The sequence below is a fragment of the Acidovorax sp. GW101-11A03 genome, from assembly GCF_059424825.1.
Genome location: NZ_JBWKZU010000006.1, coordinates 26993 through 84260 on the forward strand (window position 1 = coordinate 26993; position 57268 = coordinate 84260).

Consider the following 57268-nt stretch of genomic DNA (forward strand, 5'->3'; position numbering starts at 1 on the left):
CCAGGTCCAGGTCCAGGTCCAGGTCCAGGTCCAGGTCCAGGTCCAGGTCCAGGTCCAGGTCCAGGTCCAGGTCCAGGAAAAACGAGTTCCGACTTGCCAAACAGTTCCTGCGCGCGCTAAACTGCCCAGACCAAACTCTATTGTTGATCAAGAGCCAGCACCTCACCCCCCCCCCTCCGGAATCGCGGCAGCCCACCCATGGTCACGGGCTGCTCGCTGAGCCGGGTTATGCATCAGCGGCTGGTGCGTATCTGTAATCCCTTCGATGACCCTCTCCCGCAACGCACCACGCCGAGTTGCGGTTTAGGACGTTCATCCCGTGTACCCCGAAGTGCCGCAGCACACGGGTAGCGGTTCAATACTAGGTGGCGCCTCTGCCATCTCCCACTGCCACATCCGCCATGCGGACTCCTTCTACAAGGAGCTGGCAACCCCTCGCTACGGCGAGCGTGGGCCCAAATTACAAGACCTGGCGCGCATTTGCGCGTCCCCTTGTCGCATGCGCAGCGTGCGGAGGGCGTGATTTGGGCCATCCTTGCCGCCATAGGTACTCCTGCCCCTTTTCGCGCCCAGATTTTCAACATTCATCTGGCGCCCCCCCCAAAGCGGTGGGCGTTGCGAAAGGTTTCCAATGGAATTTACCAAGCAGGGTCTCCAACCTCCCACCTCCCCCGAGGCGGCCCCCCCTTCCCAGACTCCGGCTGACGCTCACGCGGCCGAGCCCCCCGCACTCGTGGTTCGCGAGCAGCCCGCCCCCTCTGAGGCGGCTTTTCACACCGAGGCTATGGCCAAGGCCCACGCTGCCGGACGCAACCAACTCCTGGTGAAGCGCTCCGGCGCAGCCAAGCTCCTTGGCATCGGCCGCACTCTTCTCATCGAGTTGTCTACGCCCGGACACACTAATTTTGACAAGGGCTTCCCCGTTCCCGTGCGCATCACTCAAAAGGGCCCGGCATTCTTCGTCGTTGCCGAACTGCACGCGTGGGCTGCGCGGCTGAAGCGCATCAATGGCCCGGAAGAAGCGGCCAACGACGCCAACGCCCACCCCGAAAAGCCATCGGCGGCGTAACGCATCGTTCTTGACCCTGGCGCAGGTCGCGCCAGGGTCAAAGTTTTCCCGATTTCCCATGGAGCGAAAAAATGCGCCCAATTCCTCAATTTCCCCTGTCCGCCTTCCCGTCTCTGGTCTTCAATGCCACTCAGGAATTGATCCGTGAAACCGGGGCTCCTGATGACCTCGTCGCGGCGTCCATGCTCGGCGCCATGTCCACCGCCACCCAGTGGATTCGCGACGTACGTCTCCCCCACGGCCCCGTGCGCCCGACAAGCCTGAACCTGATCACACTCGCCGACCGCGGGGACCGCAAGTCCACGGTGGACAAGTACGCGCTGAAGCGGCACTACGAACTTGCGCAAAAAACAGAAGCGCTCGCTATTCAACGTGCACAGGACATTCAGACGGAGTGCGAACTGTGGCATGCCCTGCGCAAGCGCTTCGTAACGGAGATTTCAAAACTTGAGCTTGCCGGAGAGACCACCGATGAACTTCGCGCCCGTTTGAAGCAGCACGAAGCTACAAAACCGACGACCCCCCGCACCGCTGGCCTCATGCTATCGAACGCAACGACGCGTGCGTTTTTGGACGCCATCGAGGGAGATGATCACATCGTGGCTCTCGTGAGCGACGAAGGCGAAACCATGATTAGCGGGCCAATTTTCAGCTCGAGCGGCGTCTTGAACCAAGCGTGGGACGGCAGCCCCATGATCGCGCTGCATCGCGCAAACGGTGACTCGGTGATTGCGCGCAACCCGCGGGTGTCCGTTCTCATGATGGTGCAGCCCGACGTATGGCAACGTCTGATGAACAGCACGCGCGGCAAAGCCATGTATGGCACAGGTTTTTGCGCCCGGATGTTGATCTGCCTAGTTGCATCCAACCAAGGTTACCGCCCGCCACCATCTATGACGTCGTATGACGGGCCGATCGAGTTTTACGACTGGGTAGACAAGGTTGCCCGGACGTACCTTGATCGCCTGCAGTCGAAAGTGCCGGGCAAGTTGGAAGTACTCGAGTTGCATCGGGAAGCCAAGACGTTGCTGCACGGTCACCTCGTGACCATGGAGCCTGAGCTTGCCCCCGGCCGCGTACTGCACGACACCCGCGATTTCGCGTCGAAATTTGGAGAACAGGTCTGCCGGGTAGCTGCTTCATTGCACACATTCAGCCCGGCCAATAGCAGCCTCCTCATCCCGGCGGAGACAGTCTGCAATGCCATCGACATCGTGAGTTGGTTCGGAAACCACTTCGTTATTATTTTCAATCCTTGCGGCCCTCTCTCCCCCCTAGCAAGCGATGCGCAAAAGCTGCTGAATTACGTGCAGCGGCAGTACTGGGGAATTCATCAGGTAGCCCGCCTAAGCGTAATCGGTCGTGAGGGACCTATTCGTGGGAAGTCGCACATCATGGCTTGCGTTGAATATCTAGTGCGCCATCAAATGGCACGCTTGGTAACTGCGCCCAGCCACGGCCAGACGCTCCAGCCTCCTGGTTTTTCCATCGGCGTGGTGTAAGCCCCAACCTAATTCGTTGGCTGTTGAACGCGTCTATTACACAACATCCCGTGTTATCTAAATCGGCCCCAATAGGCAACACAGGCCGATTTTCAGCTCGCGGCCTGGTACTCAAGAAAAAAACCGGGATTCTTTTCGATCAGGAACGAACGACGGGAGCGGCTACTCGCTCGATGGGTCAAGTCATGCACCATGCACAAACCTGTACAAAACTTGCGATTCTCCTCGTACGGTTCGTGTGCATAGTGCATGACTGCCTGCGATGTTTCGCACTTCCGACTCCGATGCTCTGGAGCTGCCCGCTTTAAACCGTACGTCCAGGCCCAGCATTTTTTTGTGCAAACCATCTGTAAATTGACTACATCACACTCAATTTAAAGCAACCAAACATAATCAACAAATTGGTTATTAGTATTATATACATTTGAAAATATTAATACATAAACACCAATGATTAAAGATAGAACAAAGAAATTAGGTTTTCAGAATAAATATTCATAACAATTAACTTCAATTCATCATGAAAGATTTCACTACCCCATCAACATCTCCTCCGGGATACCTCACGCTCCCACTCCACCTGGAAAAGCTGCACGACGAAATTCGACTGGAACAATGCATAGCCCCACATACTCTGCCGTTCTTCCGGACCCTGCAATTGATCGACGAGTTCGTAAGACTGGTCGAGAGCACGGGGCCCGAGGTCGTGCTGCTGGGTGTTCCACCTGCTATGCGTCCTCCGACGGACCTGGGGCGACTGGAGCGGTTTTTCCGGATGCGCGTATTCGAGGTGAGTGTGCTGGCCGCGTGGAATGGCCGGGTGCGTTTTACGGACCGGGTGCAGGTTTTCCTGGACGTGGTCGAAAGCCATCAAGGCGCACTGGATATGGCTCTGGCAGCAGAGGGCGTTCGTGCCAACGGCTGCGGGCAGGCGCAGGTCGATCTCGATATTGAGAACATCAACCTTGTGATACGGGAACTACGGCAAAGAGTCCAAGAGCGAGGGTTCCGAATTAAGTTGTCGCGTAGCAAAGAAAAGGCCAAGAGGAGCCTGGAGGGCATGCAGAGTCTGGTAGTTGGCTTGTTCGAGCGCCATGCCCGCCTGCTGGTTGTTCGGATGGATTTTGGCTACTTGAAGAAGGTCCATGAGGCCAACCATGCGGCCCAACAGCAAGGCCCTGCCGCGGATGTCCAGATGGCATTGGCTGATCGCGCTGCGCTGTTCAACAATCTGCGGCACAAGCCCAGTATCTCCGAGCACCTTCTTGGGTACATCCTCAAGCTGGAGCAAGGATCCCAAGGTGGTTGCCATTTCCACGCTTTCTTTTTCTTCGATGGCTCCAAGCGGCATGCCTACTACTGGCAGGCCAAATTGATCGGCGAGTACTGGCGGGACTGCATCACAAAGGGACGAGGACGCTTTCACATTTGTCATCCTCCAACGGATTCTCGAAAAGCGACTGGCGTTGGCCTCATTGACCACTACGACCAGAAAAAACGGGATGCGCTTATGAACGAAGCGATCACGTATCTGGTGAATGACGAAGAGCAGGGCTTGACAGTAAAGCCCCTGGGGCGCATTGCCACATTGACACACAGCAATCTGCCGAAAGAAACGCCTAAACGCGGCCCCAAACGGATTTCGAACAGGTACGCCACTGGATAGCGTGGACCAGGGAGTGTTGATCGAATGGGGGCCTACATGGCTCCCTTTTTACGTCTCAGAAGCGAGTCGATCTCTTCGCCAGACGTTACTCTTCGATGATCGATGCGCCTGCATAACAGGTAGCATCGATCACCAGGGCCTGCGGCGTGTGAGTGAAACGCAGTCCCCAGTGAATGGACCATGTGCATGCGGGCCCAAGATATCGCCAACCTATTCGTGCAGGCGCGGCTCCACTGATAGAGGGACTAGAAGTGTTCATCAAGCAAGAAGGCGACTGGACAAAACTCCGAACCGCCGGGCAGGCTGAGCTGGACCTTCATCTGGCATCGCCCGGACGCCAGCACGGTCCTCGCGAAATGTCCTACAACCAGGTGATGGACGCCGTGCATGCCAAGTCCTTGGAAGCGCTGGTCGCTGCATACAACGAGGGTAAGGAGTCTCTTCTCGTCATCCACGGCCATTCCACTTCGCACCCAGGAAAACAGACGAGTCGCTCCGTTGTCCGCGCCTTGATGCGTGGCAAAGAGGCCACCCCCTACATCGTGCGGAAAAAATGCGTTCAGCACGGCACCGCGTTTTTGGCGCACCTCAAACAAAAACCGTGATGTTCAACAAGGTGCCCCGATAGACATTTCGTCCCTGATGGTACACAGCTGACAGCAATCAGCATCAGGCGTTTTTGTACCGACGCTGAGAACCGGGCCACGATCGACGGCAAAGTTGATTCAAAAAAATCTCAGCCCTATATCACCTCCTAGAGCCTGTGCAAGCCCCCCGCCTGCACGGGCTTTATGCCGTCTGAGCCCCCTCTTTTCGTCGGGGTCCAGACATCTCCCAAGCATTCAAGGAGTCACCCATGTCAGAAACCCCCTCCCCACTAGAGAATCTCGCCGCCTGTGCCGTCGCCTACCTAGCAGGCATTCTTTTCACACTGGTGCTGATCAGCTACATCGATGCCGCCCTGGCCAGCGAGGGTCGCAGCCGCCGCACCGTGCCACCCACGCCCTCCCCGTCTGAGGTCTGAATGCATGCCAACCGGTGCTTTCCAAGGCAACCATCCCGGGCACTCAACCTACCCGGATGATCCAGACGACGACGCAGATCCTGAAGACCATCCAGGCAGTGCTCCACCTCACCCGGCACTTTTTGGGTCGGGGCCTGGGCCTGTTCACCCCCAGGGGCGCTACCAAACGGCGTACCCGCACGGCCATGCCGGTGTCTGTTGCCCCCACTGCGGCTCAGCCCGCACCACCCCCAGCCACCTGGGCCGTCGCATCGGCAGCGCCATCGGCACCCTCGCCGGTGCTGCCACGGCAACGGCCCGCGCAGCCGGGGGCGCTCAGCTGGGAGCGGAGTTGGGCGCTGCGCTGGGCTCACCTGCAGGCCCTGCCGGTAGCACGCTGGGCGTGATCGCGGGCGCCGTCCTTGGCGCCATGGTCGGTGCCGCCGCAGGCTGCGCTGTCGGCGCCGCCCTGGGCGAAGCCATTGACGCCAAGATCCTACACAACCGCCACTGTCGCCACTGCGGGCGGGGGTTCAGCGTCGAGACGATGTAAGGCCTTGCGGTTCTGACCGCAGGGGCTGGCTTCGGTCTTTCTGGCACGGGGCTTAAACGCCTTCCTGCCTTTTTTCCACAACGCACATGACTGACCACGGCTTCGTGGTGGCGCAGCCGTGCGCGTTGGTTTGCTTTTTCTGTTCGTTCTTTGTTTTTTCACAGGAGTTTTTTCAATGGCACATCTCGTTCAAACCATGGCCTATGTCGGCGAGACCCCCTGGCACAACCTGGGTCAGCAGCTGCCCGCCAAACAACCCATCGATGTCTGGGCCCGTGAAGCGGGCATGGACTGGACCATCCGCGAGACACCCGTGCGCTACATGGCCACGGAGTCCGGTACGGGTTCTGACTCTGGATCTGGTGCCGCTTCTTCTGTCTCGGACCTCTACGGCGAACCCATGGAGTTCCCCGACCAGAAGGTGCTGTACCGCAGCGATACCAAGGCCCCTCTGTCAGTGGTCAGTGCCCGCTACCAGGTGGTGCAGCCCAAGCAGGTGCTGGAGTTCTATCGGGATCTGACAGAAGTCTCTGGTTATGAGCTGGAGACCGCTGGAGTTCTCAAGGCTGGGCGCAAGTTCTGGGCTTTGGCCCGTACGGGCAAGTCCTCGGCGTTGAAGGGCAACGACGTGGTCAATGGTTATCTGCTGTTGGCTACGTCCTGTGATGGGACGCTTGCCACCACGGCCACGCCGACAACGGTGCGCGTGGTCTGCAACAACACCCTCTCCATTGCCCTATCCGGCACATCGAGTGCGATCAAAGTGCCCCACAGCACCAGCTTTGATGCGCAAGCAGTCAAGAAGCAGTTGGGCATTGCCGTCTCGCAATGGGACGGGTTCATGTACAGGATGAAGACCTTGTCCGAGCGCAAGGTCAAGAGCCACGAGTCCATGAACTACTTCCTCAAGGTGCTGTGCCAAACCGACGGTCATGCGGATGCGTCCGCAGGTCTGACCAATGAGCGTGCGCTCAAGAAGGTGCAGGCCATGTACGAGGGCCAGGGCCGGGGTGCGGAGTTGGCAGCCGCCAAGGGCACGGCCTGGGGCCTCTTGTGCGCCGTCACCGAGTTCGTGGACCACGAGCGCCGGGCGCGCAGTCAGGAGTACCGACTGGATAGTGCCTGGTTTGGCCAGGGGGCCACGCTCAAGCAGCGGGCGTTGGAGCAGGCATTGCAGTTGGCGTCGTGACGGGGTCTACCGCTCTGGCGGTTCGGCCTGGTTTTTGTCCTGCGATTTGTCCATTCACTCACCCGCATCGCTCTTCGCGGCATAGACCCCGGCTCCTTCAGTGGACCGGGGTCTTTTGCTTTTTCGGGGGTAGTGCTGGTGTTCGTTTCTTTCACATTAGGAGTCAGCATGGTTCAACCTGTTGTTTCACCGGTGGGGACATCCCTCACCAAACCCCGCCCTGCCCTCCGGCTGGTCAAGACCCAGGACCTGGATCGCGATCAGTGGTTGCAGGTGCGCAAGGGAGGCATTGGCAGTTCGGATGCTGCGGCTGCGGTGGGACTCAATCCCTACCAGTTGCAGTTGGAGCTCTGGATGGAGAAGACCGGTCGTGCTCCCACCGCCCCACCGGGCGACGGGGGTGCGGACGATCAGAGTCCGATGTACTGGGGCTCGCTTCTGGAGCCCATCGTGGCAGCCCACTACACCCGCCGAACCGGGAATCGGGTACGGCGCATCAATGCAGTGCTGCAGCATCCTGAGCATCCCTGGATGCTGGCCAATATCGACCGGGAGGTCACGGGAGCCCCCGATGTTCAGTTGCTGGAGTGCAAGACAGCGGGGATTCAGGGGGCCTGGCTCTGGCGGGATGGGGTGCCGGAGTATGTGCAGTTGCAGGTGCAGCACCAGCTGGCTGTGACGGGCAAGCAGGCGGCGGATGTGGCCTTGCTGCTCGGCGGTCAGGAATTGCAGATTTTTCGGATCGAACGGGATGAAGAGCTGATCGCCCAACTCATCACCTTGGAGCGGGAGTTCTGGGGGTATGTGGAACGGGGCCAGGCACCGCCGGCCGATGGGTCAGATTCTGCAGACCGGGCTTTGCGGGCGCTGTATCCCCGGGACACGGGCTTCACCCTGAATCTCAAGCATGACCTGGTGATGGGAGCGGTGTTCTCGGATCTTTTGGCGGTGCGGGAGGTGTTGGCGACCAACACGGCTCTGGAAGCCCAGCTCAAGCAGACGATTCAGCAGCGCATGGGGGATTCCACCCGGGCGGTGTTTGAGAACGGGGAGGTAAGTTTCAAACGCAGCCGGGATGGGACGCAGCTGGATACAGCGCGGCTGGCCAAGGAGCAGCCGGAGATCGCGCGGGCGTACACGGTGACCAAGCCCGGGAGTCGGAGGTTTCTGGTGCAGACCTGAGGCTGGGCCATCGAGCCCGCAGGTTCATTCATTTCATTCACGCATCCCCAGACGGGCTTCATCGGTGACGGTGGGGCCCGTTGTGCTTTGGGGGGGGTTTTGACATTCAACAAGGAGATTCACATGCTCAAAGGTTTGGCTTTGACACCGCCCGTGATCGGGCGGATTGCGATTGGGCGGGTGGTGGAGAAGGCAGGACGCCGTCTTCCGGAGAAGGACGATGAGTTCACCCTGACCAGCCAGGTACAGAACAAGGAAGGGTGGGTTCCGCATCCGGCGGATGCCCAACTCCGCAAGGAGCCGGGGGCGAAGCTGCGCAGCATTCCGGTGCGGTTGTTGTTTGACGATCCGGATCTGAGTCTGCGGGCGAACTACACCATGTTTGATCGGGCCACGGGAAGGCCGCTGTGTGTCGGAGATGGCGAGAGCTGCAAGCGGGTGACATTGTCCGGAATGCAATCCCTGCCCTGCCCTTCGCCTGCGGTGTGTGCGCTCGCGCAGGATGGGAACTGCAAGCCGTATGGGCGGCTGCACGTGCGGGTGGAGGCGGAGGGGAGTACCGAAGCGGGCTTGGCTGGCGATGAACTGGGCAGCTTTGTGTTCCGGACCACAGGGTTCAACAGCATCCGGACACTGTCGGCACGGCTGCGGTATCTGTTTGCGGTGTCGGGCGGGTTGCTGGCCGGGTTACCCCTGGAGCTTCGGCTGCGGGGCAAGTCCACCACGCTGTCGCACCGCACGCCGATCTACTACGTGGATCTGATGCTGAGAGCGGGAACCAGTCTGGCCCAGGTCGTGGCATTGGCGCGGCAGGAGCGGGAACAGCAGGCTGCGCTGGGGCTGGACCAGGCAGCGCTGGATGAAGCGGCGCGGCAAGGTTTGGCGCTGGGGGAGTTCGAGGAGTCGGAAGAGGAAGGGGTGGAGGTCGTCGAGGAGTTCTATCCGGATTCCGATGCTGATGGAGATAGAGACGGGGGAGCTATGCAAGCACCTGCGCCGATTTCGCTAAGAGGCAAGCTGCATCGCAAGCAGGAGGCACTGGGAGCGCGTGCCACCGCAACGGGTGATCCGGGGGTTTCCCATGCGGGGGCCTGAAGGGCTGGTTCGGCGCTATGCGGTGGGGTTGGTGATGGAGACGGTGCCTTGCTATCGCAGTGGGCCGGATTCATCACCAGGTGCCAAAGTGCTTCCGGGGATTCTGGTGAGGCATCGAGCACCGCCGCATCGCACGGGGGCGGTGGCACTGCAGCAGGCAGTGGCCTTGCTCACTGGCCGGCGGGTGGCAGTGCCAACGGTGACCAGTGCGGCCGGGGTGTTGCGCCATGCGCAGCGGCTCTTGCCGGGATGCCATGCTCAGTTGGTCTGGGAGCAAACGCCTTCGGACTTGCTGGCACTGTGTCACGACGCGGTTCACCGAGGTGGCCTGGTGTTGCTGCTGTGGCAATCAATTGCCAGGGAGGAACGGGGCGCTCCTCGCCGGCCTTCCCCGCCACCTCAGTGGATGCTCGTGGTCGGTGTGGAAGGGCCTTGGAGTCCGGTGGGGGATGGATCAGGCAGTGTGGTGTGCACGAAGGCGTCCGGACTCCTCGTCCTGGATACCCGGGTGCATCCTGGGTGGGGCTTGGGGCACAACCAGTGTTTGGTTCCTGGGGCCTATCCGTTTCACGAGGCGGCCGTTCGGGTGTCGGAGTTTCGTAGCGTGTGGTCGGCGCGTACGGTGGAAGGGGGACTGGACTGTGGGATGGTGATTGCGGCGATGGCTATCGTGCCTTCCACACACGGGTGATCGCCGCATTCACCCACCTTCAATCCGCCCCATTGATCTGCTCCGATGGTGGTGTCCGTGGGCCGCGCCCAGGGCGCTTGCGTTCCTTGGACCCGCTACTCGGTGGGCGCTCGGGGCGCAAGCGCACCCATGCCCGTTTGGGTGCTGTGTCGGATTCACGGCGGTATTCAAGATCGAACTCCGTGGACTCGGTCAGTACCTGCTGCCAGGTGGTGCAGCGGTACTTCTGAGGGGTTTGATCAGGATGCCGAGCAAGCACCTGAGCCTTTACAGCTTCCAGCGGAATCCAGTTGTCCCCGGCAAGCGACTGTACCTCCGTGCGCAGCGCTCGAACGATGCCGGTTTGCCACCACTCGAAGCTGCCGTCCGGGTTGATGCCATTGATCAGGAGGTTGAGATAGACCTCCGACCTCATGAGCGAGGCCATGGCTTCTCTCGCGGTCAACAGGTTCAGCATCCATGCCCTCAGCTCCTGGAAATGGGTGTCGATGCGTTGGTAGGCCTCTTGCAGGTAGGCAATGGCATCTGTACACCCTTGCTCATCCCACAGATCGAAACGGTACAGGAACTGATGCACAAGTTCGTTGCGCAGGGTCACAAGCTCCTGGATGGCGGCCTTGGTTTGCTCCCATTGCTCGGGAGCCTGGGTTATTCGGAAGCTGTGCGCAAATGAGATGCGGTCGGTCGGTGTCTTGTTTTCGGGCAGGAGATCACGCTCGAACCCCTCGGGGACCACAAAGGTTTCGAAGAGGAGACCGGCCAGTTGTCCGAGTGTCTGGTTGGACAGCTTTTGCGCGCGCACATTTTGCTGGGCTTCCAATGTCTCTGCGGGGCCCGCGAGTTCGTGGTGTGCAAGCAGGACCTTCAGGGATTTTTCATACTGCTGGATGCGCACCATGCAGCGTCCAAGAAGGCGCTGGACATCGCGCTGGATCTCAGGGCCGAGCTTCTCTGGTGGCAAGGCGTCGTGGGTCATCGGTTTGGATCTTCCGTCCAGTCTTCTGGCTTCTCCTACCCAAAGTCCTGACTCAATCGGTTCAGCCGATCACAAAGGGCGTGCGGTCCTTGCCCGCAATCCACTGGGGCGGCTTGCCCCGGCCGGACCAGGTGGCACCAGTGGCTGGATCCCGGTACTTGGCGGCAACCTTCTTGGGCTGGGGCTTCCAGGGGAAGACTTGCTGGGCGGTGAATCCGAATTCCTGCACGAGTTGCAGGACGGTTTGGAGGGCCTGTTCGGACTCGGCCTTCTTGGCGTTGGCGATTTGTTCGTCGAGGAGTTTTTTCTGGGCCAGGAGTTCTGCGTAGGTGGTCATGGGACAAGAGGTTCAGGAAACTGGGGGATACCCTTTCGGCTTTGTAGCACCAAAACTGAAGTCGTCCGGAGACAAGTCGTTTTTCTACGCCTCTCCAGACCCGGGAGGGGAGACCAAGCCGGCCAGCGAAGTCGAGGCTGAACAGCTACGGGCATCAGGTTCGTCCAATCGACTCGGCCTCCAGGGGCAGGAACAGGCTGGGTGCTGCCGTTCGTACTTGACGGCTGAACGACAGCAAAAGGCTGCGTGCGGTCGTCCAAGTTTTCTTGGTCAATGTCGACTTCCGCCGCAACCTGACCTTTATCGCAATCATCAGGGATCAACCGCTGAGACCCCAGCTAGCGCTGGGCAGCAAGATGCCTATGCCGACAATAAAAGAGTGGCTCGGGGGTCTTATACGCACCTGGTCCAGACGCGACCATATAGTCGCCCGGAATGCGACAAGTAAGCAGATTCACCCTTGATTGGGACGAATACCATGCGCAAGAAAACCGATAAAAATATCGGCCACTTCGTCGCTTCCAAGGCTGCCATCGATATGCATCCATTGGGTAATCGAGCTAACAGCGCCCATGAACCAGAACACCGCCAATTTCACGTTGCACGGGGCAATGGAACCATCCTGAACACCCCCCTCGAGCACTTTGCGCAGCTCTTGATCAAACTTTCGCCGACGCAAAGTGATTTTTTTCTGATCCGCCACAGTCATACCGGAGAAATCCTGGAGGATCGCCGGTGCGCCCATTTCATCCGTTAGCAACGAGATGTAGTTCTTAATGAAGACCGAGATCCGACCGAAACCAGTATTTTCCGAAGCGATCGCGTCTTGCAAGACGCGATCTCCCAAATGCATGGCAAGCTCGTGGCATTCGTAGACAAGTTCCTGCTTGTTCTTGAAGTAGTAGTAAAGGGCAGGCTTGGTGACGTTGAGCGTTTTTGCAATCTCGTCCAAGGAGACATTCTTGTACCCATGGCGGCCAAATGCGCGCGAAGCTTCCGCAATGACAGCTTGCTTTTTGAGCTGGTACTGCTCATCCGCGCCGCTGACCGCATTGTTCCATTTCGCGCCCTTGCCCGATCTCTTTGCAGGATCGCGTGGGCGTGACTTGGGTTTTGCCTCAATTTGCGTACTCATTGATGTTGTATTCCTTGCGGGCATTCGTATCGCTAACTGAGGCAAATGGTTTCGAACTGCTTTCGCCGGTAGGGCTGCGGAGAAAGGCCGTGCTCATCAGCCAGCCAGGATGCTGCGCGCAATGATCAACTTTTGAATGTGACTAGTGCCTTCGTAGATCTTTGTAACGCGCACATCGCGATAATAGCGCTCGACCGGGAAGTCGTTGACATACCCGTAGCCACCATGCACTTGCAGCGCCGCAGAGCAAACCTTTTCAGCCATTTCACTGGCATAGAGTTTAGCAACGGAGGCCTCCTTACTGGTTGGCAGGCCCGCATCCGTAAGACGAGCTGCATACAGCATGTACTGATGCGCCACCTCAACCTGCATGGCCATTTCCGCCAAATCAAAGCTAATGGCCTGCAGTTCGGTGAGTGGCTTGCCATAGGCCTCGCGCTCTTTGGCGTAGCGGATGGCCGCCTCCAACGCTGCACGGGCAATGCCGATGGCCAGGGCGGCGATTGCGATGCGCCCATCGGACAACAGCGATAGTGCTTTGCCATACCCGCGCCCTTCCTCGCCGATCATGTTCTGAACTGGAACACGCATGTTGTCCAGCTGAATCTGAGCCGTGTGGGCCGTGTGCTGGCCCAGCTTCCTTTCGATACGCAAGCATTGGTAGCCTGGATCTTCAGGGTCCGCGATGAACAGGCTGAAGCGGTGACGGGCACCTGGTTCCGCAGTTGCTGCCACGACGAGCGCAAAGCCCGCTTCACTGCCGTTGGAAATCCATTGTTTGCTGCCATTGATCACATAAACGTCGCCGTCCCGCTTAGCCGTGGTCCGGATGGCTGCGGTATCCGAGCCTGCATGGGGCTCTGACAATAAAAAGGCACCAATGCGCTTGCCACTGGCCAGATCCGGCAGATGGCGGGCCATCTGTTGTTCGGTTCCAAAACTACGTAACACGTGCGCAGCTGAGTTGTGGACGTGCATCATGGTGGCGAAGCCACCATCGGCCGCTGCGAATTCTTCAATAGCCAGGCAATACTCCACAAATGAAAGCCCGGAACCGCCGTGTGCTGGCGGGGCGAGCATGCCCATGAAGCCTACGTCGGCAACTGCCTTGATTTCGTCGTGTGGCCAAGCCCCCGTGCGATCACGTTCGGCGGCCGTGCTACCCACCACTTCAGTCGCGACACGCCGGGCAGACTCCCGAATAATGACTTCTTGTTCGCTCAGCAATGCATTGGAAACGATGCTCATAAACCCATCCTTGAAAACTTGGAAAACGGCTGACCCAATGCGGTCAACCCAGCCAGCGCTTGCGGCGGCGGTAATGTTTCATGTCGCGGAAACTCTTGCGCTCCCCATCGACCGTCAGGCCGAGGTAAAACTCCCGTACGTCCTCGTTGGTCTTTAGGCTGCTGGATGGTCCTTCCAGAACGATCCGCCCACTCTCCATCACATAGCCATAGTCGGCCAAGTCGAGGGCAACGCGCGTGTTTTGCTCAACGATTAGCAGCGTCAGGCCGCTCGTTTTGAGGTCATTTAACAAACCATAGACCTCATCGACCATCAACGGGGCCAGGCCGAGTGAGGGCTCGTCAATCATTACCAGTTTGGGCCTGGCCATCAGGGCTCGGCCAATCACTAGCAATTGCTGCTCCCCGCCGGACAAATAACCCGCCGTGCGACTGCGCAAGGCTGCCAGGCGCTTGATGCGGTCGTACACCTCGTCCAGCATTTCCTTGGCCTCGCTGGCGCTGCCCATGTGGCCGCCCACTACCAGGTTCTGCTCCACCGTCATGTGACGCAAAACCTTGCGCCCTTCCATGACGTGCACCAACCCTTTGCGAACGACATCGACTGGGTTCGCACCTGTGATGTCCGCATCATCAAATTTGATACTCCCCGCCGTCACACGACCATCCTCTGTCCTAACCAGGTTGGAGATGGCCTTGAGCGTGGTGCTCTTGCCAGCGCCATTGGCGCCCAGCAAGGTCACGCACTGTCCAGCGGGGACTTTGGCGGTAATGCCTTTGACAGCAAGAATGACGTCGCTGTAGAGGACTTCAACGTTGTTCAGTTCAAGCACGGGTAGCTCCAGATGATGTGGCCTGGGTCTCGGTGGCCCGAGACCCAGGCCGATTTGCAATTACCACTTGTTCAACACAGGAACCGGAACGTTCTGCTCGAGAAGTTTGTACTTTCCCTTTTCGACGGTGCCGATGTTGACGGCTGTGCCCGAGGTCGGGAACGGCGCATCATTGTTGAACTTGATATTGGGCAACAAGCCAAAGCTGCGCTCGGTAGGCATGGGGGTGGACAGCAGTGCAGCGCGAACCTCTTCGCCCGTCACACCGCCAGCACCTTTGACCTTGACAACATTTTCAACGGCACGAACCGTCAACATCGCTTGGCTCATGCCCATAATGCAGGCGGAGTTGTAGGCGGCTTGCAACTTGTATTGGCTGCGCAGTTTCTCGAAGAAGTCCCGTGCCGGTGTTGCGCCTTCGGCGGCCATGGCCATGCCATAGACCTCAAAGTTTCCATCCATTTGGCTCAGGTCACCCAGCGCTTTCCCCGACGAAAGCAACCCGTTATGAGCGCTAACCACTATCGGAATATTGGTTTTTCCAAGGCTTTGCAGGGCGCGCCGTGTCGCCACTACCGATGCTGTATTGTTGAACACCTGCAGTACCGTGGCCCCCTTGCGGACCAGGCGGCTGACCTGCTGGGTAAGGTCGGTCGGCTGTGCTTCGGTATAAATCGTTTCAACGACTTCAATGATCTTCGGATTGTCCTTAGCGAACTTCTCGACACCTTTGTGGATGTCCACGTAGGCCGGCGATACTTCCGATGAAATCACCCCCACCTTGAGAGGAACAGGCGAACCCGACTTCTTCTGCATCCACACATAAAACGCAGCCGCTTCGTGCGGGTAAGTGGCACGGGCATTGAACACCCAGTTATCACCCTTCCAAGCGAATCCATATCCTGCTGTCGACTGGACAAGAGGCACCTTGTCACTAGGCAAGCGCTGCTGCAGTGCATTGGTATCTGCACCGCCCACACCCAGAACAGCCACCGGGTTGAGCTCGGACTTGATGCCTGGCCAGAGGCTGGCCACTTGGGCGACGTCATAGCGGGTGTCGAAATCCTTGATTCGCAATGCCACGCCCTGCGCCTTACCGACCTCTTCGCTCCACCAGTCGAGTACCGCACGGCGGCATCCCGTCATATCTTTCATGATGTCTGCGAAAGGTCCGGTGAAGTCAGCCAGGCCAGCCACGTTGTAAGTAGTCTGAGCTTGTGCCATGCCGCCAAGGCACAAGGTTGACGCCAGCAAAGCGCCGCGTTGCCCCAGCTTGACCATTGCCGACAACTTTGCTCGATTCGTTTTCATAAAAATGTCTCCTTTTGTAGTAGCGCTTTGCATTGGATCAGCCCTTCCCAGCGCCTAAGGTGGCTGCAGAAAACAGGATTGCGGTCAATATGGGTAGGGCCACATGCGATAAGACCGCTTGACGATGTTCCACCGGTGCATCAGACCGCGTGGCTCAAAGATCAGAAAGGCCGCGATGACTCCACCCAGGAAAATATTCATCACTGCGAAAACAACGTCTCCGCTCAGGAAGGAAAAGTTCTCGACCAGTGAAGGGCCCACGATGGTGATCGTCTCCTGGGCAGTACGGATAACAAAAACGCCGATCAGCGCGCCCGTCACCGACCCCATGCCACCCACAATGATCATCGCGATGAACCATATCGAGTGGATCAGGGTGAACTGGTCAATCGCCACGAACCTGACGTAGTAAGCCCAGAGCCCTCCACCGATGCCCGCGTAAAACGCACCCAGCAAGAAGGCAAGTACCTTGGTGCGCACGACATTGATGCCCATCATTCCTGAGGCCACGTCGTCATCACGCACTGCCGCAAAAATTCGACCATGGCGGCTGCGTGCGACGCCGTAGGCGCCCGCAATCATGATGAAGGCCACTACCAGACACAGGTAGTAAATGCGGGTATCGGTGTTGAAAACGAACCCAAGGAACTGTGCTGGTTCCAGAGTGATGCCGTTAGATCCCCCCAGCCATTTGGCAGGCAGGTTGAGCACAAAAAAGTGGAACAAGATCTGCGCAGCAATCGTGGTCAAGGCAAGGTAAAAACCCTTTATGCGCATTGCGGTTAATCCGAACACCAGCCCAAAAAGCGCCGCGCACAGCCCGCCGATGGGCAAAGCCAGCCAGAAAGGCAGGTGGCCTTTCGTCGCTAGGAGCGCTGTTGCATACGCACCAACCCCCATGAACGCAGCTTGGCCCAAATTGATCTGACCCGCTAGACCAGTATTGATCTGCAGCCCCATGACCACCACTGCAGTAATCAGCATAGAGGTCATGATCGCCACCCAGCGGACCTCGCTGATCAGGGGCAGCGCAAACAGCGCGATAACAAACAGGCCCAATGCCACCGCCTGGCTGCGCGTGCGAATTAGTGCTTGGTCTTTGGCGAAAGAAGTCGCGAATACACCTGCGGGATCCATGCTCATACCCTCTCAATGGTTTTCCACCCGAACATGCCGGTGGGACGAATTAACAACACCACCAGCATGATGATGAAAGGAAAGACGGAGCCCAGCGCTCCCCCCACCAGGGGATCGAGATAGGCCGAAGCCAAACCCTGAATCACACCCACCAAAACACCGGCGATCAGCAACCCTGCGAGGGACTCCAACCCAGCCAGCAAGGCCACCGGCAAAGCAGCCAGGCCGATGTCGGAGCTCATCATGTTGATGGAGCGGCCACTCAAATGCACTATCGCCCCCAGTGTGGAAAGCACGGATCCCAGCACCCACGCAAAGGCAATGGAACGCTGCACCGAGATGCCCATGGACATGGCCACCTGGTGGTCTTCCGCCACGGCCGTCATGGTCAAACCAGCCCTTGTCCGGTTGAAAAACCAGGAGAGACCAACGCCGATGAAGATGGTCATAATTCCACCGTAGAGCATCGAACGGGAGACGATGAGATCGCCAACGATGATCGGATCCAGAGGAAAGATGATCGGAAAAGCACGCACCTGTGGGCCAAAAAGCACCAACACAACGCCTCGGATCAGAATCAAGAGACCGATCGTCACCATGACCATCGAGAAGACAGACTCTCCAACCAGACGGGCAAAAAATATCCGCTCAATCATGAAACCAAAAATTGCAGCACTAACGAATGCCACGGGCAATCCGACCCACAGCGGTAGACCCATCTGAATAATCGTCCACCACACCATGTAGCCGCCAAAGACCACCAACTCACCTTGTGCAAAGTTGAACACCTTTGACGCGCGATAGATCACGACGAACCCCATGGCGATCAACGCATACAGAAGCCCTGACAGCGCACCGTTTATCAGGTAATTAATAAAATCGATCATTTCCGTCCTCTGCTTCGGGCTGCGCCCAGGTGGTCTGACCCTGCGGCGTCCGTGTCATGGATGGACACCAGAGCCTCGAAATTGCCGCGCCGACCGTCCTGGTAGGTCACAGGAATATCGATACGCACGGCGTGCGAGCCGTCATATAAACCGTTGATCAGCGTGGCGTATCGCACCTCCAGGAATTCGCGCCGCAGCTTTCTCGAACGTGTTAGCTCGCCCTCGTCCGGATCAAGCTCTTTCGGAAAATTGGCGAATCGCTTGACTCGCGCATGCGCCGGCAAAAACTGGTTCACGCGGGCAATTTCCTGGCCGATCAACTCGGCGATCTCTGGCCGCTGTGACAGATCGGTGAAGGTTGAGAATCCGATCCGCTTGTCTTCTGCCCACCGCGACAGAACAGACATGTCGATATTGATGAGAGCGGCCACGAAGTCCCTTGTCTCGTCTCCCACCGTCATGATGTCCTTGATGAAGGGACTGAACCGAAGGCGTGTCTCGACGAACTGCGGCGGGAAGGTTTCGCCGCTGCGCAAGCGCTTCAAGTCCGACAACCGCTCCAGGAACACGAGCTCGCCTAGCTCCGTTTTCGTTACGGCATCGCCCGTGTAGAACCAGCCATCTTTCACCTTAGACTCTACGGAGCTCTCTCTGCGGTAGTAGCCCAGAAACGGGCTTCCGCCACGGATCTGCAGTTCGCCGTCCGCACTCAAGCGCCATTCCAATGGTGGGCCCGCCTCTGGATGCGCCTTCATCCAGTGTCCTACGGTCTCCAGATCAAATCGGTCACCCTGGTGGCATGTCAGCAACCCGGTTTCGGTGGAGCCATAGATGTTGCGCAGCGGTATACCCATGGCATGGAACATGCGAAACACATCTGGTGCCATGGTGGCACCACCGCAGCTGGCACAGCGCAGCCGGGTCAGGCCGAGCAGATCTCGCAACGGGCGCAGAACCAGTGCATTGGCGATAGGAAACAGCAACCGGTCCAGCAGGCCAACGGGTTTTCCATCCAAGCGCCCCACATTGACGGTGTGACCGATCTTCATGCCCCACTCGTAGACACCTCGTCGAATGGGTCCTGCGTCGAGCATGTGCGCCTGCACAGAGGACGCCATGCTTTCCCACTGGCGCGGAGCAAATGTCATACCTTCCACTGCCAATTCCCGAATGTTGGACAACACCTGCTCCGGGCCCTCAGGGAAGTTCACTACCATGGGCAATCCCAATCCCATGGTGATGCCATATATTTGTTCAGTGGCCCAGGATGGCGCGATGTAACTCAGGTATTCCATACCCGGCCTCACATCCATGGAATCGATCAAGCGCTGCGCGTTGTCGATTAAGAAGCGATGCGTGAGGATGACGCCCTTAGGCTGCCCCGTCGTGCCGGAAGTGTAAGAAAGAACCGCTATGTCATCGGGGGCTCCCGCATCCACTAGCGCGTCGTACATCTTTCCGTTACGTTGATGGATTTCACGCCCTTGCCGCTGCATGCCATCGAAGGTATGCAGGATGGGGTCGTTATACGACCACATCCCCGTTTCGTCCCAATACACAATGTGGCGCATCTTCAAAGTCTTGTTCCGGACATCCAGGCCCTTGTCAACCTGTTCTTGGTCCTGCGCGAACAAGATGACTGCTTCGCTGTCGTCCAGAAGATAAGCCACCTCCTCCGAAGTGAGGTCCGGGTACATGGATACAACTTTGCATCCCAGTGCATGCGCGGCATACTCGGCCCAGTAATGCTGTGGCTCATTCTCACCAATGATGGCAATGGTCTCGCCCGCTTTGACGCCCGCTTGGTGCATGCCCAGCGCAATCTCTCGAACGTTGCGCTGCACATCCGCAAAGCTGTACTCCCGCCAAATTCCGCGCTGCTTATGGCGCTGGGAAAGACGGCTGGGATTGGCATGCGCATGCTTGCGCAGCAACTGGGGAAGAGTCGCGATTTCGAGTTTCATTGGACGCCCTCTCCAAGGTAGGCTTTAAGCACAGCGGGATTAGCCTGGATTTCCTTGGGCGTTCCATCGGCGATCTTGCGTCCAAAGTCCAGCACAGCGATGCGGTCAGCTAGGTCCATCACCACACCCATGTCGTGCTCCACCAAAACAATAGGAATGCGCTTTGCCTCGCGCACATCCAGAATGAAACGTGCCAGGTCTTCCTTCTCTTCCGTATTCATACCGGCCATAGGCTCATCCATCAGCAGAATCTTCGGGTCTTGGGCCAGTGCGCGCCCCAAGTCCACGCGCTTGCGAAGCCCATAACCGAGGCTGCCCACCGGCACATGCCGGATGGATTCAATTTCAAGAAACTCAATGATTTCTTCCACTACCTCCCGATGCAAAACTTCTTCGCGCTTTGCCGGGCCGAAATGGAAAAACGACTGCACGAGATTGGCCCGCATGTGCATGTGGCGCCCCACCATCAGGTTCTCGATAACGGTCATGCCCGAAAAAATGTGCGTACCTTGAAAAGTGCGCGCCAGGCCCTGTGCCGCCACGTCGTGAACCGCCATGTCGCGCACGTTGCGCCCGGCCAGGGATATCTCGCCTTTCTTGGGGCGGTAGAACCCGCTCAGGCAGTTCATCAGAGAAGACTTTCCCGCTCCGTTCGGCCCGATGATTGCCAGCAGCTCGTCCTTGCGCACATCAATCGAAACATCATTCAGCGCCACAACTCCACCGAACTGCAGCAGCAGATTCTGGGCTGTCAGCACCACGCCTTCCCGCTGGCTTTGAATGGCTGCATTCATTGGCACCTCCACTCTGAATTCTTGGCTTTGTCCATCGAATTTCCTTCATAAGACCTTTGCAGGGTCTACGCATCCATTTGCGGGAATGCTCGCAGCGATCAATGGACCACGACTAACAACGGACACCCGCATCCAGGCTGATCGTGGTGGCATTCAAATAGGCGTTTTCCACAACGTGCCGAACCAGTCCACCGAACTCTTGTGCCTGCCCCATGCGATGAGGAAAGAGGATGACGTTGTCAATAATGTTTTGCGACACCTTCGTTGGCATGCCTGCAGACATGGCGGTCTCAAACAGACCAGGCGCCACGGCCACCACTCGGATTCCGTGTTGCGCAAGATCCCGCGCCACCGGAAGCGTCATTCCAATGACCGCCGCTTTGCTGGCGCTATATGCGGCCTGGCCCACTTGACCCTGCCACGCAGCACCAGATGACGTGTTCACGATGACCCCCCGTTCACCGTCGACATTGGGCTCGTTCTGCGACATGGCCAACGACGCATAGCGCACCACGTTGAAGGTCCCGGTCAGGTTGATGGCGATCACCCGGTTCCAAAGATCCATCGGGAATAACTCGCCCTTTGAAAGCGTCTTGCAGGGACCCAGAATTCCCGCGCAATTTACCGCCACATGCAGCGCACCAAATTCCGCCACTGCCGCGTCTACGCCAGCCTTCACACTGGCCTCGTCCGAAACATCAACCTTCTGGATTCGCACGCGCTCGCCCATCGGCAGCACCTCGCTCGCAAGGCGCTCTTCGTCCAGATCAACCGCCATGACGCTCGCTCCGGCCGCAAGCAATGCCTTGCAAGTGGCGAGCCCCAGGCCTGAAGCAGCTCCTGTGACGAAGGCAATGGTATTTTTGACATCCATACTATTTCTCTTGTCTCTTATTGAGTGCAGCGCTCAGCGCGCCAAGATGGTGATACAGGCAACAGCTTCTTCAATGCCCTCAAGACCGCCACCGTTTTCTGCCAGCGCAATCCTTGCGTCAGTCACCTGCCGCAGTCCGGCTTCCCCGCGAAGCTGAGTTACCAACTCATGGACTTGGGCAATACCGGTGGCCCCAACAGGGTGCCCCTTAGACTCCAGGCCGCCGGACGGATTAACGGGAATGCGGCCACCAATCCGGGTATCACCCCGCTCGGCAATCACACCGCCCATGCCGAACTCACAGAAACCGAGGTTTTCTGTCTGAATGATTTCACCCATGGCCGTGGCATCGTGCACCTCGGCCACCGAGATATCTGCTGGGCCAACACCCGCCAGCTCATACGCCTTGCGCGAAGCCAAAGCCGTGCAGTGGTTGGTGTAGTCGTCCTCGCTCCGGTCAGAACCGCTTTGCACCACGGCCGCCAACACCTTGATGGCACGTTTTTCATCGATGTTGAGGCGTTTGAGCGCCGAGCGTGTGCACAGGACGGCCGCTGCTGCGCCGTCAGACACAGGAGAGCACATGGGCAGGGTCAAGGGATAGGTGATCGGCGGCGCAGCAAGCACTTCCTCGATGCTGTAGGCCATCTGGTACTGCGACAGCGGGTTGTGCATGGAATGCGCATGGTTCTTGGACGACACGGCAGCCAACTGGCGCTGCGTCGTCCCGAAGGTGCGCATGTGCGATCGTGCAAACGCGGCATACACGTCCATGAAAACGCTGTACGGCCTGGGTGAGGTACTCCCCTCAGGCACAGCCACGTCGCGTCCCATCTTCATCAGCTCCGCACGGATCTCTTCTGCACGCGAGAGATCCCAGGCACTGTCAAACACCGAGAACATCTTGAGCTTGTCGGTTGAGAACATCTTCTCTGCACCAACGGCCAAAGCGACATCGCCAGCACCCGACTTGAGGTGATTGCAGGCTAGAACGAACGCCGACGAGCCGCTTGCACAAGCGTTTTCGACGTTCACCACCGGAATGCGCCCGATGCCCATTGCCCGTAGCGCAATTTGCCCACGAATCATGTGCTGGCCATCCATATGCCCTTGGGAAGTGTTGCCAAAAAAGGCGGCTTCCAGGTCTTCCTCTTGCAAACCCGCATCCGCCAAAGCAGCTGCAGTGGCCTCACGCGTGAGCGCCTTAATGTCCTTGTCCAGATGCCGACCAAAGGGCGTCATACCGACACCGACCACATAGATATCTTCCATCTTTCTTCTCCTTGGCAGGTTTCATGCAATCCATGCAACCAAAAAATTACTCTATATAAAGTTGTTTTACTTTAAAGTAAAATTAAAAAAAATTTGCTAGGGAAATCCCTTGGCAATCACATTCGCTGCTCAGCGCAGCGGCAGGAATCGCATGCCCCGCATGGTCTCAATATCGCCCTGCGCAGTCACGCCGTACAGGCCACGGGCCACGTTGTGGGGATGAGAGGCGGCTTCGGCCATGTTGAGCACCGGCGCGAAGCAACTGTCAGTGCCCTCCATCAGTGCATTCCAGTGCACACTGGGTTGCGAAGCAAAGCGCTGCGCGATCCGCGCCTTGAGAGACGGCCACGAAGACTTGTCCATCTGCTGCGCGGGATCCACATCCGTCAGCTCCAACTGCTTCAACAGCAAGGCATAGAACGGGGGCTCGATCGCACCGACCGTGATGTATCGGCCGTCGCTGCACAAGTAACGGTCGTAGAAGGGCGAGTCATGGAAGACACTGGGTTCACTGCCGTCCACGCCACCGCCTTGGCGAATCAGCTGCACAAGCGGCGACAGCATGGCCAACACATCCACGATGGCGCCGTCGACTACGCAACCCTGCCCAGTATTCCGGGCGCCAAGCAACGCCGACACCATTCCAAACCCGAGCCCAAGCGCACCGGCAGCATCCCCGACCACCGTAGGCGGAAGCATGGGGGGGTGTCCCGGCTGCTCGGTGAGCGACATCAGCCCCGTAAGAGCGACATAGTTCATGTCGTGCCCGGCTGCCTGGGCCAGCGGCCCATCCTGCCCCCAGCCTGTCATGCGTCCATACACAAGCCGCGGGTTGCGTTCACCGCATACATCGGGGCCCAGACCCAAGCGCTCCATCACACCCGGGCGGTTGCCTTCAATCACTCCGTCGCTTTGCGCGACCAACTCCAGCGCCTGCGCCTTGTCCTCCGCCCGCTTGAGATTTAACGTGACGCGCCGTTTACCACGAGACAAGAGCGCCCCGTCTTTCGGCGTTAGCTCGTCAGGCAGTGAGCCCGCACCGGGCCGCCCAACCACGGTCACGTCCGCACCCATTTGCATCAGCATGAACCCCGCCAAGGGCCCTGGGCCAATTCCCTCGAACTCAACGATCTTGATTCCAAGAAGCGGAGGCATTGGCGATCGCGTCTGAGTTTTCATCAAAAAATTCCACAAATTTAATTTTTTACTCTAAATTAAAATAATTGACTTGATAGTAATGGAAAACCCCATACCCACGAAAACCGAGGCAAAAGCAGAATCGACCCATGAACACACAAGTCACCAATGAAAGACAGATGTCGACGCCGGTTGTTATTTCAGAGGTCCGAAAAGGCAGCATGTGGATCCGCCTGAACCGGCCTGAGGCAATGAACTCACTGACCCCAGAGGTACTTCGAGGGATAGACCAGGCACTCAACGAAGCACAGAACCGGGCGGACGTGAGGTCCGTCGTCTTGACGGGCACTGGCCGGGCCTTCTGCGCAGGCGCCGACCTAAAGTACGTCAAGACACAAACGGGCGAAACTGGCACCATCGGCTTTCTGGACAGCGTTCTGGTCACCATGAACCGCATCGATCGCTTTCCAAAACCCGTGATCGCAGCCCTGAACGGCATCACCCTGGCGGGCGGACTAGAACTGGTGCTCTGCTGTGACCTCGTGCTGGCGGCACGCAGTGCCAAGATTGGCGACGCGCACGCCAACTACGGTCTACTCCCAGGCGGTGGAGGCTCGGTGCGCCTGCCACGAGTTATTGGCCCCACGCGCGCCAAGTACCTTCTATTCACGGGTGACTTCGTGGACGCAGCAGAACTGGTGGAGGCGGGCCTCGTCAACCAGGTGGTGGACGACGACCAACTCGAAAGCGCGACGCAGGCTGTGGCTGACAAGATCGCCAGCAAGAGCCCTCTGGGCCTGCGCCGCATGAAAGCGCTGATCGACGATGGCTTGCAACAGCCCCTGGACACTGCCTTACGGCTGGAGTTGCTGGCATCCGAAGTGCATGCACATAGCGCCGATCTCCACGAAGGCCTGGCCGCCTTCAACGAGAAGCGCGCCCCGCGCTTCACGGGCCACTGAGCCGGCAACGCCATGCGTACGTCCCCGACCACCAACCGATTCGAAGCGCTGCGCGCTTCGCAGCAATTCGCCTACGACCGCGCCCCCTCCATCCGCGCGGTCTATGAGCTTGCGACAATGACACCGCAAGATCTCCAAGGCCCGGCCGACCTCGCGCGACTCGCCGTCACAAGCAAGGATGCACTGCTTGAGAAGCAGCGCCAGTCACCGCCATTCGGTGGGTTTCTGGCGGCCGACGACGCATCCATCCGTCGGGTCTTTGTCTCACCGGGCCCCGTCTACGAACCCCAGTTGTTCGACGACGACACTGGCCACGGTTTTTCGCATGCATTCCGTCAGGCAGGCATCGGCCCGGGTGACCGCGTTCTCAACACATGGTCCTACCATCTTGTGCCAGCCGGCCTTTTGCTGGATGCGGGCATTGCCGCTACCGGAGCAACGCTCATCCCCTGCGGACCCGGCGGCGCCGAACAACAGGCGCAGCTCATCATGGAACTGGGCATCACCTGCATTTGCGCCTCCACATCCTTCTTCGTGACCTTGGTCGAAACGCTTGAGCGCATGGGCTACGACCTGCCTTCTCAATGGAAGGTCCGCTCCGCAATGCTGGGGGGCGAACTGGGTGACTGGATGGGCAAGCGCCGCAGGCTGGAGGAGAAGTACGCCATCCGCACGTTCTCAGCCTACGCCACCGGCGACTTCGGGCTGATTGCCTACGAGGAACCAGGACAAGTGGGCTACACGGTTCAGCCTGACCGGCTTGTCCAGATCTGCGACCCCCGCACCGGCGCTCCCCTTCCCCTGGGCGAACCAGGTCAAATAGTGGTCACCACGCTGGACAGCGGCTGGCCCCTGGTCCGCTTTGGCACAGGCGATGTGGCGCAAGCGCTGACCCATTCACCGGATGGTCTCGTCGAACGCATCAGCATGTTGCAAGGCCGAGTGGGCCAAGGTGTCAAAGTGCGCGAAATTTTCATCTATCCACGCAACGTGGAAGAACTGCTCATCCGGCTCCCTGCTATCGAACGTGCCCAGGTCATCGTTGGAAAACAACAGCATCGGGAAACCGCGACCTTGCGCGCAGTACTGACGCCAGGGGCCTCTCAGGACGCCACACAAAGTGACTTGATGGAAGTATTCAGGCAACTGACCCGCCTGAAGCTCGACTCAGTCGAGTGGCTAGTCCAGGAAGATATGCCCACTGACGCCCCCTTGTTGGTTGACAACAAGCATTGAAATCCTAAAAAGCGTTTGGTCTGATGCACCAGGTGGCTACACCGTCGCTCACCCCATGAAACGATAGTAATGATTGATCCCGCAGCCAATGCACTGACCTACCCATTCGAGCCACCAACACCACGCCACTGGGTCGAGGTCGCCCCTGGTGTGCGCTGGATCCGGCTGTCCATGCCATTCCGGCTCGACCACATCAATGTATGGGCCATAGACACCCATGATGGCTGGGTACTGGTAGATACCGGCCTGAACACCCCCGACACCGTTGCCGACTGGCTGGCCCTCATGGCGCAGGGGCCGCTGGCACGGCCGCTCCAAGGCGTGTACGCCACACACATGCACCCCGACCACATCGGCCTAGCTGGTTGGTTCACGCGTCGCGTTGGTGTGCCGCTGCACATGAGCCGCCTGGAATACCTGACCTGCCGCGTGATGCATGCCGACACTAACCGCGAGGCCCCGCCCGACGGCGTGCTCTTCAATAGGCGCGCCGGCTGGTCGGAGGCAGCCATTGAAAGCTACCGCAGCCGATTCGGCAGCTTTGGCAAACATATCCACGCTCTGCCCGAGAGCTACCGACGCTTGCAGGACGGCGATCACGTCCAGTTGGGTAAGCATGACTGGCGGATCATCACCACCGGCGGCCACTCACCAGAACATGCTTCTCTGTACTGCCCCGATTTGAAGCTACTGATCGCCGGCGATCAGGTACTGCCGAAGATTTCGTCGAATGTGTCGGTGTTCGCCAGCGAGCCACAGGCCAATCCGCTGAAGGAGTGGTATGGGGCGCTCGACAAGCTGATGAGGGATGTTCCCAACGATGTGTTGGTCCTCCCCTCTCACAACGAGCCCTTTTATGGACTGCATGAACGCCTTGAATCGCTCAGGTTGGGTCAAAATAGTGCTCTGGAGCGGCTGCGTCAGTCACTGTCTACCGGACCTCAACGGATCGTCGATGCGTTCGCTGCCCTCTTTAAGCGCGCCATCGGAGAGCAGGATCCGCAGCAACTGAGCCTGGCAACAGGTGAGGCCGTTGCTTGCATGAACTTTCTCATTGCACAGGGCACCGTAGAGTTCATGATGGACGAAAACGGGGTCGCGTGGCACTCAAAAAAGCTTGAAGGCGCTGTCGCCGAGGTCAAACGTTCTCCACGTGCCAACTTTGACTGACCCCGTCTCGATGGGGCGATAGCTATGGCGTCTGCTCTGAAGTCACCCTGCAATCCGCATGAATGCTGAGGCTTCTTGTGTATGCTCATCTCACGCTCACTGGGCGTACATCATGCTTAGCATGCATCGGCGTTCATCGCAGTCGCCAGGAGGCTGCTCGTAAACGGCCGCTATGAACCGCCCCGGGATTTAGGAACTCGTTTGGAGTCCGTTCAATGACTGCTTCGTGGCGAGTAGCGTGAGTCCGGCCACCGGTTGCCACCGTCCGCAACCGCTGCAAAGCCGACCTCTCACCAACTTGCCAAGTCACTCACGAAGCGGCCGCGACAGCCAAGGTCACATCTCCCCCACCCTGCCGCCAATCCCGCACATCCGCACACTCCCGCCCACATCCCGAGCACTGCAGCCTCTCGGTGTACGTCATCGCCCCCGACTCGTCCCGCGCCACCACCCGGTGGTAGCTGGTTGCACCACACGCACCGCAGCGATTGGGAGAGATGGGCGGGTTCGTTTGCATGGCACGGTGTGAAGTCTGGGCGCGGATCGCTGTCAGCCCGATGGTAGCAACCCACGCGGCATACGGGCCAGGTCGCACTTCGGCAACCTGGCTTGCTTTCATGCGACTTCAAGCAGCAAACGCCGCACCCAAGCGGCCCCAACCCGGGCAGGGATAGCACCTCTCGCGCGGAAACAGCGGCACGTCTGAGGGGTCCACCACGGAAACAACGACATGGCGACATTCAAGTCCCTGCCCGGGGGCAACGGATAAGGGGGTATTGGGATGGGGTACTGGGCGACCAGAGCACGGAGGTTCGGTCATGCTTCTCCGCCAGCGTCAACGTGTGGCCTTCTGGCGCGTTCATATGATGAGTTTGCATCACATATCATTCACATAATTCCAGTACAGAGGGGGAGACCGGACCATGCTGTCGCTTCAAACGCACCGTGTGCGCCCGGTCTTTCGCAGGCTGGCCTTGTTCTTGGCCAGTGCACTCGTCGCTGCTCCCGTGGTGGCAAGCCCGGCATCCATCTCTGAGTTCAACGCCGTCCTGGAGACCCAGGGGCCCTACTCCGCCCTTTTTCGGGTGAGTCCAGAGTCGGGCGACCTGGTCGGTCATGTGTTTCGGACGGACTCAGTGGTGGGTCGTCGGATCCTGGAGGGCTGTCTCGTGGGCATGCCTTGTGTCCTGGACAGCGTGCGCACCAGGGCGTTCGACAGTGCTGCGGGGTTTGGGCTGGGGTTTGCGGACCAGCCTGCGGGGTGGAGGGAGATCACTGCGGCCGAAGGGGCTCGGGTGGGTTCAGCCATTGAGGACTATCGCAGCGAGGTAGTGACCCGCTACGGGGTGATCGCTGCAGACCGGGAGAACCTGACCTTGCTGTGGCGCGGCAAGCCGCTGTGGCCTGCGGGGTCGGGGAGTTTTTCTGTGGTGCGCCATGTCTCTTCCTGGGGACGCGGGGAGTTGCTGCTGGTGCAAAACACCGGCGGCGCTGCCTGCCCTGCCTTGTACCGATGGATCGAGGTGTCTCAGCGGGGTGTCCATGTGTCGCCCGAGTTCGGGACTTGCTCCGATCTGGCCTACCCCTCTCTAGACGAGAGCCCCCGGGGCCAACCCCGGGCGGTGGTGCGCATGGTGGAGCACGTGGGACCGTTGGAGGCAGAGGCGCTGCGGCGCAAGGCGGGCCGCACCCGGGTGGAGTTCGTATTCAGCGGGGGGCAGCTCACACAGAACGGCCCGGGGGAGGCGCGGGGGAATGCGCCGTTGGATGCCCACCCGATCCAGCGGCACTCGCAAGCCACAGGCTCAGCCGGTGGACTTCGATGACCGGGAGGTTCTCGGGCGGGGTGTGGGTTTGGATTCAGGCGGTGGGCGCAGCAGGGTCCAGGGCTCAACGCCCAGGGCCTGGGCAAAGCGTCCGATGTTCTCCAGTGCGACGTTCCAGGTGGAGCGCTCAACGCCGGAGACATAGGTACGGTCCAAGCCGGTCTCATGGGCCAGGCGCTCCTGGGACCAGCCTTTTTCTACACGCAACAGACGGATCTGGTACGCGAGCACATCACGCAGGTTGTCGCTTGCTGGCAGGCGGGTAGGTCCGGAGGGTTTGGCAGGCACCCCGATAGGATGCTTTTTTGGTCTGTTTGCATCTACGGAGTTTGCTTTTCACTTAAATGAAGGAGAGGTCGGTATCGGATGGTTTGAGGTGGAGGTGGGTGGGTGTGTTTTCGGTTTTGGGGTTGATGGGTTTGTTGTCTTTTTCTATTTCCATACAGGAGGGTTGATCTATGCGTCAGTTGTCAGTGGTTGTTGTGGCCTGTGCGGCCTTGTTGTCGGGGTGCTTGGGCGGCGATGTTTCGCGCGTCAAGGAGTCGCGGATGAAGGGGTGGCCGGATTTCACGGTGGGGCAGTTGCTGGGTACGCGCAAGGCCTGTTCCAGTACGGAGTGGAAGAGCTTCACGGACACGCGGGATCGCAAGGTGGTGGAGTACAGCTGCACCTATGCGCCTGGCGAAAAGTTCATTCAAGAGAGAAGTGCAAGCGCTATCGAGGATGAAAAAGGCCAGCCAGCACGCGCTGCAGAGAGGGATGCGTACTACCTGGGCATTGAGCAAAAGCAAATCGATCATGCCCGTGCCCAGCTTCAAGATGCCATCGAGCGAGGCGTGCCGGTCAGCTCTTACGAACAAGCGATTGCGCGCACGGAAGCTGACTACGAGAGAAAGAAGCAGAGTCACGCCGAACGCGCGCCGAGGGAAGCAGAGCAGCACGCCAAGCGTCTGGCCAAGTTTGAGCGCCGCGCCGCCAATTTTCGGCAGGTTCTGGAAACGACTCAGTGGACTGTCCAGGATGGAGAGGTGGTCTATCTGGGCTCGAAGATACAAGCAGTCTTCAGTGATCGCGTCATCGATTGGCCCGTGAATCAGGTCTTCATCTTTGAGCATGCGGCCCAGAATTCTGCCGAGTTGACGGAGTCCTATCGCATCTACCTCGATCAGATGTGGGAACAGTATCAGTGACCACGCGTTCTCCAAGCAACCGTGTGTGAGTGCCCCTCCTGCGAACAGTCGCAGGGGGCTCCTAGCCCCCTCCTCCTCGCAGGCGCCATCAGTTGAAGGCATCTGCGAGGGGCCGTTGGGGGATCTTTTTTTTTGGAGAGGTGGAGATGAATCAGGAGAAGCCAGAACAGGCGGCAAAAGCGACAAAGAAAGACAGGGTTTGCGCCGCAGCGGGAATCCTGTTGGTGGCCTGCTTGCTCAGCGCATGCGGACAGTCGCTGGACAGCGCATTGCTGGAGGTGGGGCGCTGCTACAAGGCGGGCAATCATCTGCAGGATGAAACGCTGCGCCTGGTGGCCAGCGCTGAGATGGAGCGGCTTCTGGCGCAAAAGAGCGATGCGTTCAAGGGGAGCACGGTCTCGGCGGCGCTGCACCATTTTGCGCCCATCAATGAGCAGCTCAACAACGAGATTTTTCCTCAGGGCAGGTCCACGCCCATGGACCACACCCTGAAGGTGCTGCGCAAGTGGCAACAGTCTTCGTACTGCCAGGGGTTGATCGAGAAATCCCTGCGGGTGAAGTAGCTGTCCGGCGGGTAGTGCTGGCGGGTGCATGGCACCGGGGGGATCAGCAGGCCATAGCGGCAGAAGAGCAAAGACACGCGTCTTTCCATCAATGGTATGGGCGGTTCACATTCGGTGGGCCGCTCCTGTCCATGTCGATGGATTTTTTGTCTTTTTCTTCGAGGAGTTTCTTATGCCGTCCCCTATTTCCGTGCAGATTGGACAACGGGAGTTTCGCAGCATGAACCAGGCCCGGTTGCACTATCGCGAGGTACTGCACCGCAGTGAACCGAACCGCCCTGTGGTTGAAGCGGACCGGGTGGAGGTGTTGGAGTTGGTGAGGGCCGCCGCTCTGGGAGCACCCTGCCCTGCGGATTCCCAGGTTCACGTGGTCAAGGTGAGCTACGGGCGCGTGGGTTTTGAAGTGCGGGGGGAGGAAGGCACCACGTGCCGCGTGTCGATCATGCGGGCCGTGCGCGAGTGTGCGGTGGTGTCGCCGCTGTCTCCAACCACAAGGGACAATCCTGGAGCCTAAAAAGCTACCGCGCTCGAACCGTTCTGTCGCGGCCCACTATCGACTGCATAACGCCATCCCAGATGCTGCCCTCCCCCGCCGGCATGGCCTGATCACCCAACAGGCGATGGGCCAGTCTCTCGAAGGCCTGAGGGTTACTGATCTCCCCCCGAAGAATGGCCTGTGCAAACCGTCCGGTGAGATTTCCGGGGTCCAGACGAAGTGCGCGCTCCACATGTTCGCCGGCCGCTTGCGCATTGTTCTCCAACGCCAGGACAACCGCCAGACCGCCATGGCTTTCCGCGAAGTTGCGGTCCAACGCGAGGGCCGCTTCAAACGAGTTTCGCGCTGACGCCAGTTGGCGCTGGACCACTTGAGACCAACCGAGTCCATGCCAGGTACCGATGTGATCTGGCATCGCTTTGAGCGCCGTCTCAAAGCGCTGACTGGCCAGTGCGGCATCACCCGCCAGCAAATCTGCAAAGGCACATGTCGACCAAGAACGACCATCGTGAGGGTTGATCTGAAGGGCTGCGAAAGCCAGTTCTCGGGCCTTCACGGCATCACGTTTCGCCAACGCCAGAGAGGCCTGTGTGACGAGCGCCTCCATGGACTGCTCACCTGCTTGCGCGCGAACAAGTACAGTTTCCGACCATTCACTTGCGAGGTCAAACCGCTGAGCATCCAACGCGATCAGGCTTGCAACGCCGCCCACATCGGGGTGAATGCGCTGCGCAGGGCTCAGATGCAGTGCCCATTGGACCGCACGGTCGAGGTCTCCCGCACAATGCAGCGCGCGCAGCCAGAGCTTTGCCAGAGGCAGCGAAAACCCCTGTGCCGTATCACCTTCGGCCATGGGTGCAGCGTTTTGGCCGTGAGGCGGCATGCGCGATTCCAAACGAGACACGCACTGTGCGTAGTTTTTTGACTGGAAATCGATGAGGGCGAGGTTGTGCAATACAGCATCTGCCAAACCTGCTGGAGGCGCGGTGAGGGCCCCAAGCCTGTTCAGAACGTCCAGAGCCTCATCATGCTTTCTCTGCGCAAGCCAGAAATCGGCCTCACGCAACGACCAGGCCAAGGAACCTGGATCCAATGCCAGAGCATGCTTCATATGAAACTGCGCTCGGTCCCATTGCCGCGCCTTCAACGCCGTTTCAAATGCCTCCACCAGCAGTGAGGCATTGCTGGGGTCGTCGCGCAAGTAGGTCTCCAGACGATCCAGGCGGAGCACTAGTCTCGCCGAAACGGATTGCTGGTCGGCAATGAGAGATTCGTAATTCATGGTTCAAGAGATCCGTGTTTGTCAGTTCGCCTACTCATCCGAATTGAGCTGCCAGCAGATTCATCCGCCGTGAGTAGCAAGCTGAAAGAAAGTTCGATAGCTAGAGGAAGACATCACAGGGTGGTCCCTGCGCCAGCAAATGCCTAAGACCCATCAACGCCTTGCGGTGAATCTGAGAGATGCGGCTGCGGGAAACGCCCAGCAACTGGCTGATCTCGTCGAAGGCAAGGCCCTGGTGATAGTGATAGCGGACGACCCGGCGCTCAGACGGCCCCAGCTTTTCAATAGCTCCGCGCAAGACCTCCTGCAATTGAAGGGCTTCGCTTTTCTTGAAGTAGCCGACCTCGGGGGATGCCACGGTCACAGCATCTTCCTGCGCGACAAACATGCTGGTGCCTTCCAGCATTACCCCCAGGGCAAGACAAACCCCCACTTCGGCCATGTAACTCAGCAACGCATTAATCGGGTCGATAGAAGGACCCTCCGCTTTGTCGCCCACGGATTTCACGGCATCTTTGAGCAGATCGAGACGATCCTTTCGAAGCCGCTGTTGGGCTGCAATTTGCTGATTCTTCTCGGTTTGCTTTTCCAGTCCGTTGAGAATGGCACCACGAATCCGGTGGGCCGCATAGGCCTTGAAATGCACCCCTGTGCCTGGATCGAAGCGCTCTACGGCTTCTAACAATCCGACGCATGCCAACTGATAGTAGTCCGCGAACTCCACCTCGTCGTGAAACCGCCCTTTGTAAATCACCGCAGCCAATATGCGTGTGTAGGGTGTGAATCGTTTGACCAGTTCTTCCCGGGCGCCCAGATCCCCGGCGCCGCGCCATCGCTGCCACAAACGGGACTCAGAAGCATCTGCGCCACAGACATCTGAGAGGTCGTTTTCGAAGGGGTCTGCCAGACCTTCCATACCAGGGCGTCGCTCACTGCCTAGCGGAAGCTGCCCACCAAGGCTTTGAGCAAAAGACTCCAGCCATCAATCAGAATGAACATCAGTATCTTGATGGGCAATGCAATGGTCGTTGGCGGCATCATCATCATGCCCAGGGTCATCAGGACACTGGAGACGATGAGATCGATCAGAAGAAAGGGCAAAAACACCACGAAGCCAATTTGAAACGCAGCACGCAACTCCGAGAGCATGAATGCCGGGATCAACTGAACGTTGCTGATGTCTTCCATGGACTGGGGCGGCTTTGCCTTGGATAACTCCACCATCAACGCCAAATCCTGTTCCCGCGTTTGGCGGACCATGAACTCTCTGAGTGGCGCGACCCCTTTGGTATAGCCCGCTTCAAATCCAATGGCCCCGGCCATGAACGGCTGAAACGCTTCCTTGTTGACCCGTTCGATCACCGGAGACATGGTGAACATCGTCAAGAACAGCGCCAGACCAATGAGCACAGTGTTCGGCGGCGTCTCGTTCATGCCAATCGCATGGCGCAGCATGGACAACACGATGATGATGCGCAGGAACGCCGTCACGCACACCAACAAGGCTGGCAGAACGGCCAGCACGGTCAGCCCCAGAACAATGCGCAAAGCCTGAGAAGTTTCTGCGCTTGCTACGGCCGGAAAAGATCCTTTGCTCTGTGCATGCACGGCCCCCGCGATGAACAATGTGCAGACGGCCCCCAGCCATGTCAGGCATCGCCACGCACTTGGTCGCGCCAACTTGAACGGCAGAGATTCAAACGGACTCATGGAGCGCCCTTCTCAAGGCCGTCGCGATGCAAGACGCCTTCGGGAGGTTGACCCGCCGAAGGCATCTCGCTCAAGACCTGAATGGACTGGCTGCTACACCCCACAAGCAAACGACGGCCTTGCCACTCCACGTCGTGCAGGGTGTGCGTCGGTGTGAGACGGGTGCTTCCCAGGACCGAGGGCGCACTAGCGGACCTCCCTTGCAGACGGGTCAGCCAATGCATTACGGGTTGAGCACGGTCGGTGCCAGTCTTCCCCCCCCTTGTCCGACGCAGTTTCCCCCAGACGGTAACCACCAGGACAACAACGAGAACCAGTGCCCCCATCCAAGCGAGTTCGCTCCCAGCAGCCGACTCCCCGGCATCTGGCTCACGACGCACCGGGATGGATTCATTCAATGTCATGGCGTGCCCGCGAGTCCAGTGTTCAACGAAACAGGAAGCTCCGTGAGACGTACTGCGAATTGACTCCCCACGGCTACCAACTGGCCACGCGCAACAACATGCCCTTCCAGTACCAAGTCAACAGGCTGCAAGGCACTTCGATCCAGGACAAGCACCTGGTGCTCTTTGGCATTCAGCAGTTCTCCCACGGTGATCGCGGCTGAACCTACGCAGACTTGAAGCGTCGTCTTGACCTGGTGCAGTGGATTGACCATTCCCACAACGGACTGAGCACCACTCGTCGCCGAGCCAGCGCCACCAGAGGCTGCATTCAACTCAGAGAGGGCCAGGGGATGCGCCCCCGCCGGACTTTCACTTCTTTGCGGGCTGTTGGCCGGACGGGTACTGTGGCTCAGGTTGGTTTCTGGTAGCAGGGACATGTCAGTGGACAAAAATATTGGGGAACACAGCCATGAGGCTATGGATTCGGATGCAGCTCAACAGCCATGTTGCCGTCTGACTGTCCAAGCCATGCTTGGCAAAGTGGCGCGGGTTGCGTTTCACCGGGGGAAACAATGATCTCGCCAGCGTCAACATTCAGTCGCGCCGGCAAGTCCAGAGGATGCGACAACACTACGATGTCACCTACCGCGAGCGACTGAAGCTGCCCAAGGCTCAAGACCAGAGGCTGGAGTTCAACACGAACAGTCAAACTGCGCTGCGACAACGCAGTTTTCAATGGAAACAACGCACCGCAGGGCAAGGACGGCGCAGCACTGATATCTGGCCTCGCAGAGCCCAGGAGGAAATCGACTTCGGCCGAGGAAATCTGTAGCCTCCACTCAGCAGGCCCAAAGGAAAACACTGCGTCCAATCCTCCAGCCCAAGGCCATGGGGGAGCGTCACAAGTGCCGGCTGCCGCCAGGCTCTTGCCTTGTACAGCGGGTAGACGGCCAATGGCTCCGTGGACCGATGAAAGCCACGCCTCCCACGCCCTTTGCGCAACGCCTGCGGCGAGAGGCCCTTTTCCACCCGGTCTCGCCCCCCCCATCTCCGCTCCCGCACCGAGGGTCCCAAACAGCAAGTTGTATATCGATGGCATTGCTTCATCGCTGCCACCACCAGGCCGTGCTGGAGCCACATCCTCAATGCAAACGGCGGAGTCGATCCCGCCGCTCACCTCTGAGTCGCACCAAGCTGCAAGCCAATCACCATGGATTTTTTGCAGTATGTCCCGTACACGCGCTCGCTCTGGCAGCGCATGTACTCGCAAAGGCAGAGCCAGCCTGGATGAGTCCTCCAGGGATAAAAACTGCGAACCACCAGGCTCCGGGAGAGCTTCTGGCAGCCGCTGACCAGTCAATGAACTCACGGCTTATCGGCTCTTCATGGAAAAGAGTTCTTGGAGCATTTCGTTGGCCGTCGAAACAACTTGCGAACTCGCCTGGTATCCACGCTGCATGATTACCAGATCACTGAACTCCTGCGAAAGGTCCACGTTCGAGATTTCGATGTAGCCCGAACGTACGGAGCCAAAATTGCCACCAGCTACGCCAGTGTGCCAAGCACTCCCGTCGAGCGCTTCGAACTGGTTGTTTCCCAACGCACCCACAGCATCTGGGGTATCGAATCGGCCCAGCGACAAGCGAGGACCTTTGACTGTCTGCCCGTTCCCATAGGTCAGGACCAACGTGCCGCTTGCGTCAAACGCAGCGGAACTCAGCTCAGCGGGGGCGGCACCATCCTGCGATGAGAACGCCAGGGTCGATAGCGTGCCGGAGGCAAAGGACGTCACGTCTGTACTGAAGTCAAACGTCAGGGGAACAGCAGCCTGCCCCGCTGGGGTGTACGTGAACGACAACTTCTCCGTCGCCACTGTCGGGCGGCCACTTTGAAAGATCAGCTGCTTGGTCCCCACCACTGTTGTGCCGTCCATCAGATCCACCTGCCAACTACCAGGGGTTGTCGCATTGGTATTCGTGAACTTGAGTGACAGCAAGTGCTCGCCGCCAGCGCCATCAATGACCCGCACGTTGTTAACGGTTTGTTCTGTCCCGGTGCTGGACAGGTTGCCGGTGAACTTCACCGTGGTGGTCACCTTCCCGGCGTTCGTTTTGAGATCGTTGATGGTGATTTCCGTCAGTCCCCCTGTGGCGCCTACACCCATCACTTTCTCGCCCGTCCCTTGGTTCACCAGAATGCCGTCACTGTTGAACTGAAACTGCCCCGCCCGCGTGTAGGTGATCTTTCCGTCCTCCCCGCGAAGGGTGAACAAACCCTGCCCATTGATGGCCAGATCCAGGCTATTGCCTGTCTGACGCAATTCGCCCGGCTTGAACGAGAGCATGGTTCCCGTCGTGCTGACGCCATAGCCCAGTTGGCCGAATTGCCGCCCCGAGTAGCTCCCGCCGGAATAGAAGGAATCCGCAAATCGCAAAGAGGATCCCTTGAAACCGGGGGTGTTCAAGTTGGTCGTGTTGTTGGCGATCACGCGCAGGCCCCGAGAGAAACTCGAAAGCCCCGTCATGCCGACGTAGATAGATTCAATCATGATGGTGGTCTGGTGAATAGGGGCCGAAGCGACTCAGCGTACAGCCGTGATTTGGCTCAGACTGATGTTGGGCAAGGTCACGCCAGCGGATGTTCGCACCGTGATCAATGGAGAATCGCCTGACAATGACAGTGAAACAACGGTACCAGTCATCGCTCCGCTCGTGGAGGTTATGTCCACGGTGCGCCCAATCAAGCCCACGGACTGCAGCGCTGCCTGGTTGCTGATCAGCGTAGAGATCTTGTCATTGAGCTGCTGGGTTTGCTCCAGGCTGGTGAACTGCGCCATTTGGGCCATGAACTCTTGGTTGTCCATCGGCTTCATGGGATCTTGGTACGTAAGCTGCGTCAGCAGAATCTTCAGAAAATCTTCTTGATTCATGCCGCTTGCCCGCAAGCTGGTGCTGGCTGCACCGATGCCATCAATGCTCATTACGTCTCCTTCGAGGACTTGAAAATTGAGAGAGAGATGTCCGCAGACATCCGAACATGCGCTTCGTGCTTCCAGAAGCTTGAGAAATCTGTCAGATGACGGCTGCCAAACTCAGACACCTTGTCATCGAAAACTACCGTGCCATTGCACACGACCCTGCTCAGCCGCTGCCCTTGGGACTTCAATGTGCGCTGGAGGGTCGCCGCAATGGCCTGCGCCTGAAGCTCTACCTGCCTGGCCGTCCCGTCCATACCGATCCAGAGATTCAGACCTTCCGAGGTCCACTGGGTATGGAGACGGGTGGCAGTGCTTCTTTGCGTACCGGCATTCGACAAAAGAGCACCGTCCAGCGCCTCGGCCTCGCGCACGGAAATGTGCATGTTGGGCATGCCTTCCACCTGTCGGCTGCCAGCCAACTCCATTCGGAGCATCGCCGGAAGACTCATCAACCTTGGCAGTTCGGGCGGGATGACATTCGGGCGCACCGGCAAGGCTGGTGCCTCCTGCGCAGTAGCCGAGGGAGAAGGAAGCAAGGCATGCTCACTGGCACGAGCAAAACCCGGTCCAGGAAGTGGAGCGGCAGCGGCTCGATGCCCCTCGGGCACCTCTGGTGCATCCGAGAGCGCACTCTGCTCCGTTCGACCCTTCACGTCGTCGGGGTCGTGCATCGAGACGGCATCGGATGCCTCGCTTGCCACATCCCTGTGCTGCACGGGAGCCGGAGGGGCTTGAGGATCAGCTGACGCTGACGCCGAGGCAGCAGAGCCCAGCGCTTCACCTGCCACCTCCAAGGGCTCGACGCCTTCGCTTGCCGCCGCATAGGGAAATCCCCGCTCCGGCACGAAGGCCGCAGGCGAACGCTGCGGCTCTAACCGCACAGGATTCTTCACCACAAACTCATGGCGAGAAGCTTCTCGGCCGGTCGGAACAAACCAACCCGCGAGCTGCGCGCGCTCCATTTCTCTCAGCCACGCCTGCCGCTTCGCCCCTTCGTCACCCAATTTTTCTGCCGGACTGTCCTGTGATGCCGTTGATCGCTTTGCAAGAGCCAATAGCCCCGCAGTGCCATGCACCACCGAAGGATCGGGCATTGCCGAGCCCTGAGTGGTCATACAGAGCCTCCCTGACCCGAAATTCGCCCCAAAGCTCTCCCAATCCAATCACGGTCCGCCTCTGCGGCCAAGAGTCTTGCCTTGTTGCCCGCGTATTCTTGCAGCTCGTTTGCGCGATGCTCGGCCAACCCATCCAGCCGCAGCTGCTGCGCGATGCACTGCGTGCGCACCTGCTCTTTCTGAGAGAGAAGCACCTCAATCTCCTGGTCTTGCTTTTTCATTTCTGAACGCAAATAAGCGAGGTAGAGCAATCCACGCTGATAGGCCTGAGGATTGGGGCTGGGGTGCATCGAGGTGCGCAGACTGGCCATCTGGGACTCAAAGTCCTCATCGAGCCCGTCCCGCCTTCCCTGTGCCTCGACCAATTGGCGGCTTGCACGCGCCAATTGATTCTCAAGCCGCTCCAGCTGCCACTCCTGCTTTTGCAAATAGGGTGCCAGCGCGTACACGAAGCCGCGCGCGTCAACCCCTGATGCATCACGTTGATTGGACTTCATCGCATGCTCCTGCTGGGCGTCGGCAGTTTGCCGTCGATGGCATAGCTCACCACCTTCTGCGCTGCGGCTGGGCGCTGAGCCTCTGAACCTACCGGCGTCCGGTCGGGCCACAGTGCAAAACTCAACTCTTTCATCGCCACCGCGCGATCCACCCCTCCCTGGTCCTGGCTCAACCACCGCTTCAACGCCGGGGCCAGTTCAAGCGCACGATCAAGTGCTAGGTTCGCGCCTTTTTCGTAGGCCCCGATGTCCACCAACTGGCGATTGCGGTCCAGCAGTGCCAAACATTTGACAGCATCAGCAATCAACGCCTGCTCGTCTTTGCTGGTCAAATCCGGCAGCAGCCGACTTGCGCTGCGCAGTACATCCAGGGCCGGGTACTGCCCCTCGTGAGCAAGATGTCTGGAAAGCACCAGGTGTCCATCAAGAATGGAGCGCAAACTGTCCGCCACGGGCTCATTCATGTCGTCACCTTCCACCAGCACCGTCAACAGCGCTGTGATGGACCCTCCAGAGGGCGCTGTACCGCAACGCTCACAGAGTTGGGGCAACTCGGCAAACACCGAAGGCGTATAGCCCCTCGCCGTGGGGGGCTCACCCGCGGCCAAACCGACCTCCCGCCGGGCCATGGCGAGGCGGGTGATGGAATCCATGGTCAGCAAGACCTGTTTGCCCGCATCCCGGAAGTACTCCGCAATAGTGACTGCCGCGTAGGCAGCCCGAATGCGGGCCAGGGCGGGTTGATCCGATGTCGCAACGACTACGACGGACCGCTTGAGTCCTTCTTCGCCCAGTTGCTTGTCGATGAACTCCTTGACTTCACGCCCCCGCTCCCCGATCAGTGCAATCACGTTCACGTCTGCGCGGACATGCCGCGCAATCATTCCGAGCAAGGTGCTTTTGCCCACGCCGCTGCCCGCAAAGATGCCTACGCGCTGCCCTAAGCCCAAAGTCAAGAGGCCATCCAAACTGCGAACACCGGTCTGCAGAACTTGGTGAATCCTGGGGCGCTCCATCGGGTTCAAAGGACTGGCCTGCAGAGGGCGATGCACCGACGTCAATGGGGACGGTTTTTGGTCCAGGCCATGTCCAAACCCATCGATCACACGGCCGAGCAACGCGGACCCGACCCCCAAGGTAGATTGGCGACCCAGGGCAACAACTTCAGCGCCCGCGCGGACGCCTTGCATGCTGCCAAATGGCATCAACGTGAGCGTGCCATCCCGCAAGCCCACCACTTCGGCCAACACCCCATGATCACGGCGAGAAGTACCTCTGCGGTCTCGCCCCCGTCCTCGGGGCACGATCCGGCACAACTCACCAACCGATGCATCCGGACCGCGCGACTCAATCGCCATGCCCTGGACCCTTTGAACCCATCCCACGCGCCGGAACAGCTCCACACCGGCGATGGCATCTTGGTACGCACGGACCATATCGACCTGGGAAGCGGTCACACGCGCTCCTCTGCACTTGCAGGGGTCGCGACGTTGCGTCGCGCATTTCTCGCTTGTACCAGCGCGGTTTTCATCGCCTCAATTTGCATCTCCAAGCGTGCGTCCAGTTCCCCATCAGCTGAGCGCAAAACACACCCACCCACGCTCACGCTGGCGTCAGCCACCAGCCGAGGGACAGGGTCGTCTGCGCCGAGCGCAGCGCCGCCCAATGCGCTATCCCACCCCACATCCGTTTGCATCCAGGCGACATCATCTGGATGGAGGTGAATCCGGGGGGCACTGGACAGGTGCCAGTTCTGCAAAGCCTGCTCGATCTGCTGTCGCAGTCCCGCCTGCGTCGCCGCATTCGCTCCCAATACCCGACTCACCATCGCAAAGGCAAGCTCCAGGATGTCGTCTTCCGACTCCTGGAGACGCTGCACAATCTCCGAGGAAACCGAACGCATGAGCCGCGCACAGGCATCTCGCTGAGCCACCAACTCAGCTTGCAGTCGCTCGGTCATCTCATGCGCCTTGCGCTCGGCATTGACCGTTGCTTCGCGAACCCGCTCTTCGGACAATTCCTGGGCCATCTGCGCAGCCCGGCTTTCCATGTCCCGCTGAAGCTTCGCAGCCCCCTCCCGCGCTCCTTGCTGATAGCCGTCGGTCCGGGCCTCCTCAATCCGGCGTTTGACCTCTTCATCGGCCAGCCCTGCGGACAGCGGAACGGGCATGCTGTTCTCAAGAGCGGGACCAAGACCCGCTTCTCTCGCGGATACCTGCCGAAGCGGCCCTTCTTGTTCGGCGGCTGCATCCCTGGTCATGGTCGCCGGGGCCACCCGATTGCCCGGTTTGGTGGGGCGATGCAACCTGCGAACCTCGGAGTGCAGGGAAACATCCCTCAGGATGGGATCAAAGCCTTTCATGGTCGGCCCTTCAAGCGCGAGGGAAGAAAACGGCGCCACGGTGCCCGAATGCCTTCAGCGATTGCGGCTGTCCAGTGAGGAGCCACTCGCCCCTTGTCGGGATCGATCAGGCCGCGGCCAAAATTACGCTGGTGCCGAGCCCCTTGAAGACCAGAGCCATGCGGATCCCCGTCCAGCAGGGAGTCCACGGCCCCGGCATCCTGCCGCACCAGCATCAGACACGCACGCGTACTTTGCAGCACCGCCTGAATCCGCAGAGGCGCCCCCTTGCGTACCGGCTTCAACAGCAGGTCCTCAATCTTCCGCTTGTGCACAGCCGGCATTCGCTCAAGCAAGAGCTCCCGCCAAGGCCAGTCGTGCGCGTTCAACGCCAAAGCCACAAACTGAGGCGGCTCGCCACTCCAAATCCTGGCGAGTTCATGCACCTCGTCGCGGCTCAAGGCGCAAAGAAATTCAACGTCGCTGAGTGACGATGCAGTTTCGATCGCCTCATCACCCTGCAACGCTTTCTGCGCGCCACCATACGGCTTGGAAGGGGCCTCTGGCTCCGTAAGCTCCAGCGACAGGGCCTGCCGGTCTTTGGGCACGCCCAGTGCATCCAACTCCGCAATCAAGCTCTTGAGTTCTACCTGATGCGCTGATGGCAATCGAGACCACAACCATTTTTGGTCGGCAGGCGCCATGGCGTGCACGAGCAATGCCGCTTGCTTGGCTCCCTCTGCGTTTGTCTGCGTCATTTCGGAGAAACTCATGGCGCACGATTCACTTGACGATCCTCCAGACCGTCTTGACGACCACCGGACTCCTGCATCCACGCAGCAATCTTGCGAAGTGCCACCTGTCTTTCCGCTTCGCTGAGCGTGCCGGCATCAGCCCGATCCCGCCTGGCGCGATACGCCCAGTAGAAACCGAATCCGATCACCCCCATGGCGAGCAATATCTTGAGGTAGGTCACCACACCCACTTCACCACGGGGCATGTCCGTATGCCGACTGGTGCCTTCCGCATCCCCTCGGAGAGAAACATCGGCCTCCTGCATGGAAGCACCTTGGGGAGTCCCTCCGGGCGCAGGTGAGCTGGGAAGCAGCGCGCCCAACGACTGCACAACCACAGTGTCACCGCGTTCGGCAACCAATCCGACGGCAGCACCCAACAAACGCTTGAGTTTTTCTTCCTGGGAGGGATCCAGGTGTTGCCGCACTACAGCCACCACTTGGATTCGACGAACGGATCCCGCCTGGCTGGTGACCTGCTCAACCCTTCGCCCCACTTGGTAGTCCACCTCGCGCTGGCTACTGCCCATTGCTGTGGCAGAAGCACGGGTTGCATCCAAGGGTGGGGTTCCTGAGTCCCTGCTCGACTCACGTTCCTTGACGATAACGCCTCGCGACTCGGGGGACCGAGACGCACCAGGAATCACATCTTCTGTGGTAATGCGCACCTGATCCATGTTGAGGGTCACGTCTACGCTCGCGAGCGCCTCCCCCGGACCAAACGCTTTGTCTAAAACAGCTCCAGCCTTCCGCGCCAGCAGCGTCTCCGTTTCTTTCTTCAATTCAAGACGACCTGTCCCCGCCACCCCACTAGAGCCATCTGAGGCTTCATCCGGTGACCGGCTCAACGCCATGCCTTGCCGATCGACCACCGTCACATCTTGAGCCGTCATCCCCGGCGTGGCTGCCGCAACCAACCGCTGGATGCCACTCACCTGCTCGGGCCTGAGGGCCTGTCCCTCCCGCAGGCTGAGCGTGATGGCGGCTTTTGGGCGCACGCCCGCCTGCTTGAACAAGCCTTGTTCAGGCAATGCCAAATGCACACGGACATCCCGGACCTCTGCCAAGGACAAAATGGTTCTCGTCAACTCTCCCTGCAAGGCACGTTGGTAGTTGATCTTTTGCGCGAACTCGGTCATCCCGAAGTCGGTGTTGTTGAACAACTCAAATCCAACTGCACCCTGCAGCGGAAACTCTTTTCCCATCAGCTTGATGCGGGCGGAGTGAACCTGGGATTTATCCACCAAGATGGATGCACTTGCATCGTCCACCCTGTAGGGGATCTTCAGTTTTTCCAGCTCCGCGATCATGGCGGAGGCGTCTTGTGGCTTCAGCTCAGAAAACAGGACTTGATAGTCGCTTCTGAGAAGCCACCAGGCCAGTGCAGCAGTCAACGCCAGGATGGCAACCAGGCCCAAGGCCAAACCTGCGCGCGCAGACCGGCCCAGCCCCTCCCAAAATTCGATCATTCTTCTTGTCTTTCGGTACAACAATCACCAGACACCTGTGCAGGCATCGACTACAACTGCATCTTCATGACATCCTGGTAGGCCTCCAGCAGTCGGCTGCGCACCTGCATCATCAATTGGAAAGACAGCTTGCTCTCTTCCAGACGAATCATGATCTGGTGAAGGTTCTGTACATTGCCAACAGCCAAATTCTGAAGGTCGGTCTGGCTGGTCAACAGCTGTTGGTTGACTTGCTCAAGCCCCTGCGACACCAACTCGGAAAACCCGATGGCATTCGATGCCCCTTTGGCGATTCCAGGATCGCCCCATTGAGCCAACGAAGCGGCCTTCTCCATAGGCAGCGAAGACTGGATCGCGGCAATTGCGCCGCTAGCCTCTGCACTCATTGCGAGCCTCCGATTTCAAGGGTTTTCAAGGCCAGGTTCCGCGAGGTGTTCATCGCAGCCAGGTTAGCCTCGTAGGAGCGCATGGCACTCATCATGGTCACCATCTCGGTGGCAGAGTCCACGGCCGCATAGGCCACAAATCCTCGCGCGTTTGCCAATGGGTGCGCAGGCTCATAGGCCATCCTCGGAGGCTGCTGCGATGACTCCAGCGTCATCGAGGGCGCCGCCAGTCCTTGCTCAACAGCTGTGCCAAAAGCCGTTCTAGCCACCACCTTCATGGCACGGTACACATGTCCGTCAGGACCTGCGACGGTATTTGCATTGGCGAGATTCAGGGCAGCCATCTCGACACGGGCGCGCTCTACGGCCATCCCACCAGCGCTGATCGCAAAAGTCTGTGCGTAGTCCATAGTTCATCGCGCGCAAACTAGCGCTTTCCTTCCGAAACGGCAGAGGCAAGAACTGCCATGTGTTTGTTCAGGCCTTTCAACAAAGCCTGGTAATGGACGGCATTCTGAGCCATCTGAGCGACCTCGGAATCGAGCTGCACCTTGCCAGGCAAACCCGCCTGCATCACAGGCTCCAAGGCGGCCCCCTCCCCCGCCCACGCAACAATGTGCTGGGCATTGAGTCGGCGTCCTTCGTTCAGCAAGCGCCGTGCGTCTTCCATGCTTTCCGAGAACTTCACCCGCATGGGCGCAAACCCTTCAGCCTCCGCATTCGCAATGTTGTTCGCGACAACCTGGTGGCGCAATGCGGCAGCGTCGAGTGCCAATGAGAGGCTGCTCAGAGTTACCGCTTCAAGTCCTTCTGTCATTTCAGGTCTCTTTCTGGGTCGCTGTTATTGAATGATGAGTTCTGCATGGAGAGCACCTGCGGCTTTGACGGCTCGCAGGATGGAAATGATGTCGCGTGTCGGCGTCTTCATTCGCGAGAGCGACTGGACCAGGTCGGAGACCGTATTTCCTCCCGCCACGAATCCAACTCCGCCCTGCTCCTCAACGTTCACTTGGGTGTTTGTCACCAGCGCGGTTCGCACCCCGTCGCCCGCGTGCCCGAAGAATGAAGGCTGAGACGCCGTAGTCTCGTTGCGAATCGACACCTTGATGTCGCCATGCGAAATCGCCACCTTGGAAATGCGCACATCACCGCCCGACACCACCGTCCCGGTGCGCTCGTTCAGCACCACCTTCGCGCGTCGATCTGGCTCAACCAAGACTGACTCCAACTGCGCCACAAACGCAACCAGCCGGTCCTGATAGCTGTTGGGGATTGTCAACTCAATGCCTGAAGCGTCCCTGGCCTGCGCAAGCCCTGGACCCATCTTGCGGTTGATGGCTTCAGCCACCCTGCTCGCCGTCGTGTAATCAGGCTCGCTAAGGACAAATGTGAGCTGCGAGCGGGGCGGTGCCATGGAGGCCAAAATGCCGACCTCCACCGTTGCACCATTCGGCACTGAGCCTACCGTAGGGTGGTTTTTCTGAACAACGTTTCCATTGGCGTCATATCGGTATCCCCCCACGGAGAGCGCCCCTTGAGCAAGCGCGTACACCTTGCCATTGGCGGCCTTCAAGGGCGTAAGCATCAGGCTACCTCCGACCAAGCTGCGGGCATCACCGACAGAGGTCACCGTGATGTCTACCGTGTCGCCTTCCCGTGCGAAGGGAGACAGCATGGCGCTGACCATAACCACGGCCACATTGCGGCTTTGCATCTGCTCAGGACTCACCCCGAGGTTGAACTGGGACATCGCATTCGACAGAGCCTGGCGCGCGGCGCGGTTCGTCGAGGAATCTCCCGTCCCGGCCAGACCCGTAACGATCCCGGTGCCCACCAAGGCGTTCTCGCGCCAGCCCTGCAATCTACCGAGATCCTTCACGCGTACGGTCTCAGCCACAGCGACAGACGGCAACAGCGCAGCAGACGACACCATGGCAAGGAACGTCGCCACAAAGCAGTTCTTCAACCAAACGCTCATCTTCACAGGCCCACCGCATCCAGAAAATTGCGCCACCATGGCCGCTTGTTCCTCTCGGCCAGATCGCCCTCACCCACATAGCTGATCTTTGCATCGGCAAGACGTGTCGAGAGGACGACGTTGCCGTCGGAGACATCAATGGGGCGCACCCTGCCTTCCAGGTTCACTTTCTGCGGCTCCTCATTCACCGTCAAGATTTGCTCGCCGCCAATGCGAAGGTCCCCATTGGGCAGGACCTCCCTGACGGAAACGGTCAGCGTGGCCAAAAGACGGTTCGCCCTCTGGGTCTTGCCTCCCCCGTCAAACTCCCCGCTGACGCCAAGATCCGCCTTACCGACCGAGCCATTGCGATTCGAGACCCCTGCGGACAGAGAGTTGCCTCGACGCGTCCCTGTCTCTGCACTGGTCGATGCACTGGAGTTCTCGAAAACCTGCACAGTCAGAAGATCACCCACCCTAAATGCCTTGTTGTCAGCGATCAATGGTCTGAAGCTCTGCTCTTGGTAGAGGCTTTCAGCACACACCGTGATCGACCAAAGAGGCAAGATGACGAGGACACTGCGCAGTTGCCCAAAAACGATCTCACGAAAAGATGCAAACATGCTCACTGCTGAAACTCCAAATGTCCTGGCGCGACAACGCGGGCCATCACGGCGCCCGTCGCATGGATGGGTCGAGCCCTGACCAGGTCACCCACTCGGCCGTCCTGAAGAACTTCCACTTTGCTTTCGAGCGACACCAGTCCGCTCTGCGAAACCAGACGGACCATGTCTCCACGACTCACTGCCGGCAAAGCTGCGACATGCTTGTCTGTGATCAATTCCCCCGCCGCTACGGCTTGGCGCAGTCGGAGTTTTTCATCCGTGGCAATCAGAACGGACGGGGCAGTCAGACCAGCCACATCCACTTCACGCCATTGAAGGTCTTCACTATCGAGCACAGCCCCCGCTGCCATGGCCCCTGCAGCAACCGGAGCTCTCGCAAAGACTCCCACATCAAACCGGACAGGGATGGCCTTTACCGGCACGCCATTCGACAACACATCCACCCATACCAGCATGCGGCTTGACGGGCGGAGGTGTTTCAGGGGCCGGACGACCACATCGCTGCTACCCACAGGAACAAGAATCTCACCCGGCTCACCCATCGGCTGCAACTCTATGCGCACAGGCTGAAGCCCCCGCTCTGCGCTGGCAAGACTCAGGTGCCTTGCCAGCGCAGCCTGGGCTGCGACGACCACCCGGGTTCCGGGCAAAGTTTGGGCCGTAGCACTGAGCACAGACGAATCTGCGCCATCCCACACAACCTGATCAGGCCGCAGGCCCAGCCGCGAACGAATCCAGTATCCCAGGCGCACGGAATCCAGCACCGTGGTCGCTCCCGGCTTCGGCGCCCGCCCCAATGGGACTGACAGCGCACGGCGGAGCAATGCCAGATCCCCACTGCTAACAAAGGCAATATCGCCCAGCGTGAGGTTAGCAGACTGCACTTCCACGTTTGCCCGCAGTTCAACACGGAGGGTACTGGACGCGGTCTGAGCCACCGCAGACGTGGAAGTCCAAGCGCTGGTCAGCAGCAGACAAACAACGAGCCCTTCAAAACAGGCATGCCGCAGCATCCCCATCATCTGCGCAAACCGTTCACCAGACCCAGGATCTCGTCCGCTGCCTGCACGATCTTTACATTCGCCTCGTACGTGCGCTGGGCAACCATCAAGTTGACCATCTCTTCGACCATCTTGACGTTCGATCCTTCTAGATACCCCTGAGCCAGAGTCCCCACGCCATCTTCGCCCGCCCTGGCAGAAATCGGATCTCCAGACGCCGCGCCGCTTCGATACAAGTTGTCGCCCTGCGCGATCAAGCCTTGAGGGCTTGCAAAACGGACCAGTTCCATCCGCCCCACGTCCAACGGAGTTCCTCCAACAGAGGTACGAACCTGGATACGTCCATCCGCATGTACCAGCAACTCCTGGGCATCCTCCGGTATGGAAATCCCGGGCTTGAGCGCTAGGCCGCTCAGCGTCGCCAGCATGCCGTCCTTGTTGACCTTCAGGGTACCGCCGCGGGTGAACGCGCTGGAGCCATCAGGAAGCACGACTTCCATGAAACCGTCGCCGCGCACCGTCACGTCAAAGGGCGCATCGGTTTTCTTCAAATCGCCCATGTCAAAAAGCTTGGACAAATTGGCGATACCCACGCCAGCCCCCAGAGCCAGCCCAGGGCCAAACACCCCGGATTCCTCGCCGGCGCTCCCAGCGGACGCCCGTGTCGAGTCCCGGGCGACAAGGTCCGTGAAGCTCACCCGCGCCCGCTTGAAGCCCGTGGTATTCACGTTGGCCAAGTTGTTCGCAATGGTGTCGACATTGAGTTGCTGCGCTTGCATCCCTGTTGCGCCGATATAGAGAGCATCAAACATTCAAGATTCCTGTAGCCATGAACCGGGACAACAACGCCCCAAACCTTTACGAAAGATCACCCAGTTTCCGAATCGCCTGTCCCGTCATGTCGTCGTAGCCGAGCGCGACTTTCTGCATAGACTCGAAGTGCCGCATGGTCTCAACCAACTGGACCATCTCCTGCATGGAGTTCACATTGGAGTTCTCCGTGTACCCTTGCTTGATCTGGACATCCGCATCCTTCACGTCACCCAGTGGCCCGCCCGCACTCCACAGCCCATCCCCGACGCGGCGCATTGCTGCACGGTCTTCAGGCACCAACACCTTGAGCTGCGCCATAGCAGGCAACGCTTCAGGGCCACGCGCGGAGCTTTGCGAAGCAAAGATATTGCCCGCTGCATCGATGACTGGCGCTCCCTCATTCAGGAAAATCTCCCCTCCTTTTCCCATGACGGGAAACCCGGAAGCAGTCACCAGACGGCCACGCGCATCCAGCTGGAAATTCCCCTGGCGCGTGTACGCCGGCCCGGATGGCGTGGTCACTTCAAAATAGCCAGGCCCAGCAAGCGCCACATCAAGGCTCTGGCCGGTGAACTTCAGGCTGCCGGGACGCGTATCCGTCTGCACCAACAGCGCGGGCGCCAGCGCACCGCGCGACTCGACCGCAAGCCCGGCGCTTCGCCCGCCGACTCGCTGCGCGTCAACGACGGCCGCAAACGTTGCCGTCGCCGCCGCCACGGGCTGGCGGGCCATGACATCCCGCTGATAGCCTGGAGTCAGCGCGTTGGCCAGATTGCTGCCAATGCGGTCCAGTCTTTGCATATCCTGCTGCATGGACTGCAAAGCGAGAGCCAGAACTTCTTGCATAGTGACGTGAAAAAAAATGAGTTGGTCCGTGAAAGCGCTATAGGCTCACGACGGCATAGGACTTGAGTTCGATCGTGTGAGGAATCTCGCTCATGGACAGCACCCTCAGATGGGGCATGACCCGCTCCGAAAGAGCACGCACATGCCGCCTCAACTCAGGAGCACAGAGCAACACCGGCAAGAGATTGCTCTTCATCATCCGCTCGGCTTGCTGCATCAGCTTGATCATCAGCTGCTCAGCCAGTTTGGGCTCCAGCACAAAGGCATTCGAAGCCCCTGCGCCCTCCAAAGACTGTTGCGCAGTTTGTACGCTCTGCAGGAATTGGCTTTCGACAACGGGATCCAAAGTCAAAACATGCAACGCTGTTGCGTCCCCCAGAAGGCCCTGGCAGATGGCATGTCCCAGACGCAAACGAACAAGCTCCGTCAGGTAGTTGGCATCCTTTGACTGCCGCCCCGCATCCGCAAGCGTCTCAAGAATCGCGTCGATATGGCGAATGGAAACCTTCTCGCGCAGCAAATTCTGGAGAACCTTCTGAACGTCACTGACCGAAAGAACGGTAGGGATCAATTCCTCCACCAAGCTCGCATTCTGCTGGCGAACCCTGGCGAGGATGCGATCAGTCTCTGCCCGAGTCAGCAGCGTGGCGGATTCACGCCTCAGCACTTCGGTCAGATGGGTCATGAAGACCGTAGGTGCATCCACCAGCGTGAACTTGCTGGCAAGCGCTGCTTCCCGCTGGGTGGGCTCAATCCACAGAGCAGGCAAGCCGTAGGTGGGATCGCGGGTTGGCTCCCCGTCAATGCCTTCGGTTTTTCCCGCAGGATGGATGGCAAGCAATCGGTCCGCCCTTGCTTCCCCGCGACCACAAATCACCCCGTCGATATGGATCTCATAGCGACTGCTGCCCAGGCGTGCTGCGTCCTTGAATCGGACCCGAGGCAACACCAAACCCAACTCGTTGGCATGTTGCTTTCTGAATGTCGCGATGCGCTCCATCAAAACACTGCCCGGCTGATTGACCAACGCAGTCCAACTGCCTCCAATGTGTACCTCGACAGGTTCAACTTGCAGCGAGGCATAAGGATCATCAGCCTTCTCCTCACCCGATACATCTGCCCCGCCCAGGCTGGCTCCAGCTTCAGAGGCAAGATCAGCCGCTGGGTCTTTGGCTTGGGCTCGGTAAACATACCAGGCAACGAGCGCAACGAATGTCAACAATATTGTTGTGGGAAGGACTGGAATGCCCGGCAACAGAAGCAAACCGGCCAACGCCCCACCCACCAACAACAGGGTCTTGGGAAAAGAGGTGATCTGCCGCAAAACCTCCTGACTCAGATTGCCGTCAGACGCCGAGCGGGTCACGATGATGCCGGTACCTACCGCAATGATCAGTGCGGGCACCTGGGTCACGATGCCGTCACCAATCGTGAGGAGCGAGTAGGTGCGCAGCGCCTGGTCCCAGGGCATCTTGTGCTGCATGATCCCGATCACCAGACCACCCACAATGTTGATCAGCAAGATGATGATGCCGGCAATCGCGTCGCCCTTCACGAACTTGCTTGCTCCGTCCATCGATCCGTAAAAACCGGCTTCCTTCTCGATGTTCTTACGGCGCCGCTGAGCCTCTGCCTGATCGATGAAACCCATATTCAGATCGGCATCGATGCTCATCTGCTGACCTGGCATGCTGTCGAGCGTGAAACGCGCTGCGACTTCAGAAATCCGCTGCGCGCCATTGGTCACCACGACGTACTGCACCACGATCAAGATCAGGAAAACGATCAGGCCAATGACGTAGTTTCCGCCCACGACATAAGCCCCGACGGCGCCGATCACTCTTCCTGCATCCCCATCGGACAAGATCAACCGCGTCGCAGCCACGTTCAAGGACAGTCGAAACAAGGTGGCAATCAACAACAGCGACGGGAATGTCGAAAATTCGACCGGCCGCGCCATGTAGAAGGTCAGCAGCAGGATGAGAAAAGCGAAGCTGAAGTTCGTGAGGATCAGGAAATCCAGAAGCGGGCTGGGAATCGGCGCAAACAGCACCACCAAGACACCCAGCACCAGCAGCACCATGGCAATGTCGCTGTGCTTGCCAAAAAAACGCTCCAGTGCCTTCATGCCGTGCCTCCCGCCCTCGCCCCTTGCCGGTCTCTCATGGCAAACACCCAGACGATGATGCGCGCCACCTCGGCAAACATTTGTGGCGGCACATGGTGATCGACATCCAGCTCCTGGAACAATTTGCGCGCAAGGCCGGGACTGCGAACCACGGGGATGTTGTGGCGTGCAGCGATTTTCCGAATACCCGCCGCAAGGTGTCCGGCCCCTTTGGCTACCACCTGGGGAGACTCCATTTCCCCATGCACGTACCGCAGGGCAACCGCAACATGGGTAGGATTCGTCAAGACGACGTCGGCAGTTTGGGCGTTTCTCAACCCTTGGCTGCGCTTGCGCGCCTCACGCTGCAACTCTCGTATACGCGCCTTGATTCGTGGATCTCCATCGCGCTGCTTGTGCTCATCCTTGAGCTCGCGCTTGCTCATGCGCATCTTTTTGGCAAACTCGCGCTTGGTGAACAGCAAGTCCAAAAGAGCAATCACCACCAAGAGCGCGGCCATTTTGAAGCTGAGACTGGCCATGTCTGCGACCAACAGATGCAGATAGCCCATGGCTGGCAACCCGGACAGGTTGTAGAACTGCGGAGCAAGGTCGAGCAATGCGTAGTACGCCACCCCCGTCAAAAGCACCAGCTTGAAGCAGGCCCTCGCCGTATCGAAGAGCGTGCGCATGGACAGCACTTTTTTCAGCCCATTGACAGGATTGAGCCGATCCATGTCCGCCGACAAAGGTTCCATGGACAAAATCGGACCGGTTTGCAGCACATTGCCGACGATGGCCGCCAGCATGACTACGGCTAAAAATGGGGCCATCCACCCCAGCGTGGCGACAATCATTTCTGAAATCAGAGGCCACAGTGCAGCCCCGGATGCATCCAGTTGAGGCAACTGCCTCAGCAAGGCCTGATCAAACTTGAATTGGGCCAGGGCGGTCCCCACCCCGCGCCAAGAGAGGTAGACCACCGCCACACAGAACACCAGCGCGGAGACCACATCCGAGCTCTTGGCGACCTGCCCCTTTTCTTTGGCTTTCTGCAGCTTGTAGGGAGTGGCAGCTTCGTTGCGATCAAAGTCCTCGCCGGCCATCAAGGAACCACTTTCAGGCCTTGGAGCAAGCTGCTGCGGCCAGATGAAGGCGCGACGCTACCACTGAGGAAAATTGCCGTCCAAGCCTCATAAATGCTGCTGTAAACGCGGTTCATCACCGGGCCCATTCCAGCAAACCAGAGCGACAGGACTGCCAGCCCCACGACGATCTTCGTGGGTATTCCAATGACCAACATGTTGACCTGAGGAAGGTTGCGGGAAATCACTCCCAAAGCCAACTCCACAAGCAGTATGCAAAACACCACTGGCGCAGCAAGAGCAAAACCCAGACTGAACAGTCCCCCTACCTGCTTGAGAACACCACCCGCCACCAAGTCCGCGCGCCAGGGCGCCCCCAGAGGAAACGCCTCCGTGCTGTACGCCAACGCGCGAAGCAAAGCGTGGTGACCATCGATCAGAAAGAACACAAGCACGGCCGCGTAATTGAAGGCCGAAACCAGCAGCAACGAAGGTCGATTGCTCACGGGATCGAACACCTGAGCGAGCCCAAAACCAATCTGAATATCCAAAAGGTTGCCCGCCATGGAGAACGCCGCGAAAGCCAGCAGCACACCCAAAGCCAGCGTGGCCCCAAGCGCCACCTCCACCAAAGCGGCCTCGATCAACCGCCCCGCGCTCAGGACCAGCGTCGGAGTTTCATGTTGAAGGCCTGCCGCCAGCACCACCGAGAGAGCAACGACCATCACGGCCCGCACACGCCCCGGGATCGGCATGGCGTACAACACAGGCGTCAAGCCGAGTACCACCGCCACCCGCAGCGACAAGAGCAGGACGGGGGCAATGGCAGCCAGCGCACCAGGACTGCCTGACACAGCACCCGACAGCAGGCTTTGAAGAGAGAATTCCGCCATTCCAACGACCGTCAGAACATGCTGGGAATCGATACCCACAGCTGGGTTGCAAATTGCCCAAGCTTCTTCAGCATCCAGGGGCCAAACACCACGATGGCAACCCCTGCGGTCAGCAGCTTCGGAACAAAGGTCAGGGACATTTCCTGGACCTGGGTGACAACCTGCACCACGCTAATCAACAAACCCACCAGCATTGTCAACCCCAACACGGGCAGACACACCAGCAGCCCTGTCCAAAACAGGTCCGAAAGCATTCGCAACGCGAGATCGGCGGTCATTGAGTGATCAGATTTGCTAGGGGCAATGTCAACAAAGGGCACCACGCGCCCTAAACAAAAAGTGCCCAGTGCAAACTGAACTCATTTGCATTGTAAAGCAGAGGTAAACCCAGCCTTCTTGCCCCCCTCATGGAACACATCGGCGCCCCGGGGACCTCTGCAGTCATGTCGCGTTCATTGGCCAATTTAGCCCTCTTGATCCTTATCCGTACTTGCAGACCCTCAGGGCCGCCTGGGACGATCCCCACCGATCATGGCCGGACAAAGACCATATGACACATACGCCTTTACTAAACAATTTTCCAACCATGAGGATTGATTGGACGGAGTGCGGGAGGCCGCGCCCATCACCACACAGGGAATGAACATGGTCGGTATCGTCAGCGGCAACAGCCTGGGCCTGAGCGCGAGTTCTTTGACAACACTCGCCCAGAAAGGCCCGGGCAGCGATGCAACGCAAGGGCGTAGCGCAGAGCAGGTGTACGTTAACGTGTCCAACGGCAACCTCGTTTTGCAGCGCCAGGACGAATACTTGGCCAGTGTGGGGATCGATGCAGCCGTAGTGCGCACGTACAACAGCCAAGGGGTTTTTGACGAAGGCCAGTGGTCGTATGGCCTACAACGCAAGCGGCTTGATATACAAGGGACAGGGGTTGCGGCGGATATCACCATCGCGCGCACCGACCAAGATGGCGCCCGGTTGAACTACACCTACGACGCCGTCACCGGCAAGTACGTCAACCACGGGGGCGACGGTGCCTACGACACGCTGGAGCAGACAGCAGGGCAATGGGTCTGGACGGACGGCGCTACCGGTATCCGCGAGACCTACGACTCGACTGGGATCCTGCGCAGCCAAAGCGACACCAACGGAAGCACGACTACGCTCTCCTATAACCCAGACGGTCTCCTGGAAAGTGTCACGACTGCATCGGGCGAAACCACCCGCTACGACTACAGCAACGGGCGGATCACACAAATCCGCGTGTTGGATCAATCGGGCGCTACCAGCACTCGGGTCCGCTACGGGTACGACGGCGCGGGCCGCCTATCCACCGTTACCGTGGACCTAAGTCCGTCAGACAACGCCATCGCGGACCAGAAAACCTACGTTACCACCTATGGCTACGACGGCAACAGCAAACGGGTTGCGTCGATCACCCAGTCCGACGGCACCGCACTGACCATATCCTACACAGAGGTGGGTGGTACACACCGCGTCGCAAGCATCACCGATGGCGCAGGCAAAACGACGCAATACGCGTATGACCTCGCAGGGCTGCGCACCGTCATTACGGATCCTCTCGGAGCTGCCAGCAGCTATACATACGACGCTAGCGGGCAACTGACCGGTGTAAGAACAGGCATCACGGTTGCCCAGCCGGATGGATTGACGCGCCTTGCCTATGCCTACGATGACAAGGGCAATCTCGTTTCCATGACAGATGCCTTTGGACAAAGCATCAGCTACCAGTACGATACCAATGGTAATCAGACCGTCAAGTCCGACCCACTGGGCAACACTGTCAAGAGCACATACAACACTCTCAATCAACTGCTGACCCAGACCATTGCAGGGACCGATGGCACATCACTCACCACCCGCTACGTCTATGACTCTGATAACGGTCGCCTTCAGCGCTTCCGCATCAGCCCCGAGGGCCGCGTCCGAGAGTTTCGTTATGACGCTCAAGGGCAGCTGATCACCACCCTTGAGTACACGACAAGCACCTACGCTACGACCGTACTCACAGAAACCGCTGTTCCGGACGAGGCCCAAATGCAGTCCTGGGCCGCCGGGCATGGTGCGGCGGGGGCTTTGCGAACGGACATTGGATATGACTTCAGGGGCCAAATCCAGACCAGCACCTCTTACGAATCCGTAGATGCGGCCGGCAATGGCAGCCAGGCCAGCGCGACACACTACGTCTATGGACAGGCTGGAGAGCTTCTGCAGATCGTGCGCCCCAACCAGGACAGCATCACACAGCATGTCTACGATGGCTTGGGCCGCCTCATTGTCAGCACCGAACCATCGCCCAGCGGCGGAGCACCAACCACAGTTGTCGTTGACTACGCCGACGCTGCGCGCACGGTCACTACAACCCGCGCGAACGGGCTGACCACGCTATCGTCCTATGACGTGGCTGGTCGCTTGATCAGCGTGTCGCAAAGCCACGCCGGAACCAGTCTGGGTGTCACGCGGTACAGCTACGATGCGGTGGGTCGCTTGACCATGACAGAGGATCCCACGGGCGTACGTCAGTGGATGATCTACGACGATGGCGGTCGCAAGGTCGCGGACATCGATGGAACGGGCGCAGCCATCGAGTACGCATACAACAACAATGGCCAACTCACAGAAACGATCGCGTACGCCGTTCGCCTCGCTACGCCCGTTTCCGCCCCCACGATCAACGCCGTTCGATCGCTGGCCAGCAGTGCCGACCGCAAGAGTTGGCGCATCTACGACGACGCACAAAGGCTGGCTCTCCAAGTTGATTCACTGGGGTATGTCACCAGGACCGAATACGACGGCGCCTCTCGCATTGCTGCAGTCAAGCAGTTCGCCAATCCTATCGATGTATCCAATCTGGGCAACGCGGCCCAGTTCACTGTAAAAAGTGCACCGGCGCCCGACGGACGCGGGCTCGTCGCACTCGCGTTGCGTTTGTCTCCCGCTGCCCTTGTCCAGGGTACGCCGATGCAGCTTACGGCTGCCGTGATCGGCAACAATCCGACAGGAACCGTTGTTTTTTACAATGGAAGCACCGTTCTGGGGCGCGCCCAACTGCTGAACGGTATGGCGACGCTAGCCCTCGCAGAGCCTCCTCAAGGAGCACTGCAGTTCACCGCGCGATTTGAAGGAGATGCCAACAATGCAGAAGCCGTCTCCCCGCCCACAAGCGCCATCGCCCAGTCCTCCTCGCCAGTGCAACTGGGTGTTAGCCCTGCATTTGCGGAAGCTGGCGAAAACATCACGCTAGCAGCGACCCTGGCCCCTACCGCCACCGGCGGCACCGTTGCATTCTTCAGCGGCTCGACCTTGCTGGGCACAGCAGTGGCCGCAAACGGCTTAGCCCAACTGGTGATCAAAGCAACGCCACCCGGTCTTGCGGTGGGAACGGCTGGTCTGTCTGCCACCTACCTGGGAGACGACGGCCACCGCACCAGCGCATCTGCGGTTGTCCCCTACACCATCGTAAGTGCGTCAACGGTCAGTGCGGGGCCCGGCAGCACCACCAGCGTTAGAGCTCTCACGGCAGTGCCTTCGGCAACAGCCCCGGGAGAGCCGCTCGCGCTGACGGCCAGAATCGAAGGCAACGCTCCACAAGGCAAGGTCACCTTCCTAGAAGGCTCTCATGTCGTCGGCGTGGCCGATGTCATCAACGGCGTGGCCACTTTGCT

General features: G+C 59.1%; 57 protein-coding genes (1 of these 57 only partly in view). 17 read left to right on the top strand and 40 right to left on the bottom strand.

The window, feature by feature from the left end; translation table 11 throughout:
* Positions 1 to 784: 784 nt before the first annotated feature.
* From AC07Z7_RS04530 to AC07Z7_RS04570, 9 genes are all read left to right on the top strand, one after another.
* Positions 785 to 1069: a hypothetical protein gene (locus tag AC07Z7_RS04530; protein WP_494765461.1), complete on the top strand. Its 285-nt coding sequence runs from the start codon at positions 785 to 787 to the stop codon at positions 1067 to 1069.
* A gap of 71 nt (positions 1070 to 1140) precedes the next feature.
* Positions 1141 to 2571, top strand: coding sequence for a YfjI family protein (locus tag AC07Z7_RS04535; RefSeq protein WP_494765462.1), 1431 nt, complete (start codon positions 1141 to 1143; stop codon positions 2569 to 2571).
* Between the two features lie 520 nt (positions 2572 to 3091).
* Positions 3092 to 4237 carry a YagK/YfjJ domain-containing protein gene (locus AC07Z7_RS04540; protein WP_494765463.1) on the top strand — a complete coding sequence of 382 codons (1146 nt, stop codon included), beginning with the start codon at positions 3092 to 3094 and terminating at the stop codon, positions 4235 to 4237.
* Positions 4238 to 4488: 251 nt separating this feature from the next.
* Positions 4489 to 4842 (top strand): hypothetical protein, encoded by a 354-nt coding sequence (locus tag AC07Z7_RS04545; RefSeq protein WP_494765464.1) that lies wholly within the window; start codon positions 4489 to 4491, stop codon positions 4840 to 4842.
* Between the two features lie 251 nt (positions 4843 to 5093).
* Complete coding sequence (locus tag AC07Z7_RS04550) at positions 5094 to 5261, top strand: hypothetical protein (protein WP_494765465.1); 168 nt, start codon at positions 5094 to 5096, stop codon at positions 5259 to 5261.
* Between the two features lie 56 nt (positions 5262 to 5317).
* Complete coding sequence (locus AC07Z7_RS04555) at positions 5318 to 5647, top strand: hypothetical protein (protein ID WP_494765466.1); 330 nt, start codon at positions 5318 to 5320, stop codon at positions 5645 to 5647.
* A 321-nt stretch (positions 5648 to 5968) separates the two neighbouring features.
* Positions 5969 to 6982, top strand: coding sequence for a DUF932 domain-containing protein (locus tag AC07Z7_RS04560; RefSeq protein ID WP_494765467.1), 1014 nt, complete (start codon positions 5969 to 5971; stop codon positions 6980 to 6982).
* Positions 6983 to 7150: 168 nt separating this feature from the next.
* Positions 7151 to 8164: a YqaJ viral recombinase family nuclease gene (locus AC07Z7_RS04565; RefSeq protein WP_494765468.1), complete on the top strand. Its 1014-nt coding sequence runs from the start codon at positions 7151 to 7153 to the stop codon at positions 8162 to 8164.
* A 123-nt stretch (positions 8165 to 8287) separates the two neighbouring features.
* Positions 8288 to 9259 (top strand): recombination directionality factor, encoded by a 972-nt coding sequence (locus tag AC07Z7_RS04570; protein WP_494765469.1) that lies wholly within the window; start codon positions 8288 to 8290, stop codon positions 9257 to 9259.
* A gap of 710 nt (positions 9260 to 9969) precedes the next feature.
* Here the strand turns inward: AC07Z7_RS04570 and AC07Z7_RS04575 are convergent.
* The 13 genes from AC07Z7_RS04575 to AC07Z7_RS04635 form a co-directional block, all read right to left on the bottom strand.
* Complete coding sequence (locus tag AC07Z7_RS04575) at positions 9970 to 10926, bottom strand: OST-HTH/LOTUS domain-containing protein (RefSeq protein ID WP_494765470.1); 957 nt, start codon at positions 10924 to 10926, stop codon at positions 9970 to 9972.
* Between the two features lie 61 nt (positions 10927 to 10987).
* Positions 10988 to 11263, bottom strand: a complete 276-nt coding sequence (locus AC07Z7_RS04580) for an H-NS histone family protein (RefSeq protein ID WP_494765471.1) — start codon at positions 11261 to 11263, stop codon at positions 10988 to 10990.
* A 454-nt stretch (positions 11264 to 11717) separates the two neighbouring features.
* Complete coding sequence (locus AC07Z7_RS04585; RefSeq protein WP_066788831.1) at positions 11718 to 12398, bottom strand: TetR/AcrR family transcriptional regulator; 681 nt, start codon at positions 12396 to 12398, stop codon at positions 11718 to 11720.
* Between the two features lie 96 nt (positions 12399 to 12494).
* Positions 12495 to 13646, bottom strand: a complete 1152-nt coding sequence (locus tag AC07Z7_RS04590) for an acyl-CoA dehydrogenase family protein (RefSeq protein WP_066788828.1) — start codon at positions 13644 to 13646, stop codon at positions 12495 to 12497.
* Between the two features lie 43 nt (positions 13647 to 13689).
* Positions 13690 to 14478: an ABC transporter ATP-binding protein gene (locus AC07Z7_RS04595; protein ID WP_409886579.1), complete on the bottom strand. Its 789-nt coding sequence runs from the start codon at positions 14476 to 14478 to the stop codon at positions 13690 to 13692.
* A 60-nt stretch (positions 14479 to 14538) separates the two neighbouring features.
* A complete protein-coding gene (locus AC07Z7_RS04600) occupies positions 14539 to 15789 on the bottom strand; it encodes an ABC transporter substrate-binding protein (protein ID WP_082759273.1) in 1251 nt (416 codons plus the stop codon).
* A gap of 84 nt (positions 15790 to 15873) precedes the next feature.
* On the bottom strand, positions 15874 to 16932 hold the full coding sequence (locus AC07Z7_RS04605) for a branched-chain amino acid ABC transporter permease (protein WP_260668949.1): 1059 nt from the start codon (positions 16930 to 16932) through the stop codon (positions 15874 to 15876).
* Entirely contained in the window at positions 16929 to 17813 is an 885-nt protein-coding gene (locus AC07Z7_RS04610; protein WP_056743883.1) for a branched-chain amino acid ABC transporter permease, read from the bottom strand. The genes AC07Z7_RS04605 and AC07Z7_RS04610 overlap by 4 nt, the downstream gene beginning before the upstream one ends.
* Complete coding sequence (locus AC07Z7_RS04615) at positions 17810 to 19777, bottom strand: AMP-dependent synthetase/ligase (RefSeq protein WP_066788817.1); 1968 nt, start codon at positions 19775 to 19777, stop codon at positions 17810 to 17812. The genes AC07Z7_RS04610 and AC07Z7_RS04615 overlap by 4 nt, the downstream gene beginning before the upstream one ends.
* Complete coding sequence (locus tag AC07Z7_RS04620) at positions 19774 to 20571, bottom strand: ABC transporter ATP-binding protein (RefSeq protein ID WP_066788815.1); 798 nt, start codon at positions 20569 to 20571, stop codon at positions 19774 to 19776. The genes AC07Z7_RS04615 and AC07Z7_RS04620 overlap by 4 nt, the downstream gene beginning before the upstream one ends.
* A gap of 112 nt (positions 20572 to 20683) precedes the next feature.
* Entirely contained in the window at positions 20684 to 21445 is a 762-nt protein-coding gene (locus AC07Z7_RS04625) for an SDR family NAD(P)-dependent oxidoreductase (protein WP_056642823.1), read from the bottom strand.
* A gap of 33 nt (positions 21446 to 21478) precedes the next feature.
* Positions 21479 to 22717: a thiolase family protein gene (locus AC07Z7_RS04630; RefSeq protein ID WP_066788812.1), complete on the bottom strand. Its 1239-nt coding sequence runs from the start codon at positions 22715 to 22717 to the stop codon at positions 21479 to 21481.
* 129 nt (positions 22718 to 22846) lie between these two features.
* Positions 22847 to 23896 carry a CaiB/BaiF CoA transferase family protein gene (locus AC07Z7_RS04635; RefSeq protein WP_421563350.1) on the bottom strand — a complete coding sequence of 350 codons (1050 nt, stop codon included), beginning with the start codon at positions 23894 to 23896 and terminating at the stop codon, positions 22847 to 22849.
* 107 nt (positions 23897 to 24003) lie between these two features.
* On the opposite strand from AC07Z7_RS04635, the gene AC07Z7_RS04640 reads away from it, so the two are divergent.
* The 4 genes from AC07Z7_RS04640 (at position 24004) to AC07Z7_RS04655 (ending at position 29048) form a co-directional block, all read left to right on the top strand.
* Positions 24004 to 24816 carry an enoyl-CoA hydratase/isomerase family protein gene (locus AC07Z7_RS04640; protein WP_304305519.1) on the top strand — a complete coding sequence of 271 codons (813 nt, stop codon included), beginning with the start codon at positions 24004 to 24006 and terminating at the stop codon, positions 24814 to 24816.
* 12 nt (positions 24817 to 24828) lie between these two features.
* On the top strand, positions 24829 to 26052 hold the full coding sequence (locus tag AC07Z7_RS04645) for a phenylacetate--CoA ligase family protein (protein ID WP_066788308.1): 1224 nt from the start codon (positions 24829 to 24831) through the stop codon (positions 26050 to 26052).
* A 69-nt stretch (positions 26053 to 26121) separates the two neighbouring features.
* A complete protein-coding gene (locus AC07Z7_RS04650; protein ID WP_066788307.1) occupies positions 26122 to 27222 on the top strand; it encodes an MBL fold metallo-hydrolase in 1101 nt (366 codons plus the stop codon).
* Positions 27223 to 28145: 923 nt separating this feature from the next.
* Positions 28146 to 29048, top strand: a complete 903-nt coding sequence (locus AC07Z7_RS04655) for a hypothetical protein (protein ID WP_494765472.1) — start codon at positions 28146 to 28148, stop codon at positions 29046 to 29048.
* On the opposite strand, the gene AC07Z7_RS04660 is transcribed toward AC07Z7_RS04655, so the two are convergent.
* Positions 29028 to 29336 (bottom strand): helix-turn-helix domain-containing protein, encoded by a 309-nt coding sequence (locus AC07Z7_RS04660; protein WP_494765473.1) that lies wholly within the window; start codon positions 29334 to 29336, stop codon positions 29028 to 29030. The two genes, AC07Z7_RS04655 and AC07Z7_RS04660, sit on opposite strands and share 21 nt — an antisense overlap.
* Positions 29337 to 29506: 170 nt before the next feature.
* Between AC07Z7_RS04660 and AC07Z7_RS04665 the strand changes: the two genes are divergently transcribed.
* The 3 genes from AC07Z7_RS04665 (at position 29507) to AC07Z7_RS04675 (ending at position 31315) form a co-directional block, all read left to right on the top strand.
* On the top strand, positions 29507 to 30238 hold the full coding sequence (locus tag AC07Z7_RS04665) for a hypothetical protein (RefSeq protein WP_494765474.1): 732 nt from the start codon (positions 29507 to 29509) through the stop codon (positions 30236 to 30238).
* A gap of 140 nt (positions 30239 to 30378) precedes the next feature.
* Complete coding sequence (locus AC07Z7_RS04670; protein ID WP_494765475.1) at positions 30379 to 30801, top strand: hypothetical protein; 423 nt, start codon at positions 30379 to 30381, stop codon at positions 30799 to 30801.
* 172 nt (positions 30802 to 30973) lie between these two features.
* The gene (locus AC07Z7_RS04675) at positions 30974 to 31315 is read left to right on the top strand and encodes a hypothetical protein (protein ID WP_494765476.1); all 342 of its coding nucleotides are present in this window, start codon (positions 30974 to 30976) and stop codon (positions 31313 to 31315) included.
* Positions 31316 to 31319: 4 nt separating this feature from the next.
* Here AC07Z7_RS04675 and AC07Z7_RS04680 read toward each other — a convergent pair whose 3' ends face one another.
* The 26 genes from AC07Z7_RS04680 to AC07Z7_RS04805 all read right to left on the bottom strand — a co-directional run bounded on the left by AC07Z7_RS04680 (position 31320) and on the right by AC07Z7_RS04805 (position 53860).
* Entirely contained in the window at positions 31320 to 32579 is a 1260-nt protein-coding gene (locus tag AC07Z7_RS04680) for a tetratricopeptide repeat protein (RefSeq protein ID WP_494765477.1), read from the bottom strand.
* Positions 32580 to 32679: 100 nt separating this feature from the next.
* On the bottom strand, positions 32680 to 33495 hold the full coding sequence (locus tag AC07Z7_RS04685) for a sigma-70 family RNA polymerase sigma factor (RefSeq protein WP_494765478.1): 816 nt from the start codon (positions 33493 to 33495) through the stop codon (positions 32680 to 32682).
* 20 nt (positions 33496 to 33515) lie between these two features.
* Entirely contained in the window at positions 33516 to 34289 is a 774-nt protein-coding gene (gene fliP, locus AC07Z7_RS04690; RefSeq protein ID WP_494765479.1) for a flagellar type III secretion system pore protein FliP, read from the bottom strand.
* A complete protein-coding gene (locus tag AC07Z7_RS04695) occupies positions 34286 to 34693 on the bottom strand; it encodes a flagellar biosynthetic protein FliO (protein ID WP_494765480.1) in 408 nt (135 codons plus the stop codon). Before AC07Z7_RS04695 ends, fliP begins: the two co-directional genes overlap by 4 nt.
* Entirely contained in the window at positions 34690 to 35112 is a 423-nt protein-coding gene (locus AC07Z7_RS04700) for a FliM/FliN family flagellar motor switch protein (protein ID WP_494765481.1), read from the bottom strand. The genes AC07Z7_RS04695 and AC07Z7_RS04700 overlap by 4 nt, the downstream gene beginning before the upstream one ends.
* A 38-nt stretch (positions 35113 to 35150) precedes the next feature.
* Positions 35151 to 35774, bottom strand: coding sequence for a FliM/FliN family flagellar motor C-terminal domain-containing protein (locus AC07Z7_RS04705; RefSeq protein WP_494765526.1), 624 nt, complete (start codon positions 35772 to 35774; stop codon positions 35151 to 35153).
* A gap of 273 nt (positions 35775 to 36047) precedes the next feature.
* Entirely contained in the window at positions 36048 to 37223 is a 1176-nt protein-coding gene (locus tag AC07Z7_RS04710; RefSeq protein WP_494765482.1) for a flagellar hook protein FlgE, read from the bottom strand.
* A gap of 33 nt (positions 37224 to 37256) precedes the next feature.
* Complete coding sequence (locus AC07Z7_RS04715; protein WP_494765483.1) at positions 37257 to 37655, bottom strand: flagellar hook assembly protein FlgD; 399 nt, start codon at positions 37653 to 37655, stop codon at positions 37257 to 37259.
* On the bottom strand, positions 37655 to 38767 hold the full coding sequence (locus AC07Z7_RS04720; RefSeq protein WP_494765484.1) for a hypothetical protein: 1113 nt from the start codon (positions 38765 to 38767) through the stop codon (positions 37655 to 37657). Before AC07Z7_RS04720 ends, AC07Z7_RS04715 begins: the two co-directional genes overlap by 1 nt.
* On the bottom strand, positions 38764 to 39264 hold the full coding sequence (locus tag AC07Z7_RS04725) for a hypothetical protein (RefSeq protein WP_494765485.1): 501 nt from the start codon (positions 39262 to 39264) through the stop codon (positions 38764 to 38766). The genes AC07Z7_RS04720 and AC07Z7_RS04725 overlap by 4 nt, the downstream gene beginning before the upstream one ends.
* A complete protein-coding gene (locus AC07Z7_RS04730) occupies positions 39261 to 40721 on the bottom strand; it encodes a FliI/YscN family ATPase (protein ID WP_494765486.1) in 1461 nt (486 codons plus the stop codon). Before AC07Z7_RS04730 ends, AC07Z7_RS04725 begins: the two co-directional genes overlap by 4 nt.
* Positions 40718 to 41626, bottom strand: a complete 909-nt coding sequence (locus AC07Z7_RS04735) for a FliH/SctL family protein (protein WP_494765487.1) — start codon at positions 41624 to 41626, stop codon at positions 40718 to 40720. Before AC07Z7_RS04735 ends, AC07Z7_RS04730 begins: the two co-directional genes overlap by 4 nt.
* The gene (locus AC07Z7_RS04740) at positions 41623 to 42378 is read right to left on the bottom strand and encodes a hypothetical protein (protein ID WP_494765488.1); all 756 of its coding nucleotides are present in this window, start codon (positions 42376 to 42378) and stop codon (positions 41623 to 41625) included. The genes AC07Z7_RS04735 and AC07Z7_RS04740 overlap by 4 nt, the downstream gene beginning before the upstream one ends.
* Positions 42375 to 43868, bottom strand: a complete 1494-nt coding sequence (gene fliF, locus AC07Z7_RS04745) for a flagellar basal-body MS-ring/collar protein FliF (protein ID WP_494765489.1) — start codon at positions 43866 to 43868, stop codon at positions 42375 to 42377. The genes AC07Z7_RS04740 and fliF overlap by 4 nt, the downstream gene beginning before the upstream one ends.
* A gap of 50 nt (positions 43869 to 43918) precedes the next feature.
* Complete coding sequence (gene fliE, locus AC07Z7_RS04750; protein ID WP_494765490.1) at positions 43919 to 44254, bottom strand: flagellar hook-basal body complex protein FliE; 336 nt, start codon at positions 44252 to 44254, stop codon at positions 43919 to 43921.
* Positions 44251 to 44664, bottom strand: a complete 414-nt coding sequence (gene flgC / locus AC07Z7_RS04755; RefSeq protein WP_494765491.1) for a flagellar basal body rod protein FlgC — start codon at positions 44662 to 44664, stop codon at positions 44251 to 44253. The genes fliE and flgC overlap by 4 nt, the downstream gene beginning before the upstream one ends.
* A gap of 17 nt (positions 44665 to 44681) precedes the next feature.
* Complete coding sequence (locus AC07Z7_RS04760) at positions 44682 to 45071, bottom strand: flagellar basal body rod protein FlgB (RefSeq protein WP_494765492.1); 390 nt, start codon at positions 45069 to 45071, stop codon at positions 44682 to 44684.
* Positions 45072 to 45095: 24 nt separating this feature from the next.
* Complete coding sequence (locus AC07Z7_RS04765; protein WP_494765527.1) at positions 45096 to 46232, bottom strand: flagellar basal body P-ring protein FlgI; 1137 nt, start codon at positions 46230 to 46232, stop codon at positions 45096 to 45098.
* 2 nt (positions 46233 to 46234) lie between these two features.
* Positions 46235 to 46834 (bottom strand): flagellar basal body L-ring protein FlgH, encoded by a 600-nt coding sequence (locus AC07Z7_RS04770; protein ID WP_494765493.1) that lies wholly within the window; start codon positions 46832 to 46834, stop codon positions 46235 to 46237.
* Between the two features lie 2 nt (positions 46835 to 46836).
* Entirely contained in the window at positions 46837 to 47859 is a 1023-nt protein-coding gene (gene flgA / locus AC07Z7_RS04775) for a flagellar basal body P-ring formation chaperone FlgA (RefSeq protein WP_494765494.1), read from the bottom strand.
* Positions 47856 to 48650 (bottom strand): flagellar basal-body rod protein FlgG, encoded by a 795-nt coding sequence (gene flgG / locus AC07Z7_RS04780; RefSeq protein WP_494765495.1) that lies wholly within the window; start codon positions 48648 to 48650, stop codon positions 47856 to 47858. The genes flgA and flgG overlap by 4 nt, the downstream gene beginning before the upstream one ends.
* 46 nt (positions 48651 to 48696) lie before the next feature.
* The gene (locus tag AC07Z7_RS04785; protein WP_494765496.1) at positions 48697 to 49497 is read right to left on the bottom strand and encodes a flagellar hook-basal body protein; all 801 of its coding nucleotides are present in this window, start codon (positions 49495 to 49497) and stop codon (positions 48697 to 48699) included.
* A gap of 37 nt (positions 49498 to 49534) precedes the next feature.
* Positions 49535 to 51625, bottom strand: a complete 2091-nt coding sequence (locus tag AC07Z7_RS04790; RefSeq protein ID WP_494765497.1) for a flagellar biosynthesis protein FlhA — start codon at positions 51623 to 51625, stop codon at positions 49535 to 49537.
* Positions 51622 to 52710 (bottom strand): EscU/YscU/HrcU family type III secretion system export apparatus switch protein, encoded by a 1089-nt coding sequence (locus AC07Z7_RS04795; protein WP_494765498.1) that lies wholly within the window; start codon positions 52708 to 52710, stop codon positions 51622 to 51624. The genes AC07Z7_RS04790 and AC07Z7_RS04795 overlap by 4 nt, the downstream gene beginning before the upstream one ends.
* Positions 52710 to 53582: a flagellar biosynthetic protein FliR gene (locus AC07Z7_RS04800; RefSeq protein ID WP_494765499.1), complete on the bottom strand. Its 873-nt coding sequence runs from the start codon at positions 53580 to 53582 to the stop codon at positions 52710 to 52712. Before AC07Z7_RS04800 ends, AC07Z7_RS04795 begins: the two co-directional genes overlap by 1 nt.
* Positions 53583 to 53593: 11 nt before the next feature.
* On the bottom strand, positions 53594 to 53860 hold the full coding sequence (locus AC07Z7_RS04805) for a flagellar biosynthetic protein FliQ (RefSeq protein ID WP_494765500.1): 267 nt from the start codon (positions 53858 to 53860) through the stop codon (positions 53594 to 53596).
* 367 nt (positions 53861 to 54227) lie between these two features.
* Between AC07Z7_RS04805 and AC07Z7_RS04810 the strand changes: the two genes are divergently transcribed.
* On the top strand, positions 54228 to 57268 hold the 5' end (the start) of the coding sequence (locus AC07Z7_RS04810; RefSeq protein WP_494765501.1) for an Ig-like domain repeat protein. The gene runs 16003 nt beyond the window's last position; the window shows 3041 of its 19044 coding nt (coding positions 1–3041); its start codon is at positions 54228 to 54230; its stop codon lies beyond the right edge, outside the window.

Coding starts and splice junctions, on each gene's coding strand:
- AC07Z7_RS04530 (WP_494765461.1), top strand. CDS start 785: ATGGCCAAGGCCCACGCTGCCGGACGCAACCAACTCCTGGTGAAGCGC.
- AC07Z7_RS04535 (WP_494765462.1), top strand. CDS start 1,141: ATGCGCCCAATTCCTCAATTTCCCCTGTCCGCCTTCCCGTCTCTGGTC.
- AC07Z7_RS04540 (WP_494765463.1), top strand. CDS start 3,092: ATGAAAGATTTCACTACCCCATCAACATCTCCTCCGGGATACCTCACG.
- AC07Z7_RS04550 (WP_494765465.1), top strand. CDS start 5,094: ATGTCAGAAACCCCCTCCCCACTAGAGAATCTCGCCGCCTGTGCCGTC.
- AC07Z7_RS04555 (WP_494765466.1), top strand. CDS start 5,318: ATGATCCAGACGACGACGCAGATCCTGAAGACCATCCAGGCAGTGCTC.
- AC07Z7_RS04560 (WP_494765467.1), top strand. CDS start 5,969: ATGGCACATCTCGTTCAAACCATGGCCTATGTCGGCGAGACCCCCTGG.
- AC07Z7_RS04565 (WP_494765468.1), top strand. CDS start 7,151: ATGGTTCAACCTGTTGTTTCACCGGTGGGGACATCCCTCACCAAACCC.
- AC07Z7_RS04570 (WP_494765469.1), top strand. CDS start 8,288: ATGCTCAAAGGTTTGGCTTTGACACCGCCCGTGATCGGGCGGATTGCG.
- AC07Z7_RS04575 (WP_494765470.1), bottom strand. CDS start 10,926: ATGACCCACGACGCCTTGCCACCAGAGAAGCTCGGCCCTGAGATCCAG.
- AC07Z7_RS04580 (WP_494765471.1), bottom strand. CDS start 11,263: ATGACCACCTACGCAGAACTCCTGGCCCAGAAAAAACTCCTCGACGAA.
- AC07Z7_RS04585 (WP_066788831.1), bottom strand. CDS start 12,398: ATGAGTACGCAAATTGAGGCAAAACCCAAGTCACGCCCACGCGATCCT.
- AC07Z7_RS04590 (WP_066788828.1), bottom strand. CDS start 13,646: ATGAGCATCGTTTCCAATGCATTGCTGAGCGAACAAGAAGTCATTATT.
- AC07Z7_RS04600 (WP_082759273.1), bottom strand. CDS start 15,789: ATGAAAACGAATCGAGCAAAGTTGTCGGCAATGGTCAAGCTGGGGCAA.
- AC07Z7_RS04605 (WP_260668949.1), bottom strand. CDS start 16,932: ATGAGCATGGATCCCGCAGGTGTATTCGCGACTTCTTTCGCCAAAGAC.
- AC07Z7_RS04610 (WP_056743883.1), bottom strand. CDS start 17,813: ATGATCGATTTTATTAATTACCTGATAAACGGTGCGCTGTCAGGGCTT.
- AC07Z7_RS04615 (WP_066788817.1), bottom strand. CDS start 19,777: ATGAAACTCGAAATCGCGACTCTTCCCCAGTTGCTGCGCAAGCATGCG.
- AC07Z7_RS04620 (WP_066788815.1), bottom strand. CDS start 20,571: ATGAATGCAGCCATTCAAAGCCAGCGGGAAGGCGTGGTGCTGACAGCC.
- AC07Z7_RS04625 (WP_056642823.1), bottom strand. CDS start 21,445: ATGGATGTCAAAAATACCATTGCCTTCGTCACAGGAGCTGCTTCAGGC.
- AC07Z7_RS04630 (WP_066788812.1), bottom strand. CDS start 22,717: ATGGAAGATATCTATGTGGTCGGTGTCGGTATGACGCCCTTTGGTCGG.
- AC07Z7_RS04635 (WP_421563350.1), bottom strand. CDS start 23,896: ATGAAAACTCAGACGCGATCGCCAATGCCTCCGCTTCTTGGAATCAAG.
- AC07Z7_RS04640 (WP_304305519.1), top strand. CDS start 24,004: ATGAACACACAAGTCACCAATGAAAGACAGATGTCGACGCCGGTTGTT.
- AC07Z7_RS04645 (WP_066788308.1), top strand. CDS start 24,829: ATGCGTACGTCCCCGACCACCAACCGATTCGAAGCGCTGCGCGCTTCG.
- AC07Z7_RS04650 (WP_066788307.1), top strand. CDS start 26,122: ATGATTGATCCCGCAGCCAATGCACTGACCTACCCATTCGAGCCACCA.
- AC07Z7_RS04655 (WP_494765472.1), top strand. CDS start 28,146: ATGCTGTCGCTTCAAACGCACCGTGTGCGCCCGGTCTTTCGCAGGCTG.
- AC07Z7_RS04665 (WP_494765474.1), top strand. CDS start 29,507: ATGCGTCAGTTGTCAGTGGTTGTTGTGGCCTGTGCGGCCTTGTTGTCG.
- AC07Z7_RS04675 (WP_494765476.1), top strand. CDS start 30,974: ATGCCGTCCCCTATTTCCGTGCAGATTGGACAACGGGAGTTTCGCAGC.
- AC07Z7_RS04680 (WP_494765477.1), bottom strand. CDS start 32,579: ATGAATTACGAATCTCTCATTGCCGACCAGCAATCCGTTTCGGCGAGA.
- AC07Z7_RS04685 (WP_494765478.1), bottom strand. CDS start 33,495: ATGGAAGGTCTGGCAGACCCCTTCGAAAACGACCTCTCAGATGTCTGT.
- fliP (WP_494765479.1), bottom strand. CDS start 34,289: ATGAGTCCGTTTGAATCTCTGCCGTTCAAGTTGGCGCGACCAAGTGCG.
- AC07Z7_RS04695 (WP_494765480.1), bottom strand. CDS start 34,693: ATGACATTGAATGAATCCATCCCGGTGCGTCGTGAGCCAGATGCCGGG.
- AC07Z7_RS04700 (WP_494765481.1), bottom strand. CDS start 35,112: ATGTCCCTGCTACCAGAAACCAACCTGAGCCACAGTACCCGTCCGGCC.
- AC07Z7_RS04705 (WP_494765526.1), bottom strand. CDS start 35,774: ATGCCATCGATATACAACTTGCTGTTTGGGACCCTCGGTGCGGGAGCG.
- AC07Z7_RS04710 (WP_494765482.1), bottom strand. CDS start 37,223: ATGATTGAATCTATCTACGTCGGCATGACGGGGCTTTCGAGTTTCTCT.
- AC07Z7_RS04715 (WP_494765483.1), bottom strand. CDS start 37,655: ATGAGCATTGATGGCATCGGTGCAGCCAGCACCAGCTTGCGGGCAAGC.
- AC07Z7_RS04720 (WP_494765484.1), bottom strand. CDS start 38,767: ATGACCACTCAGGGCTCGGCAATGCCCGATCCTTCGGTGGTGCATGGC.
- AC07Z7_RS04725 (WP_494765485.1), bottom strand. CDS start 39,264: ATGAAGTCCAATCAACGTGATGCATCAGGGGTTGACGCGCGCGGCTTC.
- AC07Z7_RS04735 (WP_494765487.1), bottom strand. CDS start 41,626: ATGAAAGGCTTTGATCCCATCCTGAGGGATGTTTCCCTGCACTCCGAG.
- AC07Z7_RS04740 (WP_494765488.1), bottom strand. CDS start 42,378: ATGAGTTTCTCCGAAATGACGCAGACAAACGCAGAGGGAGCCAAGCAA.
- fliF (WP_494765489.1), bottom strand. CDS start 43,868: ATGATCGAATTTTGGGAGGGGCTGGGCCGGTCTGCGCGCGCAGGTTTG.
- fliE (WP_494765490.1), bottom strand. CDS start 44,254: ATGAGTGCAGAGGCTAGCGGCGCAATTGCCGCGATCCAGTCTTCGCTG.
- flgC (WP_494765491.1), bottom strand. CDS start 44,664: ATGGACTACGCACAGACTTTTGCGATCAGCGCTGGTGGGATGGCCGTA.
- AC07Z7_RS04760 (WP_494765492.1), bottom strand. CDS start 45,071: ATGACAGAAGGACTTGAAGCGGTAACTCTGAGCAGCCTCTCATTGGCA.
- AC07Z7_RS04765 (WP_494765527.1), bottom strand. CDS start 46,232: ATGAGCGTTTGGTTGAAGAACTGCTTTGTGGCGACGTTCCTTGCCATG.
- AC07Z7_RS04770 (WP_494765493.1), bottom strand. CDS start 46,834: ATGTTTGCATCTTTTCGTGAGATCGTTTTTGGGCAACTGCGCAGTGTC.
- flgA (WP_494765494.1), bottom strand. CDS start 47,859: ATGATGGGGATGCTGCGGCATGCCTGTTTTGAAGGGCTCGTTGTTTGT.
- flgG (WP_494765495.1), bottom strand. CDS start 48,650: ATGTTTGATGCTCTCTATATCGGCGCAACAGGGATGCAAGCGCAGCAA.
- AC07Z7_RS04785 (WP_494765496.1), bottom strand. CDS start 49,497: ATGCAAGAAGTTCTGGCTCTCGCTTTGCAGTCCATGCAGCAGGATATG.
- AC07Z7_RS04790 (WP_494765497.1), bottom strand. CDS start 51,625: ATGAAGGCACTGGAGCGTTTTTTTGGCAAGCACAGCGACATTGCCATG.
- AC07Z7_RS04795 (WP_494765498.1), bottom strand. CDS start 52,710: ATGGCCGGCGAGGACTTTGATCGCAACGAAGCTGCCACTCCCTACAAG.
- AC07Z7_RS04800 (WP_494765499.1), bottom strand. CDS start 53,582: ATGGCGGAATTCTCTCTTCAAAGCCTGCTGTCGGGTGCTGTGTCAGGC.
- AC07Z7_RS04805 (WP_494765500.1), bottom strand. CDS start 53,860: ATGACCGCCGATCTCGCGTTGCGAATGCTTTCGGACCTGTTTTGGACA.